The sequence below is a fragment of the Tissierella carlieri genome (assembly GCF_018917285.1).
In the GTDB taxonomy this organism is placed as follows: domain Bacteria; phylum Bacillota; class Clostridia; order Tissierellales; family Tissierellaceae; genus Tissierella; species Tissierella carlieri.
The window spans coordinates 115343-173013 of record NZ_JAHLOH010000040.1; the positions used below are offsets into that span (position 1 = coordinate 115343).

Annotated in this window: 48 protein-coding genes (1 of these 48 cut by a window edge); 13 read left to right on the forward strand and 35 right to left on the reverse strand. The window is 32.5% G+C overall.

Going from position 1 to position 57671, the window contains the following annotated elements; genetic code table 11:
* On the reverse strand, positions 1-1906 hold the 5' portion of the coding sequence (locus KQI38_RS12830; protein WP_216560006.1) for an HsdM family class I SAM-dependent methyltransferase. It extends 77 nt beyond the left edge of the window; 1906 of the gene's 1983 nt are visible here — the first part of the coding sequence; it begins with the start codon at positions 1904-1906; its stop codon lies beyond the left edge, outside the window.
* Positions 1907-1923: 17 nt separating this feature from the next.
* Positions 1924-2139, reverse strand: coding sequence for a helix-turn-helix domain-containing protein (locus tag KQI38_RS12835; RefSeq protein WP_089862886.1), 216 nt, complete (start codon positions 2137-2139; stop codon positions 1924-1926).
* A gap of 892 nt (positions 2140-3031) precedes the next feature.
* Here KQI38_RS12835 and KQI38_RS12840 point away from each other — a divergent pair.
* From KQI38_RS12840 to KQI38_RS12855, 4 genes are all read left to right on the forward strand, one after another.
* Entirely contained in the window at positions 3032-5326 is a 2295-nt protein-coding gene (locus KQI38_RS12840; RefSeq protein ID WP_216560008.1) for a phage/plasmid primase, P4 family, read from the forward strand.
* 272 nt (positions 5327-5598) lie between these two features.
* Positions 5599-6498 carry a phage major capsid protein gene (locus KQI38_RS12845; protein ID WP_216560009.1) on the forward strand — a complete coding sequence of 300 codons (900 nt, stop codon included), beginning with the start codon at positions 5599-5601 and terminating at the stop codon, positions 6496-6498.
* Between the two features lie 75 nt (positions 6499-6573).
* Positions 6574-6777: a transposon-encoded TnpW family protein gene (locus tag KQI38_RS12850; protein WP_181737107.1), complete on the forward strand. Its 204-nt coding sequence runs from the start codon at positions 6574-6576 to the stop codon at positions 6775-6777.
* A gap of 57 nt (positions 6778-6834) precedes the next feature.
* Positions 6835-8487 (forward strand): recombinase family protein, encoded by a 1653-nt coding sequence (locus KQI38_RS12855; RefSeq protein WP_181737105.1) that lies wholly within the window; start codon positions 6835-6837, stop codon positions 8485-8487.
* A 93-nt stretch (positions 8488-8580) separates the two neighbouring features.
* Here the strand turns inward: KQI38_RS12855 and KQI38_RS12860 are convergent, their stop codons facing one another.
* Positions 8581-10368, reverse strand: coding sequence for a LysM peptidoglycan-binding domain-containing protein (locus KQI38_RS12860; protein WP_216560011.1), 1788 nt, complete (start codon positions 10366-10368; stop codon positions 8581-8583).
* Positions 10369-10461: 93 nt separating this feature from the next.
* Positions 10462-11361: a tRNA modification radical SAM protein MnmL/YtqA gene (gene mnmL / locus KQI38_RS12865; RefSeq protein WP_216560013.1), complete on the reverse strand. Its 900-nt coding sequence runs from the start codon at positions 11359-11361 to the stop codon at positions 10462-10464.
* 208 nt (positions 11362-11569) lie between these two features.
* On the opposite strand from mnmL, the gene KQI38_RS12870 reads away from it, so the two are divergent.
* A complete protein-coding gene (locus tag KQI38_RS12870) occupies positions 11570-12103 on the forward strand; it encodes a DUF6512 family protein (protein WP_216560015.1) in 534 nt (177 codons plus the stop codon).
* A gap of 5 nt (positions 12104-12108) precedes the next feature.
* On the opposite strand, the gene KQI38_RS12875 is transcribed toward KQI38_RS12870, so the two are convergent.
* The 3 genes from KQI38_RS12875 to KQI38_RS12885 form a co-directional block, all read right to left on the reverse strand.
* Positions 12109-12816: a M48 family metallopeptidase gene (locus KQI38_RS12875; RefSeq protein WP_216560016.1), complete on the reverse strand. Its 708-nt coding sequence runs from the start codon at positions 12814-12816 to the stop codon at positions 12109-12111.
* Positions 12817-12937: 121 nt separating this feature from the next.
* Positions 12938-13717 carry a permease gene (locus KQI38_RS12880; protein ID WP_216560017.1) on the reverse strand — a complete coding sequence of 260 codons (780 nt, stop codon included), beginning with the start codon at positions 13715-13717 and terminating at the stop codon, positions 12938-12940.
* Positions 13714-14196: a permease gene (locus KQI38_RS12885; protein ID WP_216560018.1), complete on the reverse strand. Its 483-nt coding sequence runs from the start codon at positions 14194-14196 to the stop codon at positions 13714-13716. Before KQI38_RS12885 ends, KQI38_RS12880 begins: the two co-directional genes overlap by 4 nt.
* An 88-nt stretch (positions 14197-14284) precedes the next feature.
* Here KQI38_RS12885 and KQI38_RS12890 point away from each other — a divergent pair, with 88 nt between their 5' ends.
* Both KQI38_RS12890 and KQI38_RS12895 read left to right on the forward strand, forming a co-directional pair.
* Entirely contained in the window at positions 14285-14941 is a 657-nt protein-coding gene (locus KQI38_RS12890; protein ID WP_216560019.1) for a Crp/Fnr family transcriptional regulator, read from the forward strand.
* 4 nt (positions 14942-14945) lie between these two features.
* Positions 14946-15908: a GIY-YIG nuclease family protein gene (locus KQI38_RS12895; protein WP_216560020.1), complete on the forward strand. Its 963-nt coding sequence runs from the start codon at positions 14946-14948 to the stop codon at positions 15906-15908.
* A gap of 22 nt (positions 15909-15930) precedes the next feature.
* Here KQI38_RS12895 and KQI38_RS12900 read toward each other — a convergent pair whose 3' ends face one another.
* Together KQI38_RS12900 and KQI38_RS12905 are read right to left on the reverse strand one after the other, a co-directional pair.
* The gene (locus KQI38_RS12900) at positions 15931-17244 is read right to left on the reverse strand and encodes a DUF4179 domain-containing protein (RefSeq protein ID WP_216560021.1); all 1314 of its coding nucleotides are present in this window, start codon (positions 17242-17244) and stop codon (positions 15931-15933) included.
* Positions 17245-17760: an RNA polymerase sigma factor gene (locus KQI38_RS12905; protein WP_338114469.1), complete on the reverse strand. Its 516-nt coding sequence runs from the start codon at positions 17758-17760 to the stop codon at positions 17245-17247.
* Positions 17761-18271: 511 nt separating this feature from the next.
* On the opposite strand from KQI38_RS12905, the gene KQI38_RS22645 reads away from it, so the two are divergent.
* Complete coding sequence (locus tag KQI38_RS22645) at positions 18272-19123, forward strand: pentapeptide repeat-containing protein (protein ID WP_216560023.1); 852 nt, start codon at positions 18272-18274, stop codon at positions 19121-19123.
* 402 nt (positions 19124-19525) lie between these two features.
* Here KQI38_RS22645 and KQI38_RS12915 read toward each other — a convergent pair whose 3' ends face one another.
* From KQI38_RS12915 to KQI38_RS13010, 20 genes are all read right to left on the reverse strand, one after another.
* The gene (locus KQI38_RS12915; RefSeq protein ID WP_216560025.1) at positions 19526-20938 is read right to left on the reverse strand and encodes a dipeptidase; all 1413 of its coding nucleotides are present in this window, start codon (positions 20936-20938) and stop codon (positions 19526-19528) included.
* A 198-nt stretch (positions 20939-21136) separates the two neighbouring features.
* A complete protein-coding gene (locus KQI38_RS12920) occupies positions 21137-22066 on the reverse strand; it encodes a S66 peptidase family protein (RefSeq protein WP_216560027.1) in 930 nt (309 codons plus the stop codon).
* A 23-nt stretch (positions 22067-22089) separates the two neighbouring features.
* Positions 22090-22629 carry a spore maturation protein gene (locus tag KQI38_RS12925; protein WP_216560029.1) on the reverse strand — a complete coding sequence of 180 codons (540 nt, stop codon included), beginning with the start codon at positions 22627-22629 and terminating at the stop codon, positions 22090-22092.
* A 22-nt stretch (positions 22630-22651) separates the two neighbouring features.
* Positions 22652-23254, reverse strand: coding sequence for a nucleoside recognition domain-containing protein (locus KQI38_RS12930; RefSeq protein WP_216560030.1), 603 nt, complete (start codon positions 23252-23254; stop codon positions 22652-22654).
* A gap of 377 nt (positions 23255-23631) precedes the next feature.
* Entirely contained in the window at positions 23632-24444 is an 813-nt protein-coding gene (locus tag KQI38_RS12935) for an SH3 domain-containing C40 family peptidase (RefSeq protein ID WP_216560031.1), read from the reverse strand.
* 25 nt (positions 24445-24469) lie between these two features.
* The gene (locus KQI38_RS12940; RefSeq protein WP_216560033.1) at positions 24470-25246 is read right to left on the reverse strand and encodes a serine hydrolase; all 777 of its coding nucleotides are present in this window, start codon (positions 25244-25246) and stop codon (positions 24470-24472) included.
* Between the two features lie 89 nt (positions 25247-25335).
* Positions 25336-26427 carry a peptidase C39 family protein gene (locus KQI38_RS12945; protein ID WP_216560034.1) on the reverse strand — a complete coding sequence of 364 codons (1092 nt, stop codon included), beginning with the start codon at positions 26425-26427 and terminating at the stop codon, positions 25336-25338.
* A gap of 51 nt (positions 26428-26478) precedes the next feature.
* On the reverse strand, positions 26479-27423 hold the full coding sequence (locus KQI38_RS12950) for an ATP-binding cassette domain-containing protein (protein WP_216560036.1): 945 nt from the start codon (positions 27421-27423) through the stop codon (positions 26479-26481).
* Positions 27416-28465 carry an ABC transporter ATP-binding protein gene (locus KQI38_RS12955; RefSeq protein WP_216560038.1) on the reverse strand — a complete coding sequence of 350 codons (1050 nt, stop codon included), beginning with the start codon at positions 28463-28465 and terminating at the stop codon, positions 27416-27418. The genes KQI38_RS12950 and KQI38_RS12955 overlap by 8 nt, the downstream gene beginning before the upstream one ends.
* A gap of 10 nt (positions 28466-28475) precedes the next feature.
* Positions 28476-29444: an ABC transporter permease gene (locus tag KQI38_RS12960; protein ID WP_246565818.1), complete on the reverse strand. Its 969-nt coding sequence runs from the start codon at positions 29442-29444 to the stop codon at positions 28476-28478.
* A complete protein-coding gene (locus KQI38_RS12965; RefSeq protein ID WP_216560040.1) occupies positions 29444-30388 on the reverse strand; it encodes an ABC transporter permease in 945 nt (314 codons plus the stop codon). Before KQI38_RS12965 ends, KQI38_RS12960 begins: the two co-directional genes overlap by 1 nt.
* Positions 30389-30528: 140 nt before the next feature.
* The gene (locus KQI38_RS12970) at positions 30529-32394 is read right to left on the reverse strand and encodes a peptide ABC transporter substrate-binding protein (protein WP_216560042.1); all 1866 of its coding nucleotides are present in this window, start codon (positions 32392-32394) and stop codon (positions 30529-30531) included.
* A gap of 429 nt (positions 32395-32823) precedes the next feature.
* A complete protein-coding gene (locus KQI38_RS12975) occupies positions 32824-33909 on the reverse strand; it encodes a dipeptide epimerase (protein ID WP_216560044.1) in 1086 nt (361 codons plus the stop codon).
* A gap of 22 nt (positions 33910-33931) precedes the next feature.
* A complete protein-coding gene (locus tag KQI38_RS12980; protein WP_216560046.1) occupies positions 33932-34543 on the reverse strand; it encodes a M15 family metallopeptidase in 612 nt (203 codons plus the stop codon).
* A 24-nt stretch (positions 34544-34567) separates the two neighbouring features.
* Positions 34568-36427: a sigma-54 interaction domain-containing protein gene (locus tag KQI38_RS12985; RefSeq protein WP_216560048.1), complete on the reverse strand. Its 1860-nt coding sequence runs from the start codon at positions 36425-36427 to the stop codon at positions 34568-34570.
* 79 nt (positions 36428-36506) lie between these two features.
* A complete protein-coding gene (locus KQI38_RS12990) occupies positions 36507-37304 on the reverse strand; it encodes a M55 family metallopeptidase (RefSeq protein WP_216560050.1) in 798 nt (265 codons plus the stop codon).
* A gap of 353 nt (positions 37305-37657) precedes the next feature.
* Positions 37658-38836 (reverse strand): M20 metallopeptidase family protein, encoded by a 1179-nt coding sequence (locus KQI38_RS12995; protein ID WP_216560052.1) that lies wholly within the window; start codon positions 38834-38836, stop codon positions 37658-37660.
* Between the two features lie 13 nt (positions 38837-38849).
* On the reverse strand, positions 38850-39995 hold the full coding sequence (gene alr / locus KQI38_RS13000) for an alanine racemase (RefSeq protein ID WP_216560054.1): 1146 nt from the start codon (positions 39993-39995) through the stop codon (positions 38850-38852).
* A 38-nt stretch (positions 39996-40033) separates the two neighbouring features.
* Entirely contained in the window at positions 40034-41296 is a 1263-nt protein-coding gene (lysA, locus tag KQI38_RS13005; protein WP_216560056.1) for a diaminopimelate decarboxylase, read from the reverse strand.
* A 189-nt stretch (positions 41297-41485) separates the two neighbouring features.
* Positions 41486-42673 (reverse strand): anaerobic nitric oxide reductase flavorubredoxin, encoded by a 1188-nt coding sequence (locus KQI38_RS13010; RefSeq protein WP_216560058.1) that lies wholly within the window; start codon positions 42671-42673, stop codon positions 41486-41488.
* Positions 42674-42808: 135 nt separating this feature from the next.
* On the opposite strand from KQI38_RS13010, the gene KQI38_RS13015 reads away from it, so the two are divergent.
* A complete protein-coding gene (locus KQI38_RS13015; RefSeq protein ID WP_216560060.1) occupies positions 42809-43363 on the forward strand; it encodes a hemerythrin domain-containing protein in 555 nt (184 codons plus the stop codon).
* 168 nt (positions 43364-43531) lie between these two features.
* Positions 43532-46555 (forward strand): insulinase family protein, encoded by a 3024-nt coding sequence (locus KQI38_RS13020; RefSeq protein WP_216560062.1) that lies wholly within the window; start codon positions 43532-43534, stop codon positions 46553-46555.
* 42 nt (positions 46556-46597) lie between these two features.
* Here the strand turns inward: KQI38_RS13020 and KQI38_RS13025 are convergent, their stop codons facing one another.
* The 3 genes from KQI38_RS13025 to KQI38_RS13035 are packed head-to-tail and all read right to left on the reverse strand — an operon-like array spanning position 46598 to position 49406.
* Positions 46598-47278 carry a Crp/Fnr family transcriptional regulator gene (locus KQI38_RS13025; protein ID WP_216560064.1) on the reverse strand — a complete coding sequence of 227 codons (681 nt, stop codon included), beginning with the start codon at positions 47276-47278 and terminating at the stop codon, positions 46598-46600.
* 12 nt (positions 47279-47290) lie between these two features.
* Positions 47291-49162, reverse strand: a complete 1872-nt coding sequence (locus KQI38_RS13030) for a heavy metal translocating P-type ATPase (RefSeq protein WP_216560065.1) — start codon at positions 49160-49162, stop codon at positions 47291-47293.
* 28 nt (positions 49163-49190) lie between these two features.
* Complete coding sequence (locus KQI38_RS13035) at positions 49191-49406, reverse strand: heavy-metal-associated domain-containing protein (protein ID WP_216560066.1); 216 nt, start codon at positions 49404-49406, stop codon at positions 49191-49193.
* Between the two features lie 245 nt (positions 49407-49651).
* Between KQI38_RS13035 and KQI38_RS13040 the strand changes: the two genes are divergently transcribed.
* Positions 49652-50419, forward strand: coding sequence for a hypothetical protein (locus tag KQI38_RS13040; protein WP_216560068.1), 768 nt, complete (start codon positions 49652-49654; stop codon positions 50417-50419).
* Between the two features lie 9 nt (positions 50420-50428).
* Here the strand turns inward: KQI38_RS13040 and KQI38_RS13045 are convergent, their stop codons facing one another.
* Both KQI38_RS13045 and KQI38_RS13050 read right to left on the reverse strand, forming a co-directional pair.
* The gene (locus KQI38_RS13045; protein WP_216560070.1) at positions 50429-52684 is read right to left on the reverse strand and encodes an EAL domain-containing protein; all 2256 of its coding nucleotides are present in this window, start codon (positions 52682-52684) and stop codon (positions 50429-50431) included.
* A gap of 38 nt (positions 52685-52722) precedes the next feature.
* Positions 52723-53751 (reverse strand): threonine aldolase family protein, encoded by a 1029-nt coding sequence (locus KQI38_RS13050; protein ID WP_216560072.1) that lies wholly within the window; start codon positions 53749-53751, stop codon positions 52723-52725.
* Between the two features lie 175 nt (positions 53752-53926).
* On the opposite strand from KQI38_RS13050, the gene KQI38_RS13055 reads away from it, so the two are divergent.
* Entirely contained in the window at positions 53927-54559 is a 633-nt protein-coding gene (locus tag KQI38_RS13055; protein WP_216560073.1) for a glycerol-3-phosphate acyltransferase, read from the forward strand.
* Positions 54560-54623: 64 nt separating this feature from the next.
* Here the strand turns inward: KQI38_RS13055 and KQI38_RS13060 are convergent, their stop codons facing one another.
* Positions 54624-56705, reverse strand: coding sequence for an EAL domain-containing protein (locus tag KQI38_RS13060; protein WP_216560075.1), 2082 nt, complete (start codon positions 56703-56705; stop codon positions 54624-54626).
* Positions 56706-57025: 320 nt separating this feature from the next.
* Here KQI38_RS13060 and KQI38_RS13065 point away from each other — a divergent pair, with 320 nt between their 5' ends.
* Complete coding sequence (locus tag KQI38_RS13065) at positions 57026-57409, forward strand: helix-turn-helix domain-containing protein (RefSeq protein WP_216560076.1); 384 nt, start codon at positions 57026-57028, stop codon at positions 57407-57409.
* Positions 57410-57671: the final 262 nt, after the last annotated feature.

A 57671-nucleotide genomic window follows, 5' to 3' on the forward strand; every position in this document is an offset into this window, starting at 1 on the left:
TATCATCTTCTAGGCCAAATAGATATCCTCTACCATGCGTAATCATATTAACCTCAAAAGTGATGTAGTCAGCAATTGTATTTCTAAAATCTTCTTCAGAAGGAATTTCATCATTAAAATAATAAAAAGAGTGTAGCCATTCATCATCAGGCTCAATGGTTGTTTTTACGCAGAATTTCGTTTCTGGCTCAATTCTATCAAACCATACATCAAGCAGATGTTGCTTTTTATCCTTTGCACTTGCTGTTTCTACTAATCCTATATGTTTGGATACTTCATATCCATCATTCTCAAAATTGATAAACTTGCATATTTTATCTTTGTGATGAGGCCTACCCACAGTAAATACGACAATACAAGGATTCGTACCTACACCGTAGAAAGTATTTTTATTCAGGGTTATTACTCCTTCTAGAGTATGTTTCTTTAAAATATTTTGTTTAATGTTTTTTTCCTCTTTGGTTTTGCCCGTTACAGCACTTTGCGGTACGATAACTGCAACCCTACCGTCTTCGACAATAGAATCTAATAGATGCTCTGTGAATGCAATCTCGTAGAGATCAGGATTTTGTTTTGATCCTTGTGAATATGGTGGATTCATCATTCCTACAGTACAGCCTTTTTTCTGTAGTTTAGCAGGGTTTTGTTTCAAAAAATCTTCATTTTCTAGGTTGCTCTTTCCATCCCCACGGAGAATCATATTGGTTGTAGCTATAGTAAACATATAGCTTTGGTCTTCAATGCCATGAAGTTGATTTTTTCTAATATTCAACCTCTCAAAATCATCATCTGTTTGTTTTAACATATGACTCATGGCTGCTATTAAAAATCCTGCTGTTCCACAGCAAGGATCCAAGACATTATCTGTTGGCTTTAAATCTAGCAATTCACAAAACAATTCTGTTATGTGTTTTGGTGTGAGTACAATTCCTAGACTTTGTCCATCTCCACCTGAATAACTCATAAACTCTCCATAAAATCTTCCTAAGTAATCCTCTGAAGAACGATGGTATCTAATGCTTTGATAGATACTTTTATAGAGAAATTCAGTATAATGTTTCACTGGAGTTTTTCCAAGTGTAGGGTTAATCTGATTGATTTTTGCTGTATCTTTAATAACAGAAAACTGTCTCAATAATTTATCTTTTTTTACTTGTGGAGATACATTGGCACGAGCTAGGTTATCTTCTATAGCTTTATATATCTTCGCTCCATCGGTTACGATGTTATCACCATTTAAGTTGTTTATATCAAAGTTTTTGTATTCCATTTCTCGAAGGGCAAGTAAAATACCCGAGACAATCAACGGCTTATCCTTATCTTGAATACTGCCATAATTACGCAAATCTTCGTGAAGCGTAGCTGCGTCCTTTAGAATTTCAGTAGTTTCCTTTTCTTGGTCAGTGGCTTCTTTTAATATTTCCTTAATATAGTACTCATCAATATTTTCTTCTTTAAAAGATATAAATGTTTCTATTTCAGGTAGTTCTTTATAATTTAAGCGTTCGTCTATAAAAATAGGCGTGATACGATGCCGTTTTTCATTTCCTGAAACTCCAATGGCGATAACTTTTTTATATGTAGTATTTTTTATAAGGTGCTTGCCATAAAATAAAGCTCCATTAACTGCGTAATTAACATTACTTGAGGTATCCTCTTTAAGAATATTATGCTCGTCTCTTGCTTCGTGAAATGACAAATCTGCTTTATCCTCGATAACTATTAAAAAGTCTTTTACTACACCTGTATATTCTGGGAAACCAACATTTTTAGTTCCTGATTTTGATGCAGTTTTTAAGGCTCTATGTATTTCTTTAATATCGCTTCCTTGTGGAGTAAAGTAATCAAGATTTGCTTCTTTTAATAAATCATAAACCCATAAGTCTGTGCTTGCTTCTTTTCTCATAATTATAGTACTCCTTACTATATATTTTCATTTTCCTTAATGTGTTCTACTATATCTCCAAAATCACAATCGAGGACATCACATATTCGACTTAGAATACCAAGACTAACTGTTTCATCACGACCCAGCTTTGTCATTGTATTTGGTGCAATTTTTGCGGCTTTACGTAAATCTGATTTGCTCATCTTTTTATCAATTAATAACTTCCATAATTTATTGTACGAAATCGCCACAACTTCTCCCTCCATAACTATATACTGTTCGTATATTATAACAATAAAATCGCAACTTTTCAATAATTAGTCGCAATAATATGCGATAACTTTGTTTTGTATTGCTATGTGATTCTAAGTGTCAAATCATTTTAATTTATCTTGACTTTACATTTTTAGTTTAGGTATTATACTTCATTGATTTATTCGATCATTGCAATCCCATACTTTTAGACAAAAAAGTCGAAAAGTCTAATTGAAAAATCCAAAACTACAGCATTCAGCCTTCTTAAACTAAATATCACTTTCGCTCAAATTTGAGCAAAAGCATAAGCATTACAGCAGTCTTTACCTTAGAAAAAAGACAGGCTGTTTTTTTATTTTAAGGGTTCGAATCAATAGAATTCTTCGCTTATAGATGAGGAAGAAAAATATTTTAAGAAAATCCTCAACTAATGTGTTCTACCAAGGCTATAAGGTGAGAGGAAAATACTTTGCATGACCTTCCGAGTTAGCTATTTACTGTGATATTAGCTAGGGGGTTAATAATTTCGGCTATTAGTAGAGGAAAGCAATTCACAGAAATATTTGTTCCGGTACTCAAACTGTAGGTTTATGTCCTGTGGATGAGAGAGGAAATAGCATTCAAAACATACTCTGCTGATTTACCTTTCTTATGAACTACAAATGAAAGCATAGTTTTTCTCTCACAGCTCCTTGACAACTGAATACCCCGAAATGCAAGAGATACTTCAAGCAGAATATGCCATGACGATAATTCCGAGCGTATTCCTTGAAAGATAACGAGGTTGTGTCAAACAAGGCAAACCCTCTGGAACCGTAGCGTTTCGGGTCATTTATAACAGGCAAGGAGGTGAAATAACTGAATACACAATATTATAACTTGCCGCAGATGCTTAAAGATAAGCCACAGTTTTGCTGTTGGAAATATGAAGAACGAAGTGGCAGAAAAACCAAAGTTCCCTATAACCCAGTAACAGGAAAAAGGGCAAAACCAAATCAACGTGGTACATTTAAAGATTTTAGTTCGGCGGTTGCTGCTTTAAGTGATTATGACGGTATCGGATTTTTGGTAGGTAATGACATTTGCGTTATTGACTTAGATGATTGCTTCGACAGTGGAGATAAGCTTAAGCCTGTTGCCCAAAGTGTTGTAGAGGCCTTTAGTGGTTGCTATATGGAACACAGTCCATCTGGGAAAGGGCTTCATATTTTCTTTAAGGCCACTGGCTATGACTTTGACAAAACAAAATACTATATCAACAACAGAAAGCTGGGAGTTGAGGTCTATGTGGCTGGAGCAACAAACCGCTTTGTTACCGTAACAGGCAATGTGTTTGCAGATGGTGATATACCGGAGAAATCGAATGAACTACAGATGATACTAGATAAGTATATGCTGCGTCCTACCCCTGTGAAGCAACTTCAGGATACAGAAAGAGAATCCTATCTGTCTGACAAGTCTGTTGTCGAGAAGGCATTAAAATCGGCAAACGGAGAAAGATTCAAAGCATTATGGCAGGGAGATACATCTGGTTATGCTTCTGCCAGTGAAGCTGATTTGGCACTTTGCGGTATGCTGGCATTTTGGTGTGGCAGAGATATTGGACAGATGGACAGACTTTTCCGAAAAAGCGGCTTAATGAGGGATAAATGGAATAGACCGCAGTCTGGCAGCACTTATGGAATGATAACCATAGAAAAAGCAATCGCAAATGCTACTGAAATATACAAACCAGGTGGTAAGCGTTCATCAGCTACAGAAGATTTTGGAGAATGTTCCCTTGCTGACTTTAAGCCTGAGAGTAACGATCGCTACCCTTGGACGGATATTGGGGCAAGCAGGCTGTTTGCTGATTATTATAAATCTTTAGCCCGCTTTGTTCCCGAAAGGAAAATGTGGTTTTGCTATGAGAATGGCATTTGGATTCCTGATGTCGGCAATCTTAAAGTGATGGAAATGTGTAAATCATTGGCTAATCAACTGCTAACCTATGCTTTGACTATTCAGGATGAACATCAAAGAAAGGCATACATTGACTATTGCCGAAAGTGGCAGTCAAGAAGATACCGAGAAACGGTACTTAAGGATGCACAGAGCGTATATCCCATATCAATGGCTGAATTTGACCAAGACCCGCAGGTGCTCAACTGTTCCAATGGAACCTTGTTTTTAACATCCATGGATTTTCATCCCCACAACAGCGAGGACAGACTTACAAAGATATCTGGCGTTAAATATGACCCAGAAGCAAAAAGCGAGCGATGGAATAGATTTATTCATGAGATTATGAGCGGAGATGAGGAAAAGGCAAAATTCCTCCAAAAAGCCTTTGGCTACAGTATCAGCGGAGACACTCGGTATGAATGCCTGTTTGTTATCTATGGTGCTACAACTCGAAACGGAAAAGGTACGCTATGCGAGAGCATTCTTAAGGTATTAGGCAGTTATGGCTGTACCGCAAGGCCAGAGACTATCAGTCTGAAAAAGAACAATAACAGTTCAAGTCCAAGTGAAGATATTGCCCGGCTTGCAGGAGTACGCTATGTAAATATCTCCGAGCCTAGCAGAGGACTTGTCCTAAATGCTGCACAGGTAAAAAGCATGACGGGTGGTGACACCATCAATGCAAGGTTTCTACATGAGAATTCTTTTGACTTTTCGCCAAAGTTTAAGCTGTATATCAACACTAATTATCTGCCCGTTATTACGGATATGACGCTGTTTTCCAGTGGCAGAGTGGTGATTATCCCTTTTGAACGACACTTTGATGAAAGCGAGCAGGATAAAAACCTAAAACGCGAATTCGCCAAACCGAAGAATCAGAGTGCTATCCTCAACTGGCTAATTGAAGGCTATCAGTTGTTAAAGAAGGAAGGCTTGACTTTACCTGATTCTGTTAAGACAGCAACGGAGGCTTATAAGCGTGACAGCGATAAAATAGCATTATTTTTCGAGGATGCCTTGGAGGAAAGTCCCAACAGTGAGGTGCGGACATCCGAAGTGTATGCCCGGTATCAGCGTTGGTGCAGTGCCAATGGATGTTATTCGGAGAATGCAAGAAACTTCAAACAAGCCTTAACAACTATCGCCCGTGTAGAACGGAAACGACCACGTTCTGGTGGTGGAATGACCACAATGCTTATCGGATATAAGCTGACGGAAGAAGAATTTCTTCTTATTTAAACACAGTGTAGCAGCTTGTAGCAAGAAAAACAGGTTATATAAAAAATCACTCTCGTATAGAGAGTTTAGTTTTTACCTGCTACATCTTGCTACAAAGCTTAAAACCACTGAAAACACTGGATACAACTCCATGTGTTAATACCTACCCCTAGGGGAGGTTAAATCTCCACACCTTTTCATCCGGACAACGGGCGTGGGGCAACGCGTAAAAAAACGCAGTTTCAAACGGGGTATATACCCCCCATTTAATAAAATTTAGGAGGTAAACGATTATGGCAACATCAGCAACTTATAATAGAGCGTTTTGGAATGTTATGAAAGGAAAAGAAGAAAATAATCAAAATCTGAACGAGGGCTTTGATAATGCAGGAGCCTATGTCGCACCAGATGAGTTCAGAGAAGGCTTTAACACTGCTTTGGCAAAAGAGAATATATTCCGCAGATTTGCTACTGTTATCAATCTATCTTCTGCAGAAGGTAAAATTCAAGCGGTATCCTCAACGGGTACAGCAGATTGGGTTGAAGACGGAGATCCAATCCCCGAAAGTGCCGATACATTTACACAGTTTCTGGTGAAATCATACAAGCTGGCATCTCTTGTCAAGCTAAACCGCTCATTCGTCACCGATATGAACTTTAATCTTGAAAAATATCTGATGGGTGATTTTGCGAAGCGTTTTGGCAAGGCTGAGGAAAATGCATTGCTTAATGGAAATGGCACAACTCAGCCAACAGGTATACTTACGGCAGATGCAGATGTAACTACAGCAGATAGTGCTACCATCTCTTTTGATGAGATTATCTCTCTGTACTTTTCATTAAAAGATGAATACCGAAATAACGCTGTGTTTATCATGCACGATAATACAGCCATGCTTCTTAGAACCCTTAAGGATACAAGCGGCAGTTATCTGTGGAACTCTTCAGATAACACCATCTTCGGAAAGCCTGTAGTTACCTCTCCATATATGCCTACAGTATCTGCAGGAGCGAAAAGCATTGTATTTGGAGATTTATCATACTACTGGCTGATTGAGCGTCAGCCAATAACAATAAAAAAATTAAGTGAGTTATATGCATTGCAGGGGCAAATTGGATTTTCTGCTTACGAGAGATTGGATGGCAAGCTAATTCAACCAGATGCTCTGAAAATATTACAAATAAAAGCTTAAATGATGGATTAAGCACTGAGTCATCAATTCGGCTCAGTGCCAGTTCCTTCAAAACATCGGACAGGAGGTCACGATATGGAAAATCAAAGTAACAGCCGCACAACCAAATCCGATATCGGAGGTACGGTCTATGTTGTGGAATCACGAATAAGTGATTCAGCAAAGGAAAGTGCATATTCCAAGCTGAAACGACTGATTACAGCCAACGCAAAAAGCCTTTCAAAGTTATCTGATAGTTCATATAAACCCACGGAAATCAACTCGACTTCTTCAAGGTAGTACGGTAATATACATAGTGCTAAACCGCTTGAAGACTGTCGGAAATGGAGGATAAAAATGAATAGACAGTCAACATTTAGCACTATACGTAAATCAACATTAGCATTTGAAGAAGCGAAAATTACTGCTCTTTACTGCAGGCTTTCCCGTGATGATGAGCTTGCAGGGGACAGCAACAGTATAGTAAACCAGAAGGCAATTCTAAAGAAATATGCTGAGGACAACGGTTTTCGTAACATCGAATTTTATGTGGATGATGGGGTCAGCGGTACAACTTTTGATAGACCAGACTTTAACCGCATGATTGCAGATGTAGAGTCCGGTAGAATTGGAACGATTATCATCAAGGATATGTCCCGATTCGGCAGGGATTACCTTAAAGTAGGATATTATACCGAGATTATGTTTCCTGAAGCAGATGTACGATTCATTGCTATTAACAACGGTATTGATAGTGCAAACCAAACGGACAGTGACTTTACACCTTTTCTTAACATTATTAATGAATGGTACGCTAAGGATACTAGCAAGAAAATCCGGGCTGTGTTCAAATCCAAGGGACAATCTGGTAAGCCACTCTGCACCAATCCACCTTACGGTTATATTAAAGACCCTGAAGATAAGTTGCACTGGATTATAGATGAGAAAGCCGCCGAAGTGGTCAGAGATATTTTCCGACTGTGCATGGCTGGCTTTGGACCCACGCAGATAGCAAAGCAACTTGAAAAGCGATGCATTGATACACCTACGGTTCATCTTCGCAAAATGGGTATTAACACTCCAGCAAGACCACCTGAAAACCCATATGCTTGGTCGGCTCGTACCGTAGCAGATATTCTGGCTAAAATGGAATATCTAGGTCACACGGTAAATTTCAAGACTTCTAAAAAGTCATATAAGAGCAAAGTCAAGATATTGAATAATCCAGAAGATTGGCTGGTTTTCAAAAATACCCATGAAGCAATTATTGATGAGGGCACTTGGGAAACAGTGCAGAAAATCAGAGATGGCAAGCGAAGACCATCACGATTAGGTGAAATGGGAATGCTCTCTGGCATGATGTTTTGTGCCGACTGTGGAGCAAAGCTGTATCAGGTTAGAGGCAAGGGATGGACACACGATAAGGAATACTTCGTTTGTGCTACTTACCGCAAGAAAAAGGGTATGTGCAGTTCACATCAGATACGCAATGTTGTAGTGGAACAGCTTTTGCTAGAAGACTTAAGACGTGTAACCTCCTTAGCTAAAGACCATGAACAGGAATTCATCCGTATAGTTATGAATAATTCAGAAAAGGAACTTGCCAAAGAACTTCGCCAAAGTCAAAAGGAGTATGAACAAGCACAGACTCGTATTGCTGACATAGATAAAATCATTCGAAAGCTATATGAAGACAATGTGATGGGCAAAATTCCCGAAGAGCGTTTTTACAAGATGTCAGCTGAATATGAAGCCGAGCAGAAGGCACTGGAGGAAAGGATAACCAAATTAAAGCATACCATTGATACAGCAAATGAACAGTCCCTCAATACCGACCGCTTTTTAGCACTAGTTAAAAAGTACACAGAAATTACAGAATTGGATGCAGAGATTATCCGAGAGTTCATTGACAAAATTATTGTATTTAAGGCTGAAAAAGTAGATGGCCGCAGAACCCAGCGGATTCAAATTTTCTATAACTGCATTGGCGCTATCGACTTACCAAACTAAACGAAAAAACGGCATAGCCGAATATCAACGACTATGCCGAATTTTTCAGGAATTAATAATCCCTATCTGACCGCTCCTAATGGGGACCTTTTATTACATATTAGGAACACAAATTGCTTTACCCACTACAAAATCTGATGGAGTTAAGTTTGCATTCATCATCATTAGCGCCGAAACGGATATATTAAATTTTTGAGCTAACGCTACTACTGCTGCTCCGCTTGATGGAATATCTCCTTGAGTTATAGTATATTTTTTAGCACCCGTGGGGCAGGGGCATCCCATATCAACATGGGGCATTATACAAATTTCTTGACCTGGAGTAAGTCTATCCCAATTTACATTTGGATTAGCTGTCATTAAATCCATTACTGATACATTAAATCTTAATAAAATAGTTCCCAAGTTATCATTTTCTCTAACTGCATATACTGTTCCACCTGAACAATGGCAAGGAGTTGGTGGTTCTACCTTGGGAATACAAATCAATTGACCTACCTGAAGATTATTTGGATCAACACCTGGATTAGCTGCCATTAAAGTTGCTAAAGGTATATTAAACATTTCTGCAATACTAAATAAGGTATCTCCTGGTCTCACTGCATAATATACTCCATTACATGGTGGTGTCGGTGTACCCCTTGGTATACAAATCACTTGACCTACTTGTAGATTATTTGGATTAAGCCCTGGATTTACTGCTAGTATTGCTTCCACTGTTGTATTAAATGTCATTGCTAGCATAAATAATGTATCTCCAGCTTTTATTGTATAGGAGAATGTTCCCACTGGACATGTTGGTGGAGGTGGTGTAGTTTGTGGTATACAAATTACCTGACCTATTTGTAGATTATTTGGATCTATTCCCGGATTTATCGCTAATATTGCTTGAACTGTTGTATTAAATCTATTTGCCAACCCGAATAGAGTATCTCCCGCTCTTACTGTATAAGCAAAGCTTCCCGGTGGACATGTCGGTGGTGGTGTAGTTTGTGGTATACAAATTACCTGACCTATTTGTAGATTATTTGGATCTATTCCTGGATTTATTGCTAATATTGCTTGAACTGTTGTATTAAATCTATTTGCTAACATAAATAATGTATCTCCTGCTCTTACTGTATAAGCAAAGCTTCCCGGTGGACATGTCGGTGGTGGTGTAGTTTGTGGTATACAAATTACCTGACCTATTTGTAGATTATTTGGATCTATTCCTGGATTTACTGCCATTATTGCCTCTACTGTTGTATTGAATCTATTTGCTAACATAAATAATGTATCTCCTGACCTGATAGTGTAAGCAAATGTTCCTGATGGACATCTAGTTGGTGGCGGTGGTGTAGTCTGTGGTATACAGATTACCTGACCTATTTGTAGATTATTTGGATTAATTCCTGGATTTATGGCCATTATTGCTTCTACTGTTGTGTTATATGTGATTGCTAATTTATATAGCGTATCCCCCGACTTTATTGTGTAAGCAAAGCTTCCCGATGGACATCTAGTTGGTGGGGGAGTGGTTGTGCTTCCAGGTATACAAATTACCTGACCTATTTGTAGATTATTTGGATTAATTCCTGGATTTATGGCCATTATTGCTTCTACTGTTGTCTTATATGTGATTGCTAATTTATATAATGTGTCTCCTGCCTTTATTGTGTAAGCAAAGCTTCCCGATGGACATCTAGTTGGTGGAGGAGTTGTACTTCCAGGTATACAAATTCTTTGACCTATTTGTAAGTTATTTGGATTGATTCCTGGATTTATGGCCATTATTGCTTCTACAGTCGTATTATGTGTTATTGCCAACTTATAAAGCGTGTCGCCCGATTTGATTGTATAGGAAAAACTTCCTGTCGGACATGTTCTATTATTACTCATACTTACCACCCTTCTTTCTTTATTCTATGCATTAATATACTATGCAAAAATATGATTAAGGGTTACTGTGTCTAGTTCTAAAAATTTTATATTTTAAGTTTCTAAGAAATTTCGTATTTTAAGTTCCTTGTCTATCATAGATAATACCTTTAATTTATCTAGGCTCCATTTAGGTTCATGAAGCAATTCTCTTTTTCCATCTCCTGTTATCCTGTGGATTACCATATCTCTAGGGAGCATCTCAATTGCATCTACTACTAAAGATACATATTCTTCTCTGCTCATTATAGGAAAAGGGTTTTTCATATAATAATCATATAAATCCGTGTCCCTTTGTATATAAAGTGAGTGAAGCTTTATGCCCCAAGTCTTGGTACCAGCCACAAATTTCACTGTATTAAGCATATCATCTTTACTTTCACCGGGTATCCCTAGTATTATATGGGTAACAACTTTAATATTTTCTCTTTTTAACTTTTCTATAGCTTCTTCATATATTGAAAGAGGATATCCACGTCTTATTAGTTTAGCTGATTTCTCATGGATAGTTTGTAAGCCTAACTCTATCCATAAGTAAGTCTTTTTATTTATTTCAGATAGTAACTTCAAAGTTTCTTCCTCTAAACAGTCTGGTCTTGTAGCTACGGCTAGCCCAACAACTCCTTGAGTATTTATAGCTTCATAATATAATGTTCTAATCCTATCAATTGGTCCATAAGTGTTAGTAAAGTTTTGGAAATATGCTATATATTTATTAGAATCCCATTTTTTAGATAAGAGTTTTTTCTGTTCTTCTATCTGCTCCTCTATGGAAACCAATCTAGATCCTGCAAATTCCCCAGAACCTTTCTCCCCGCAAAATATGCAACCTTTACTTCCGATGGTTCCATCTCTATTAGGACAAGTAAATCCACCATCTAATGATAGTTTCATTACCTTACCACCGAATTCTCTTCTTAATTCTTCATTTAATGTATAGTATCTTTTTGACATTATAAATTACCTCTCGTAAATTAATCTATTAATTCAAGTTCCATAACTATTTTTGCTTTATGTCATCATTATACTATATTTTTTGTACAGCAAAGATTAATTGTATCTTTACTTTTCTCATGATATGAAATAAATTACCTTATCTTAATACTTTATATTGTTTTATGGCATAATATAGAAATAATATACTATTAGGAGGCGGATTTATATGTTTAATGATTATACCAAGGTTAAAAGGTGGGAACTTTGGGGAATTCTTTGGATAATTATAGTAGGTTCTCTTCTCCATTTTACTTACGAATGGTCTGGAAAGTCATCTATAGTGGGAGTCTTCAGTCCAGTTAATGAAAGTGTTTGGGAACATCTTAAATTAGGATATTTTTCTCTCTTAGTTTTCTCTATTATAGAGTATTGGTTCATTAAAAATAAAGCTAATAATTTTTTCATTGCAAAAGCTATAGGAATTATTTCAATGGAAGTATTTATTGTTATAGCATTTTATTTATATACTTGGATAACAAAGAATCCTATTCTTTTTATGGATATTGGCATTTTTGTACTTGGTGCTATAATCTGCCAACTTATTAGCCTAAAGATAATGAAGCTAAGAGCAAGTAAAACAGTAAATAACCTTGGATTAATTGTGTTTATATTAATAGGTTGTCTTTTTATTCTATTTACTTTTTACACTCCAGAGCTACCTATATTCATGGATCCTAAAACTAAAAAATACGGTATATGAACTTATCATATACCATCAATCACTAATCCATTTAACTCTTTTCTTACATTTCTCCAGTCGGGATAGTATTTATCCATAATGGCCTTAAATTTATCTCCATGTCCCTTTTCTATAAGATGGGCCATCTCATGTACTATTATATATTCAAGACAGTGGGGTGGTTTTTTGGCTAGTTCAAGATTTAACCAAATCCTCTTAGCCTTGGGGTTGCAAGTACCCCACCTAGTCTTCATTTGTTTAACTCCCCATTCCTTCACCCTTAAATCCATTATCTTTTCCCATTTATTTATCATAGATGGAATAATGGATTTTAGTTCTTTTCTATACCATTCTTTCATTATATTTTCTCTTTTTTCTTTACTGCTTTCTTCATTCACATATAAATCTATATATTTATTATTTATTATTTCTACTCTCGGTTTATTACTACTTTGATGTACTACATTTAGTAAATATTTTTCACCAAAATAATAATGACTTTCACCAGATACATACTCATACTCTGGAATTTTCTCCTGGTTTTTGAATTTTTCTCGTTGCTTTTTTATCCAAGACATTTTGGACATAGCAAATAGTCTAATAGCATCCTCAGTCATTCTCTTAGGTGCAGAAATCTTTACTTCACCATTTGGAGGATGAACTGATAGGTGGATATTTTTTATATTCTTTTTTGTTATTTCTATTTCTATATCATTTATTATTAATGTAATCACTTTAATACCCCCCTCACTACTATCTCCTGACTCTTCTTTATTATACTATAAGTATTCACATCTCTAAAGCATATAAAAAAATTAGCAGAATTAAAAGTATTTCAATTCTGCTATTTCTTTATTAATTTTTAGCTTCATTTGGTTGATTAAGTTTCACATTTCCCTTAATCACTTGTTTGTCAATTTCTTCTCCAATTTCAATAGCATTTACAGGGCATTTTTCCATGGCTACCTTAGCCTTATCTCCATCCTTACCTTTTATATTATCAATTATTAAAATTGCCTTTTTGTTTTTAATCTTGAAACATTCTGGTGCTTCTTTAGCACAGATTCCACAACCTATGCAAATTTGATTATTTATGGCAATTTCACCTTTCTCTAATGTTTCAGCCTCATAGGGTATATCTTCTTTTTTCACTATTTTACCTATTATATAACCCATAGCAATTATAGCTATAGTTGTAAAAATCCATCTAGTCATCATAAATTTGGGACTTAAAAATTTTGCTTCATTAGCAAGCATAGGAATCTTAATTACTGCCCAAGAACTTAATATAACTACTATATTAGAAACACTTGCACCTTTCTTTAAGAGAGTTTTACAAACTGGAAATGCTGCATATATAGGTCCAGCAGAAATACTACCTAATGCTAAGGAAATAAATGAACCTTTTAATCCCGAGTTTTCACCAAGAGCATTCATAATTACATTCTTAGGTATCCATGTTTCAATAAGGGCTGTAAGTAAAAATACTACAGGCATTATTATCAGCATCTCTTTCAAATAATATCCGGTATTATTAATAGATAACATAGCCTTTTCTGTATTTATTACGAACAATACTAGATAAATCCCTATGACTCCAAATATAAATGAATTCTTCTTAATTTTCTCCATCATAGCACTACCCCCATTAACATTGAAATAATAATAGCAAATCCAAAGCTTAGTAAATTTCTAGTTATAGTGAATTTAGTTCCAAATTCCTTTTTTTCTAGATTGAATGTAACTAATCCAACCATTGTAAGAGTAGTTAAGAATGCTACAGCTGGCATGATGCTTGCGCCCATATCTACAATAGAGCCCACTAATGGGAATGCAACAAAGGCTGGAATAAGAGTTATACTGCCAAGCAAAGCAGCTATTATTGTTGATAATAAGGTATTTGACCCTCCCAAATGATCTTTTATAACAGTTGGTGGGATAAAAGTGAGAATTAATCCTATTAAAAACAATATACCAAGTATTTGTCCTAGCATGCTACCCATCATTTTCTTTGATTTTTTCATAGAACTAATTGTTCTTTCTTTGTCTTTAATCATAGAGATAATAAACCAAACTAAAGTTATAACCCAAAGTCCCTTTGTAAAAATATCCATAAAATCTCTCCTTTCTATTTACTACTTTTAAATCATAACGGATTTTAGTATAATAAAAAGTAACTATAGTTACTTTTTGGAGGTTTTTATGGAATATTTTAATTATATTGATATCATATTGAGTATTTCTTTATTTAAAGATTTCAATATAAAGGAGTTATCTTCGATTTTAATAGATAAATACTTAATACAGAGCTATGGAAAAAATGAAATCATATATTTACAAAATGAAAAGGCTATTACCATGGATATAATCCTAGAGGGTGAAGTAATTGTACAAAGTATAGACAAAAATGGAAATATCTTATCTATTGTCTCTCTTTCGGCAGGTGATATGCTTGGAGGAAACTTAATTTTCTCTAGTAAGAATGAATACCCAATGACCATAATCGCTAAAACTAATACCAAATTGCTACAGATTAAAAAGGATTTAGTATTAGAATTATGTCAGGAAAATAAAATATTCCTAGCAGGCTTTCTTGAAATCCTTTCAGATAAGGCTTTAGTATTAACTACTAAGATTCATTCTTTAGCCATGAAAACAATTAGAGAAAAGATCATGGATTTTTTATTATTCGAATCCAATAGACAAAATTGCAATATAATAAAACTCTCTCTTTCTAAGAAAGATTTAGCTGAGAAGTTTGGCGTTGAAAGACCTTCATTGCAAAGAGAGTTAAGAAAAATGAAAAATGATGGGATAATCGATTATGACTCTAGAAGTATAGTATTGAAGAAAAGGTGATTCCATGAGTAAAATCCCTGAGCATTTAATAGAAAAAATAAATTCAATTCCAACTCAATCTGGAATTTATAAAATGCTTGATTCTAATGGCAGGATTATTTACGTTGGCAAGAGCATTTCTCTTAAAAATAGAGTACGTTCATATTTTGCAGATAATCCTAAATGGGCTAAAGTAGAAAAAATGGTATCTTTTATTGATGATATTGAATATATAGTCACAGATACTCATTTGGAAGCAGTATTATTAGAATGCTTCTTAATTAAAAAGATAAAACCTATGTTTAATTCACAACTTAAAAATGATGAAAAATATGTTTATCTAAAGATAGAAGATTTCAATATCTATAATCCTTTGTCTATAGTAAATAGTAGAGAAGATAATTGCTATGGTCCCTTTAGAAGAAAATTTTCATTAATTGAATTAATTAATTCCTTTAAAAATATTTATCCTATAACCAAAGCTGATAAAGGTTATGATTTCGAATATAATCTAATGCCTATTCCCATGGATAGAAGAATCTTTGAAGAAAATAAAGAATCGTTACAAGAAATTTTCTCAGATGATAAAAAAATGATATTATTAATCAATAGATTAGAAGGAAAAATGAAAGAAGCAGCTGCTCAGCTTCAATTTGCAACTGCTTCTGTTTATAGGGATATGATCTATGGTTTAAATTATTTAAAAACTGGAATCTATGGCTATAAAACCATGTTTTTAAAAGATATACTACTAAAGATGCCTATCACCAATGGATATAAATTATTTTTCGTATCTAAGGGGGAAATTTTATTGAAATCTGTTTTTTCTACTTTAACAGAAGATGATATACAAGATTTCATTAATATAGGTAAGGACTTAAAATCATCTATTTCTGGCAATCTAAATGAAAAATCAAGTATGGATTACAGAGATATTTTATATTCGGAAATTAAATCATTGCCTGATGAAATGGTTATATATTTATGAGTTAGGGAAAGCCCCTAACTCATTACTCTATACTATATTCATATATTGTTTCATTGTATGTTTTATTATATCTAATCCTTTGAATATCTAGTTTCAAATTTTCTCCTGTTCCCTTAAATTCAATAGTTCTGGTATGGTTTGTTTTTTCTGTATCTCCTTCAACTATATCTTCAAAATCTCCTTCAATAGTTTGCTCCGCTTCGACTTTCTCTCCATCTATATCTAAAAACACTGTATTTAATATTAAACCTTCATCTGTTGTGATATTTATATAGGTATTTCCTTCTGATTCATAGACTTCATTGATTCTTATATCTTGCTCTAGGATTTTCATATCCTTATTAATTTTTCCTTTTTGTAGTTCAATAACTTCCTTAACATCATGATTACCACTGAAGGACTTTAGTACTATTTGAATATCTTTTGTGTCATGAGGTAATGCATCATAAGACATATTAAAGCGACTACCTTTGGCACTTGTACTCATACGTGAACCTTGTTTCTGAATATCTTTACCATTGGCCATTATACTCAATTCTATATCTCCACTCATAGATTTTTCACCCTTGACTTTATCTATTCCCAGTTCAATTATATTTTGAATTTGTCCCTTTATAACAGTAGATGTGGGAGATGCTATTAAGGATTTAATTTTTATTTTTCTTTGGTCTACTTCAATTTCCTTATTAATTCCAATTTTCAAGCTATGTCCCATGGCTTGATTTCTATCTAATCTGAACTCAATTATTCCCGTTTCTTCCATATCAATTGAATGAAATTTTAATTTCATCTTTCTCTCATAAAACATTGGTTTATCACAAGTCATTACCCATTTCATCTCTGTTTTATCTTCATTTGCTTGACCAAAACCACTCCTATTGTAGGTAACTCCAAATAATCCCTGTACATACATAAATCCCAAATCTCGATCAATTTCTTGTACATTTCCTGAAGGGTCATTTATAATATAGAATACGATTAAATTATTATCATCTAACATTATACCGTCTAATGTAACCTTAATTCCATCTTTAAAGGTATAGGATTTATTGATAATCTGCCCCTTCCCTAACTCATTTAGTTCTTGTAAAGTTCCATCCATCACATTATCATATCCGATTAATTGCTTTGCATAATAAGCTAAAGTATCTACATTATATCCTATAAGGAGAATTGCAATAATTAATGCTACAACCTTCCATTTAATATGAAATTTTCTTTTTTTATTAGGTATATTGTCTAAGGCATCTCTCAATCTATCTTCCATATTCTCTGGCATTTTTAACTTATTTAATTCATTTTTTCCTTCATTCAATAGTTTTTCAATATTATCCACTTATACCATCCTTTCCATGGATTCTCTTAAATTTCTCATAGCTACACTTATTCTGGACTTTACTGTGCCAAGAGGAATTTTAAGTATTTGTCCTATAGTTTCATAGTCAAGGTCTAGAAAATATCTTAATTTAATGACTTCCTGATGATTAGGACTTAGATTAGATAAGTATTTTTCTAATACTATCTTATCCTCTGGATTTTCATAGGCTTCATAAACACCTTCTTCTTTTATATTTTCTAAGGAAATGATCTTCTTTTTCTTTCTCAACATATTCTTACAAGAGTTAACCAATATGGTCTTACTCCAACTATAAAATGCGTCATCTTTCTTGAGTTTATGTATATTTTCATATAGTATGACTATCATGTCTTGCATTGCATCTAAAGCATCGTCTTCACTCTTCATATAAACATAGGCTAATTTATAGTAATCTGTTTTTTGAGCCATAACTAGTTGCAGTAAGGATTCTTTATCCCCATTTTTTGCTTGCTTGATTAGTAGTTTTTCCTCCACTTCCTCACCCCTATCTCTATATAAGAGTATTGTACCATTAAAAAAGTTCATTTATATTAAATATTATTTAATATAAATGAACTAATGAAGAAGATAATTAATAACTATAGCACTTCAACTGTTTAGATAAAATATCATCTGTTGGATTTACTTAAGTTGAAAGAAGTATTTTTATATAATCTTTTATTGATTTTGCGGCTCATAAGTCCTCATAACTTCTCATAGAAGTTTATAGAAAACAGGAAACTCTCAGCAACATGAACTCCGCTCTGCCTGACATGGACGAGGAAATGCAGAGTTTTCCAGACAAGATATTGAGAAGCTGAAGAATTTGGAAGAGAACGAATTTATTTTAGCAACTTATTGGATTTTTACTTTTTTCTATGTTTTTCTCCCAGTCACATTTTTATGACTTATGTAGCATTTATTGTAGGCAGATTGACGATTTTATCATTTATTATTATACTATTAACACAAAGGTGTCACAAGTAGCACACCTGTGAGGAAGGAAGTGAATAAAATAAATACGCTATTTGAACCTGATATTGATTTATCTATCTTCAAGCCATATACAATAGACTGTAGTAAATGCTGCGGTTTATGCTGTGTTGCTCTTTACTTTTCAAAGATAGATGGCTTCCCAGATAACAAAAACGCTGGCATACCATGTAATCATTTACAGCACGATTATAAATGCAAAATACATTCAACTCTTTCTAAGCGGGGGTTAAAGGGGTGTATGGCCTATGATTGTTTTGGCGCAGGTCAACAGATCACCAGCCATTTAGCAGAACCGCCAAACTGGAAAGTTCTTTCATCAAAGGAAACTAAAACTATTTTTGATTCATTCTCAAACATTATGCAGGTACATCAAGTGCTTTGGTACTTAACAGTTGCTTCAACATTGGGTTTGGAAAAATCAGAGAAAGAACAAATCAGCCTACTACTTAACCAAGGGAAAGAACTAACCAGTCAATCCCTAGAGATACTTCAAAATATGGATATAAAATCATTTCGCGAAAAGTCAAGTTTAGTTTTGAGAAAAATTTGTTTAAACATTGCAAATAAGTTTTCTGCTCATGGAAAATCAGATTCTAACCCAAATTACATGGCTAAAAATTTCAAGCAGAAAAATCTTATTGGTAAAGATTTTAGTATGTCCTTATTGATTGCTGCGAACTTAGAAGGTGCTAATTTACTGGGTGCAAATTTCCTAGGGGCAGATATGAGAGATACCAATATCAAAAATACTGATTTAAGCCACAGTTTATTTTTGACCCAAATTCAAATAAACGCAGCAAGAGGAAATGAAAATACCGTTTTGCCCCCCTATTTATATGCCCCTATATCATGGCAACATTAGTCTGGAGGTGGTGATGCTGGAAAGTAATCATCATAAAGACCGACGACCTAGACAATACATTGTACCGAAAGATTGTTTCTATACTGTGCAAAGTTGAAATGCCGGGACCATCAAAAAATATAGTGTTTATGCGATTTTTCGGCATTTTGATTGTTCTGATTTTAAGATTTTTCTTTTTGATATCAACGAATAAAATATTGTTTTTTAATAAAATTTTACAAATTCAGCAGCTGGCTTTCTATAACCTCTAACTTTACTACTACTTTTGTCCATTTTACCCATAGTATTATGATAACTGGAACTTCATTTTCTGGAATATTTAACAATTGGCTAATTTTATCTTTATCTTAAGAAAAATATGCAGAAATAATTGAAACAGCAAGGGTTTCCTTGCTGTTTCAATTATTTTATACAAAGGATTCTAGTTTCTCTTTGAATATCTCCTTTATTATTCCAGACTTCAAAAGTAACCACATGAAATTTCTCTTTTAATGGTTTTTTTATTTTTAGAGACAAATTAGATGTCTTTTCATTATAAATAGGTTTATATGAAATACCATCGACTATTATTCTAGACTTAGTTTCATCAATTTTCGCCCCATTTAAGCTTTCTATCTTTGCAGCCAATAAAGGTGTGGAATTTATTACTATTTCTCCCATTTTGAATTCTGGTGTAATATATAAATTCCTTTTAGAATCCTTAGAATTGGTTTTAGCTATCCTTTCAACCTCATTCAAAACCCTCAAAGTATTCTTTCCCAAGAGTTTCTCTATATCTTCCTTTGAATATCCTCTTCTTACTAATTCTTCAGTGACTTTATACAATTCTGAAGAGTCTTTGATATCATTAGGTAATCTTCCTCCATCAAAATCAGAGCCTATCCCTACATGATCGATCCCTGCTAGATTTACTGCATAATCAATATGGTCTACATAATCCTTTATATATGCTGTCTTTGAATCTGTCAAAAAATCTGGATAAAATACTATGCCTATTACTCCTCCATTTTTAGCCAATGCCTTTAATTGTTCATCTGTTAAATTCCTAGGATGCTTTCTCAAGGAGTAAACTCCTGAATGTGATGCTATTATTGGTGCTTTTGAAATAGCTATAATATCCCAAAAAGTACTTTCAGCCATATGAGATACATCTATTACCATACCAAGTCTATTCATTTCAATAGCCAACTTCTCTCCTAATTTTGTAAGTCCACCAGAGGATGGAGTCTTTTTAGGATCACCATATATCCTGTTACATCCTTCTCCTAAATAATTTGAATAATTCCAGTTAAATCCCACTACTCTAACTCCTAAATCATAATATTGATTAATGAGTTCTATGGCATTACTCTCATTAAATGAATATCCACCTTCAATAGTAGGAACTGCCGCAATTTTCCTATCCTTAACTGTTTTTTCAATTTCTTCTACAGTTCCTACAATTTTAAATGTATCTCTGTTGTTTCCTTCAGTCCAATATAAAGCATTAATCAATGCTAATGTTCTGCTTATACTTCTTGAGTCATTACCATAATATCCAGCAGTATATGCTGCAAAAAATGGAACTTTCAATCCGCCTGCTTTTAATTTTGGTATATCTATATGATTTTTTGTATCTTTACCGATATTTACTTTAGGTAACCAGGTTTCATTATCAATAACCTTCATCATAGTATCATTGTGACTATCCACGATTATTGAATCAAAATGTATTTTCAAATCCTCTTTTCTCCCATAGGCTAATGCTAAAGATGGATTTAAAAAAGGCAATACTACTAATATCACGAGTAAATAACAAATGAGCCTTTTATTCATTATTTTATCCTCCTAAGTAAAGGTTTTAGCTAATTTTATTATAATATTCCTTCTTAGCTTCTATTAACACTATTATATAAGCTTATATTAAGATTCTCAATATTTATTAGAATTATTGCCCAGCCATTTGCAATATTCCCTTGTAAAACTTTAAAAAGCAATATTGCTAAGCGGATAGTCCACTTAGCAATATTATTTTTATTCTGTACAATTTTCTAATATTATAAGTTCTTTTTTATCTGCATCAAGCCTAGCCTTTACACCAAATGGAAGTGTAACCATTGGCTCACAGTGTCCAGCCTGAAGATTATATATAGTAGGCTTACATATTGGCTTTATATGATCATCGATTACTTGCTCTAAAGTTAAATTTTCATCATGCTTTTCAGATACACAATTGTTAAAATCTCCAAGTATAATACCGCTAGCATCATGTAGTTTTCCTGCCAATCTTAATTGATTTAACATCCTATCTATATTGTAAGGTTCTTCTCCTATTTCTTCTATAAATAAGATCTTATCCTTTACATCTATTTCATAAGGTGTACCAATTGTATCTACTATCAAAGATAAATTCCCACCTATTATATTACCTTCAGCTATGCCTCCATTTATAGTAACTATTTCTTCTTTTGGAGGATTAGATATTTTCCCCATAGGTTCAGTTTGCATAATTGCCTTAAAAAGGTTGTCCCTAGAAAACTCAGAAAAATTTCCTATCATATCTGAGGCTACCATAGGTCCATGATAAGTAACTAAGTCAGCTATCTGGGTAAAAGCTATATGTAGTGCAGTAATATCACTATATCCTACAAATACCTTCGGATTATTTTTTATAGCTTCATAATCTAATAAATCAAGAATACGAGGCGTTCCATATCCCCCTCTAATACATATAATTCCATTTACTTCTTTATCTTTAAACATTTCATTTATATCTTCTGCCCTGACAGCATCCGTCCCTGATAAATATCCATATTTTTCATAAGGACTTTTACCCATTTTTACCTTAAATCCCATTTCAATCAGCTTATCATGAGCTCTTTTAACTCTTTCTTCTGTAGTAGGGCTAGCTGGTGCGATAATTCCTATTGTATCTCCTAATTTTAATGCTTTTGGTTTAATCATAATGACTCCCCCTATAGGTTATATTACATTCCAAAGAATAATCTTGTTACAAGGACAGCTGTAACTAATCCTGCAAAGTCAGCCAATAATCCAACTGGAAGTGCGTGTCTCTGTTTTTTAACAGCTACGGAACCAAAATATACTGCTAGTACATAAAATGTAGTTTCTGTTGACCCCATCATAACTGCCGCCATACGTCCTATTAATGACTCTGTTCCATGAGTTGTTACTAAATCTGTCATTATGCCTTGGGCTCCACCACCAGATAAAGGTCTCATAAATGCCATAGGTAATACTTCTCCTGGCATACCAATTAAATTAGTTATAGGACTTAAAGCTTTGGTTAATAAATCCATAGCTCCAGATGCTCTAAAAGCCCCTATGGCAACTAACATTGCTACAAGGAAAGGAATTATTCTTACAGCAGTAGTGAAACCTTCCTTAGCTCCTTCTGTAAAGGATTCATATACTTTAACTTTTTTAGCCATTCCAAAGACTATAAAACCAACAATTATTACAGGAATTGCATAGACTGATATTGCTTGCATTACTTTTACGAACATTGATCTTCCCCCTTATACTATATTAGTTATTAGCCTTTTTCATCTGATACTTAGGTAGTTTTTGAAATAATCTAGCTGCAATAATTGCAACAACTGTTGATACGGTAGTAGCTACTAATGTTGGTCCTATTATCTCCGTAGGATTTGTGGCTCCTGCCGCTGCTAATATTGCAATAGTAGATGCGGGAACTAATGTTACTGAAGAAGTATTGATGGCTAAGAATGTAACCATTGCATCAGTTGCTGTTTCTTTATCATCACTTAATTTTTGCAGCTCCTGCATTGCTTTTAATCCTAATGGAGTAGCAGCATTACCTAATCCCAACATATTTGCAGCAATATTCATTATCATTGCACCCATTGCAGGATGTTCTGCTGGAACATCAGGGAATAATCTAATCATTAATGGTCTTAGTAATTTTGCAAGTTTCTCAACTAGTCCTGAATCCTCAGCAATCTTCATAAGTCCTAGCCATAGAGTCATTATTCCAATAAGTCCCAAAGCTAAATCTACACCTGTCTTTGCATTATCAATTGCTGCATTTGTAACTGCCTCAAGATTGCCTGTAGCAGCTCCAACTACAAATCCAATGATAAGCAAACCTGCCCAAATAAAATTAATCATTAAGATGCCTCCTTTAATTGTTTATATTTAATTGCCATGTATATACAATGCAATTAATATGCCATAACTATAACCTTGATTTTTAGATATCTTTGAACCTGCATTTCCTATTTCTAGGAAACAAGTTTGTATTTTTACAATAATTCGAAATTTTTCTCATATTATAAGTGTTTTTAATTTATATTTAAATAAAATTTTACCAGTACGATAAACAGAACTATAATCCGAAAATATGGAATTTTAAAATTTTAGATGACCCTTTCTATTATAGCAAAATCCTTTAAATTTGTAACAAATAAAAAAGCTTCTTAGATCTAAGAAACTTTTTTGAAAAATATTAGGAAAATTCTAACTAAAAGGCTAAGATTTCTATGGTTTTAAAAAATTGTGCCTATATCTGTTATGGTTTTTGCCAAATCCTCTTTATAATCTATATCACTAGGATTTAAGCTATTAATATTAACGCCATTCAAACTTGAGCTTGAATGTATATATCTGTTATTTCCTATATACATTGCTACGTGACCCGGAAAAAATAAAAGATCTCCAGGTTTTATTTCATCTAAAGTTATTTTTCTCATATATTCATCTTTTCTTTCAGCATCCCTATATATTATGATTCCATTTAACATATAAGATATAGAGCATAATCCTGAGCAATCTAACCCCAAAGGACTTTTGCCACCCCATCTATATTGTGTACCTAAGTATAGCATAGCTGTTTTAACTAATCTATCTCTTAACTGATTTTCATCATCTTTATTATAAGAAATTATTCTATCTCCTGCGAAACTTGTCCTAACCCATCCAGTTCTACGATCGGCTAATTTAATCTCTGTCCAGCCATCTTTTTCATTTCCAGTAACTATAACTATGGCACCTCTAGTTAAAATTTTTTTTACATAACCCTTATAACTTGCCCCAGGCATTACATCAACTACTGAATGAGTGATTATACTTTTTGCCTCATTCATCCATTCTTTTGACTGAATATCATCTATAATTATATTTGATTGATGAACATAGCCACAATAATTATAGTGAGTTTCAATATAATACCAACCATCTCCCATATCTTCTAAAATTTTTATAACCATTCCATATAAACCTTCATCAGCCATTTCACTATCAAATTTCGGATGTAGATTAATAGGGACTACGGTTTTGTTTAAAATCCCTAGCTTTTGCAAATTTATCACCTCATAATATATTTTTTTACTTAACCTTTGATAAGTTATCATATACCAATTTAGAAATTCTTCCTATAGTCCTTTTTCCGACTAAATCGTCTTTTCCATCTGTTGTGAAAATCCCTATTAGATAATGTATATTTTCTAAATAAAATATTCCTATATCGTGATTTAATCCACTTAATTCCCCAGTCTTATGAGCTATAACTACCTCATCTAAAATATATCTTGGCAGCATATTTCTATGTTTTTGTCTGCTTAAAATATGTATCATAAGTTCACACATTTCAGCACTAATAATAGATTTATTATATATCTTTTCCATGAGTATTGCTATGTCCATAGGACTAGTCATGTTTTCTCTACCCTCTTTTGCTGCTTCAAAGTCCATCATCTTTCTTCTTAGAATTGTATCATTACAGCCTATTTTTTTTGCCATTTCATTGATTCTTTCATATCCTAATAATTCTATTAAAATATTAGTAGCTGTATTGTCACTAAGGATTATCATCAAAGTAATTAGATCTATTAATGGATATTCTTCTAATTTTAATTCAGATACTAGGCTATATTCAACTCTATCACATTCTCTAACCTTTATTTTTTGATCTAGGTTGAATTCTCCTTTCTCAACACGCTCTAGTGCTTCTGTCATTATAAGAATTTTTATTATACTAGCAGATGGAAAAGTTCTATTTTCATCATATTTTAATATCCATTGATCATTACTTAAGTCTTTTATTATAATTGAAACCTTTTCTTCTGCTAACTTTAGCTCTTCCATAACAATTTCTTTTATCATTTTCGTCACCTCTTATTTATAATAGCGGGGGAAAAGCCTCTAAGTCTATTACTTAAAAGTAATTCAACTTTTGAGGCTTTAATGATTTTTTAATTCAATTCTGGACTTAAAATATATACTATTTTATTCCATGCTTTCTCAAATCCTGATACTTTGTATTCTCTACGTACGGTATCTACCTCTGGGGCTGCTGGATCATTTACGATAACGTATTCTTCTCCATCTTTTACTGTAAATCCCCTCACTACTAGTAAGTGTCCACTTGGATAAGTTTGAGGAGCCTCAATTAATGTATTTTCTGATTTTGTTTTTATAGAAGCTATAACTGGAATACCTTTTGATATTTTTTCTTTTATATCATTAATTGATGTAAAACGAGCTACATAGGAGTATTTACACTTTGTTCCTCCATAGGCAGCATTAAAGGACCAATTTCCATAGATATTTTCTTTTTTATCTAAAACATTTTCTGCTACTTCTTCAGTATCTATATCGTATCCATAGTATTCCAATACCATAGATACAGATGTAGGGCTGCATATTACATTGCCTATTTCTGGAACTACCATTTGAGATCTTTCTGGTACATTTAGTTCTATTAAGTAATCATTATCTAAGGCAGAGACTTTTTCTACTTCATCCCTAGGCTTTAAAGCTAAGAATATATTTCTTACTTTTGGACTAGACATACTGGAATCCTTGCGTGTTAATTCTACACTATATCTAATAGCATCTGCATCTTTGCCCCAAAGTATCTCTAATGTATCGATTGACATCTTTGCCGTTTTATCAATTTGATCTTCAATACTTCCCCTAGTTCCGTCTTGAGACCATTTCCCATAGGAAAACCATATGGTCCACTGATCTTCTATCTTTACTTTAACAAATAGTTCTATTTCAGTTTCTTCTGGTGTATCTACATTCCAAGAAGCTACTAATTCATTAAATTTTTCTGTGGTCATTATAGGTGAAATATATTTTCCTTGAAGAGATGAATCTTCTAAAATGATTTCACCTTCGTCATTTATTTTAGTATTTTCGTTTTCTCCTTCTCTAAAATCTTCTACTCTATTGACAATCAAGTTTCCATCATAAGATATTTCTTTTGTTTTAGTTGAATCGCTGCATCCACACATTAGTAATATAACCCCCATCAATACAAAATTTTTTTTCCTAAACATATGGATTCCCCCTGTAATAAAATCATCCGCTTTAATTAAAGCTTTAAGATTCTATTTATTTAATGCTTTCATGTATTCTTCTATCTCTCTTTCATTTCCCAGAACAAAATGTTCAGGTTCTATCTCAACCCACTTTGGAGGCATATTTTCATAATCATGACAACTAGGGTCATAAATTTCTAATACTTTTGATCTTTGTCGTCTTGGATCAGGCAATGGAATTGCTGAAAATAAAGATCTAGTATAAGGGTGAAGAGGATTTTTATAAAGTTTTTCAGTTTCAGCCATTTCTACTATTTGCCCTTTATAAATTACTGCCACTCTATCCGTTATAAATCTTACTACAGACAAATCATGGGCAATGAATAGATATGTTAATCCTTTACTCCTTTGTAATTCTGACATTAAATTTAATACTTGAGCACGAATAGAAACATCTAAGGCGGATATAGGCTCATCTGCAATTATTAGCTCCGGCTCCATTACTACAGACCTTGCAACTCCTATTCTTTGCCTTTGTCCTCCTGAAAACTCGTGAGGGAATCGGCTTAAAAACTCAGGTAATAATCCAACATCAATAAGTGCCTTTTCTACTTTTTCTTTTCTTTCTTCTTCATTTTTATAATTTTTTAAATTATACAGACCTTCTGATACTATATAATCTACTTTGGCTCTCTCATTTAGTGATGCCATTGGATCTTGAAATATCATTTGAATTTTTTTAGTTATTTCTCTATCTAATTCTTTATCTATTTTTCCATTGATCTTTTTTCCCTTAAATATAATTTCTCCACCTGCTGTTTCATTCAAACGAATAATAGCTCTGCCTATTGTAGTTTTTCCTGAACCAGACTCTCCAACTAATCCAAAGGTCTCTCCCCTATAGATATTGAAATTTACATCCTTTACAGCTACAAATTTATTCTTTTTTCCCCTTCCAAATTCTACCCTCAAGTTTTTTACTTCTAGTAAGACTTCCTTTTGGTTATTAGGCATTGTTCATGACCCCCCATTGTTGTCTTAGTATTTTTATGGACTCAGGCGGATTAACTTCTGGCGCACGAGGATCTAGCAGCCATGTCTTTGCCTTATGTGTAGGACTTACATCAAAATACGGTGGCTTTTCAACAAAATCTATCTTCAGCGCTCTAGGATTCCTAGGTGCGAAAGCATCACCTTTTATCTCATAGAATAAGTTTGGCGGAGTTCCTTTTATGGAGAATAAATCCTCTCCTTTTACTCCAAGTTGTGGAAGTGAAGATAATAGCGCCCATGTATATGGATGCTGTCCATTGTAGAACACCTCTTCACATTGACCTATCTCAACTATATCACCAGCATACATAACTGCTACTCTATCTGCGACATCAGCTACAACCCCCAAGTCATGGGTAATATATATTGTAGTTAATTGATATTTTTCTTTAAGGTTTTTTAACAGATTTAAAATTTGAGCTTGTATTGTTACATCTAGGGCTGTAGTTGGTTCATCGCATATTAAAATCCTTGGATTACAAGCTATAGCTATGGCTATAACTACTCTCTGTCTCATACCTCCTGAAAACTCATGGGGGTATTGTTTATATCTTTTTTCAGGTTCAGTAATACCGACATCAGATAATAATTCAATTACTTTCTTTTTTGCTTCTTCTTTTTTTAGACCTTGATGTAATTCAACAGCCTCCTGCACTTGTTTACCAACAGTTTTTAAAGGGTTTAATGAAGTCATAGGATCTTGAAAGACCATAGCAATTTTTTTCCCTCTAATTTTAATCCAATCATTTTCTGTTTTATAATTTGATATTTCCTCTCCTTCAAAGGTTATGCTTCCAGAATCTATCCAACCATTCCCATCTAATAATCCCATAAAACTCTTAGTAAAAACTGATTTTCCCGATCCCGATTCCCCTACTATGGCTAAACTTTCTCCTTCATACAAGTCTAAAGAAGCTTCTCTTATAGCTGTTAATACATCTCCCCTTAGTCTAAATTTAATTACTAAATCCTTTACAGATAATATGACTTTTTTACTTTCCATAGTACACCTCCTATACGTGGTTTTTAGGGTCTGCCGCATCAGAAAAAACATTTCCCATCATGTAAAATGAAATGGTTATTATAGAAATAACTATTGAAGGAAATATTAATTGATACCTTTGTGATGCATTCATTATAAGAAGTCTTCCCTCATTAATAAGATTACCTAGTGACGGAATACTAACAGGTAATCCTAGCCCTATATAAGTCAAAAATACTTCATAGCCTATAGTCTGTGGAATAGACAATGCGACCGTCAGCATAATTACTGAAACTAAGTAAGGAAGTAAATTTCTAGCTATTATTCTTCTTGTAGGAGTCCCTAAACATTTTGATGCCAGATTATACTCCCTGTCTCTAATAATAACTGTCAGATTTCTTACAAACCTTGCCATATCTATCCATGATGTCAATCCCATGGCAATAATCATAGTATATAGACTAGGTTTCATTATATAAGTCATTAGAACCAGTATTATGGTTTTAGGAATATTGTTGATCACATTATATATCTCAGTCATTGGTCTATCTAGCCATCTTATATAACCCCACATGGCCCCTATGGTAATTCCTATAACGGCCTCCCAAAGTCCAACTATTATACCTATAAGTAATGAGGTTCTCGAACCACTCCATATACGTGACCAAAGATCCTGGCCAATTGAATTAGTTCCAAACCAAAATTCTGAATCAGGAGGATTGTTTTTAAGGGGAAGCTTTGTTTCAGGATTTATATGAATTTCAGTAGGTGATTTCTGATTAGGCAAATAAGGCTGAATTAATGTAAATACTAATAATACAGACATCAAGATTAATAGAAAGACCGCTGTTTTATTTTTTATGAAAACCTGCCAAGTAGAGCGCCAATATGAATAGTTTGAATATCCTCCACGTTTAGCCTCTTCTTCATTATATTCCACAAATTGAAATAAATCTTCATTTATGGCATTTGTTAATTTATCTACTGTACCTTTACTCATTATCTAGCGCCCCCTTTTCTCTGTAAATTTATACGAGGATCAAATAAGGCCATGAGTAAATCTCCTAAAAATAGCCCTACTATACCTATTGATGAATATATGATTACAAGAGCTTGAACTAAGGTGTTATCTTGCCTTTTAATAACCTCTACCAAAAGTCCTCCCATTCCTGGAATTGAATATAAAGATTCTATATAGATTGAACCTGCTATTGTAAATAGAATGGAAGCTGGTAAATATTGTGCCATGGGAACAAAGGCGTTGCGAAATATGTGTTTTACCATTATGGGCTTGCTTTTTAATCCTTTAGCTCTAGCTAATTTGACATAATCTTTGTTAATCTCATCTACCATATATCTCCTCATCCACATTGCATAACTGGCTATTCCTCCTAGGGACATAGATATAGCAGGTAATATCCATGTTTTAGGTTTATCTACATCAAATAACATTGGGATCTTAAAAACTCCCGTTACATATAATTGTAAGAAAAGAAAATATACAGCAGCAGGCACTGCTCTTATAAATACCACATAGCCTGTTCCTAACTTATCCCAAAATTTATTTTTGTTTCTGGCCATAGCTATTCCCAGCGTGACTCCAACAAGCAAAGATATTCCTATAGCTGCCAATCCAAAGTATAAGGAATACGGCACCTTATCCTTTATTATGTCTGCAACGGGCACCTTAGGTCTAAAGGTAATAGATTGCCCTAGATTACCAGTTAATATATTCTTATAAAAATTAATTAATTGCTTATGTATAGGGTCCCTAAGTCCCATACTGGTCAATATAGCTTCTCTTTGTTGTTCATCTAGCTTTTCATAGGAAGCTCCGAAATACCCTTCCTCAGGCAATAACCGCATAAGAAGAAATACTATGGTAACTATGATAAATAGGGTAAGCAAAGATTGTAATAGCCTCTTAATAGAATACTTTAGCATTTTTTTCCCTCTCTTCTCTGTAAGTCAACTATATTAAATCTCAATAAAAGTCAATTAACCTCTTACTTTTCATTAAGCTATAGTATATTAATTTTCAGACCTAAGGATTATCAATTAATAACCCTTAGGTCTTTGAATTCTTATTTACTGTTCTTTAATGCCTCGGCACGTTCTTTCTCCCAAGTTTCAAGTGCCGCCTTGTATTCTTCTGTATTCATAGGTTTTTCCATGATATGCTGTCCCTTATATCTGTTTGATGATACTCCAAATGGTGAATACTGAGATTCAAACGGATTTAATCTACCAGCTGCATATCCTCCTCCACCTAGTGCATAAGGAATAACGAAGGCTTCTTTGATTAAAAATGCTTCTGCCTCAGCAAATAATTCATAGCGCTTTTTGATGTCCATAACCTCTGCTTTAGCTTTATTTGTTAGGTTAGTATAGGTCTTTTCTCCATTGTCATCATTATAATCTTCAACAAATTCTGGGAAGTTATAATTTGCACCAGGAGTAAATGGATCTGTGTATGTTTCAGGATCTGCATAGTCAGGTCCCCAGTTACACTCTAAAAATCCATATTTTCCTGAACGTCTTACTTCTGATAAGAAGTTTGTAGGTGGTTTTGGATCTATTTGGATATCAATATAATCCTTTCCTAGTAGATTCTCCATTTGCTGCTCTATAACCTGTACTCTATTTGCCAATTCAGTTCCACCTGAGTTATATGGCATATATACTATTATTGGGAATTTTGCTTTTCCTTTTAATTCTTCCATAGCTTTATCTCTATATTGTTTTGCCAATTCTTCATTGAATGAATCAGTATTTGCAAACTCTTTTAGACCTTCTAGCTCAGTATAATCTATTCCATCTAAGTCAACAAAGCTCTTTGGTGTAATAGTATTTGATAACCTTTGCTCTGGATTATAAGGTTCTGATGTTATCATGGCAGATTTCCTATCTAATCCATGGAATAATGATTTGCGGAAGTTTACATTATTTACAGCAATTTTCCAGTTATCTGGTTCGTACTCTGCATCGAATTTAGGATCAAAATTTAACGCATAAAAATAAGTATAGAATCCTGTTCTATTTGGTCTAACTGAATCTTTTTTAGCTGGATCTTTCATCCATTCTTCTACTAAAGAAGCAGGTATATCAGCATAATCAACTTCTCCACGTAAAAATAGCTCTGGTGCTAATGTTGCAGATTCTTGGTTATAGGTCTCCTTTATTTTATCTATGAATATATTGTCCTTATCCCAGTATTGCTGATTTTTCACAAGAATTCTTCTAGTCTGCGGCTCAAAGGTTTCCATTACATAAGCCCCATTATATAGAATATTAGTATTGTCTGTTCCAAATCTATCTCCTACCTCTGCTAGGAAATCTCCATTAACAGGCAAGAAACAAATATAGTTAAGCATCGATAAGAAATATGGTGTATTTTGTTTAAGAGTATATTCTAATGTATAATCATCTACTGCTTTTACTCCTACTTGTTCAAAATCATCTATTTCACCATTGTAATACTCTTCTGCATTTTTAATTACACTATAAAATATATTTGCTGTTAGAGATTCATTATTTGGGTCTAGTAAGTACTTTGCAGCATCTACAAAGTCCTTAGCTTTAACTTCTGCATACTCCTTCCCCTCATGAGTAACCCATTTCACTCCTTGGCGAATGTTTAGGGTCCAAATTATTCCATCTTCTGAACTCTCCCATTCAGTTGCTAGACCAGGTATTGGAACCCCATATCTGTCATAGTCAATTAAGTTATCTACAAAATTCGCTGCTAGAGCGAATTCATTCTGATTCGCGGTCACTAAGTAGTTTAATGTAGTGATTTCTCCTGAATAAACCGTTGAGTATTCTTGAGGCTTTGCTGCTTTATCAGGTGTTTTGGACGGATCATCTGACGAAGTATCCTTTGTATTTGGTTTTGAACATCCTGCCAAAATCATCATTATTGCCAACATTAAAGCTATTAACCTTTTCATCTTACTCCCCCTCTAATTTTTAAAAATTTATGTAGCCTTTAGTAGAACTTTCCTCCTTCCTATTAAGCTATGAAATTATCGATTAAGTAATAGTTTTTACATTGAGATAAATCAATTTCTTACTAACTACATATTAAGATAATGCAAATATTATACCACTTAAATTAGCAGATATCTGAAAGCAAGCAAACTAAGATATTAGTATATTTGCAAGATTTAGATAAGATTTTCTTATGTGAATTATCAGATTATTTTAACTACAATTCATTTGCTTTTCCGCATTTACGTAATATCAGTGAAAAGGGCAGAATTATACGTAATAGTAAATTAGTCTCACTAAGGTCAATTAGTTGCAATTACGACTTCGACTGCCACCTTTTCCCGAAATATGAATTTTTTCCGTTTTTAAGGACTTCTTAAAACCAAAATCTAAAAGCTTAAGTTTCCAATATTTTTAAAACCTAATCCCCACTCATCATTTAATGTAATTTTATAATCTTGGAATTTAGGTCCTCCCTCAACTGGATCTTCTTTACATAATCCTGGTCCATCTAAATCGATTTTAGTAATTATACTTTTAGATGCCGCTAAATGGACTGCTGCACTAACACTTAGCTTACTTTCCAACATACATCCTATCATACATTCAACACCATATATTTCTGCAACAGAGCATATCTTTAACGCATTATGAATACCACCAGTTTTCATCAATTTAATATTTATTAAATCTGCTGCCCTATTTTGAATTATCTTTACTGCATCAGATGGAGAAAATACAGATTCATCTGCTAATATAGGTGTATTTACATTTTGAGTAACATATTTTAATCCTTCTAAATCATTAGCAGAAACAGGTTGTTCAACAAGTTCTATATCAAATCCCTTTTCTTCCATTTTTCTAAGAAGCATAACTGCTTCTTTTGGTTTCCATCCTTGATTTGCATCTAATCTCAAATCTACATTGTATCCAACAGCATCTCTTATGGCTTGTATCCTTTTTATATCCATTTGTGAATCAAGTCCGACCTTTATCTTTAATGTCTTATATCCTCTTTTTACAGCTTCAATACTATCTTGTGCCATTTCCTCCGGATCATTTACACTTATTGTCAAATCTGAAATTATTTCTTTCTTATATCCTCCTAAAAGCTTATATAAAGGCGATTTGTGAAGTTGACCAAAAAGATCATATATAGCTATATCAACAGCAGCTTTGGCAGATGTATTCTTAATTAAAGACCTATCTATCCTGTTCATTATCTCTTCTATATTCTCAATTTCTAATCCTATTATTTGTGGTGCTATAAAATCTTCTATAGCACATTTTATAGATCCTTTTGTATCACCTGTAATTACTGCTGTAGGTGCAGCCTCTCCGTATCCAATATGACCTGTATCAGTAATTATCTTAACTACAACATCTTCAATTCTATCAACTGTTCTAAGGGCTGTTTTAAAAGGCTTTTTAAGTGGTACCGATATTTGACCTACTTGTATCTCTTTTATTTTCATTTAAAAACCTCCTTTATAGCTTTTATAATGTAAATATCTCTAGAGGGATATCTAAATAAGGAGTGGGTTCTTCTACTCCATCTACGAAATGCCACCACTCATTCTCATATGTTCTAAATCCAACACTTGACATAACTTCATGGAGATAATTTACATTTTTTCGTGCTTCTTCTGTCATATTGTTTGAACTAACCTTGGCCTTTTCTGTGAAATCATCGAATCCACTAGGCATTTCAAGCTCTTTTCCATTCTCATCTACTAAGGTTATATCTACTGCCATTCCATTATTGTGTCGTGGCCTAAATCCAGATGCAATTGGATTTTCAGGCGGTTTCGCCACATAAGGAGAATCTGGACAGGCTTCATAAAATTCTCTTTGCACATGCATTGGTCTATAAGCGTCCCATACCTTAATGGTATATCCCCTTTCTTTGAATATTTTATTGGCCTTTACAAGCTTTTCCCCAGTTTCTCTTCTTATGGCACATACTGGAACTGGATACATCACTTTCTTTAGAAAGTTATCTTTTGTAGCATATTTTAATTCAATAATAAAACTATTGTCTAAATCTTTTAATAAAACTAACCCTTCAATTTGTTTTATATTATTTTCTGCTATATCTTTCTTTGTCATATTAACTCCTTCCATATGGCAAATTTATTCTATATTATATTTCTTTATTTTTTCATAGAAAGTAGTTTTACTTATTTTTAAGGCTTCCATTGCCCTTTTTTTATCTCCTCTATAAAATGATAATGTTCTCTCAATAATTGATTTCTCATATCCTTCTAGGTACTCTTTCAATGGAACTATATCAACGCTTTTATTCTCTTTTTTATTTAATTTTAAGGCTATATGTTTTGAAAGTATGTTATTTCCTTCAGCTAAATTGACAGCTCTTTCTAAAATATTTTCTAACTCCCTTACATTTCCAGGCCAATCATAGTTTAATATTAGATTAATAGCTTCAGAAGAAATTCTTTTAGATTTACAGCCTATCTCATTGCAGATTTTCGGAAGCACTAGTTCAATCAATGCATTCATGTCTTGCTTTCTTTCTCTTAATGGCGGTATCCAAATAGGGAATACATTTATTCTATAATATAAATCCTCCCTAAAACTTCCCTTTATCATTTCATCTTCTAGATTTTTATTAGTAGCAGCAATGATACGTATATTTACTGTAATTTTTTCTGTACCACCAACTCTGTAGAAAGATTTTTCTTGAATAACTTGCAGTAATTTTACTTGTAAATTTGTAGATATGTCTCCGATTTCGTCTAAAAATATGGTTCCTCCATTCGCTATTTCAAAAAAGCCTTTTTTTCCTTCAGATCGTGCGCCTGTGAATGCTCCTTTTTCATATCCAAAAAGCTCAGATTCCAACAATGTTTCAGGTATTGCACCACAATTCACATGGATAAAAGGCTTGTCTTTAAGCTTGCTGTTCTGATGAATAGCCTGTGCAAGAATTGTTTTTCCCGTTCCGCTTTCTCCTAATATCAATACATTAGAATTAGTCTTAGAAGCCTTTAGTGCCATTCTCTTTACATATTCAATTTGCTCACTATCTCCCACAAAATTAGGAAATGCTTTGTTTAGGGTTTTCTCCTCTTTTAGTTGAGATTCAGCCTTTTCTAGCTGATTAATTGCATTATCTCTTTCCATTATAATCTTTTTTATTTCTGAAATATCTTCTACCTTTAATGCTGCTCCTATCCTCTGCTTTTGGTCCTCCACAGGTAAAAGTGTACACATAGTAGGATATCCGTTGATTTCTTCAAATTTATCTATATAACTAATATCTTCTCCTTTAGCTACATTAAAAAATTGTTGGATTATATTATCTGATTTGTGTATTTCAAAAATATTTTTTCCAATTACATCTAATGTTTCAGTATTCTTTCCTTTGGCCCTGTATTCTTTTCCTTTTAATATGTCATTGATACTTTCTCCCCTAGCAGTATATCCATGGGATTGGTAGAATTTCATTTGTTTCGTGACTCCATCTAAAACCACCATATGTCCTATTGCATTGATGTAGTTCAAGGTGAATTCTTCATCTCTAACCTTAATAGATATTATCTTATTTACAAAATCTATTTCAACTTCTATATCTACTTCTAAATAACTTGTTTTTAATTTTAAAACATCTTCCTTATGACCATTTTTTAAGGTCTTAAATACTGGATTAGCCATTCCATCTTTGCCAAATACTCCAATGGCAATAATCGAATCTCCCATATCTATGTTATTATCCTTTACCCCCAAGGACTTTAATGAATCTGAATCCATTTTTCCATCATCCTGTCCTATGGAGTTATCTCCAATAATAACTATATCTCCAATATTAATTTTCCCTTTATCATGGTTAATTTGTCCATCATAACTTATTCCAAATATTTCCTTAGCCTTATTATTATAGATTTGTATTTTGCCCTCATTATCTATTACTATAAAACCTTCAGACATCATATCCGTAAACATTTTAACATAAGATTCTGAATTTAAAGACATTTGATCACCCTTTAGATATATATTGTTACTTAATTATATCATCATAGGCTGATTTCTTGTAGCATTGTTATATTTAAAATTATAATATAAACATTCTAACTGTCATCAGTTCTTGAATATCCTTTGCTATATACTCCACTGTATGATCGTCTATAAGTCTAACTCCCGGATAATATCTTGCTTTATTAGCATCTTGATGCTCTGTAAATCTTATTTCCAATTTCAGTTCTTCTGGAGATTCTATTTTACATTCTTTAACTTTTTTAATTCCTTCCTTTACTCCACTTTTTATAGATTCACATGCACAATTTGGATGCATGTTAAAGGTAGCACCACCTTCTCCACTTTTCACAGCCACAGTCTTTATATTTGGGACTAGTTTTTTTGAGTTTTCACATAACATTTTATCTCCTGATAAAAATACTACTGGAACTCCATAATACGCAGATATCAATGAATTCATTGTAAACTCTGATGCTAATTCTCCATTGATTTTTACATATGTAGCCTTCTTAGAATTCATTGTATGAGCCAATGGGTTTCCGTTTTCTCCAGCAGCTGAATGATATCCAATAAAAATTGTAGCATCAAAACTTTCATTTATACCTGCCATCATTGATTCAGGTGAAGAAGTCCATCCTCTTATTACTCTTGCTTCTTTCGGAAGTTTAGATATATCTATATTTCTTCCAGAATCGTGAGCATCCTTTACCACTATTTCTTTTGCACCCATTTCTATTGCCGCTTCACATGCTGCTATGGTTTCTTTAGTCATTTGATCAACTGCCCATGCATATTCTCCATGACCTAATTCAGTTTCATTCCAATTGGTCACTCCAGTTATACCTTCAATATCTACGCTGATATAAATCTTCATCCTCCCACTCCTTTATTGTATATTTTCAATGCTAATTATATTTATAGCCTTTAGAAAGTAATTTTTCCTTTATCTCTCAAAATGCTTCTGCTTTCTGGTGATACATCTACTGTATCTTAAATACTAAATAAAATAATCCTAAAATTTAATAGAAATAGTATACATAAGTCATTTAATTATATATGAATATATGCAAACTATATGCCATTAGATAAATATGTTAATTTTCAACATTTTATAAACATCGGATTTATTTCAGGGCGAATTTTGGCCCCATTGCAAAACCCATTACCCCATAAGTTTAAGTTTATTATCCCTAGTAATATATGGTCTTTTTATTTAATATTACTTATTTAAAACATATCTAACAGCTCAAGCAAGGTCTTCGTTTGTAAAAGGACACCTATTTTAATACACTCTTCATCTGCCATAAAATATTCACTATGGATCGGTGCTGTCCAGCCTTTATCCTTATTTCCACATCCCAAATTATAATATGCCCCTTTAGTGTCTTGTAAAAAGAAGGAAAAATCATCTGCGCCCATACTTGGAAACTCTTTAAATTTCACTTTATCCTTGCTCAATATACCTTCTGCCGTTTTCTTCAAAGCATCAACTACTTCATCATTATTTATAAGAGCTGGATAGCCCTCTTCAAATTCTACTATTGCTGTTGCTCCATATGCTTTTGCTGTATTCTCTGTTATTTCTCTAATTCTATTTTTCGCAAATACTCTTGTATCTGGATCAATTGTCCTAAGGGTACCTGACATAATGACTTCTCCAGGTATTATATTATTTTTTATACCACCATTAATTTGGCCCAATGTTAAAACAACAGAATTTAAAGGCGATATGTTCCTGCTTACTAAGGATTGTAAGGCTGTAATTATATATCCAGCTGTTACTATAGGATCTACGGATTGATCAGGATAAGCTGCATGGCTTGATTTACCAGTTATTTTTATAGAAAATTCGTTAGTAGCTGCATTCACTTTCCCATATTTTAATTCAACTTCTCCTGCATCTAAATAAGGCATTACATGTAATGATAACATGTACTCAACATCTGGATTCTTTAAATACCCTTCCTCAATCATCTTTTTTGCTCCGCCTATGGTCTCTTCTGCTGGTTGAAAAAAGATTTTTATATTTCCACAGATTTCATCCTCTATTTCTTTCAATGTCTTTGCCACTCCGAGATGTATCGCTGTATGAATATCATGTCCACAGGCATGCATTACTCCAGCATTCACTGATTTAAATGGAATGTCAGTTAGTTCTGTTATTGGTAATGCATCAATATCTGCTCTAGCACCTACAGTCTTACCATCTTTCTTTCCTCTTATTATTGCTACAACACCTGTTTCAGCAACTCCCTTTACATACTCAATCCCCCACTCATTTAGATACTCGCAAATTCTATCACAGGTTCTATACTCCTGCTCACTTAACTCAGGGTGCATATGAAAGTCTCTTCTTATGTCTATTAATTGAGAAAAAATCTCATCAACCCTTTTTTCTATATCCATAATACTCTCCTTACTATATATAATTAATTATATTTACTATTTTTTCATCCTTAATATAGACCCGTGGTACTCGCATACCAATTCTACTCATTATCTCATTTTTATTTGTACTTCCCAGTAAAGAAGCATTGTGGATATCAAGAGTATTATTTGTTCCGTCACCATAGATAATAGCCTCATCGCCTTCACATACTTCTTCTATATCAGTTAAATCAACCATACATTGATCCATACAGATTATTCCAATTATTGGTGCTTTTTGATTATGAATTGTAACAAAGCCCTTGCCTGTTAAATTCCGAGGATATCCATCAGCATATCCAAAGGGAACAGTCCCAATAATACTATCCCTTTCAGCTCTCCATACATAACTGTAGCTTACACCTTCACCTTTAGAAACTTTTCTGACATTATATACTTTTGTTTTTAATGTTAGTGCTTGTTTTAAATCTAAAGTTCCATAGTGAAATCCCTTTATACCATATATAATTGCCCCAGGCCTTATCATATTCATCCTAAACTCTGGATAGTCAACTGCTGATATACTATCTTCAATATGCTTATATTTAAGTTTTATACCTCTTTCTTCAAGGCTCTCTATGACATTTACGAGCTTTCTATATTGTTTCTCATCTTCTTCTTTGTTTGTTAGAGCCAAATGAGAAAATATTCCTTCTACATTTAGGTTTGGTAATTTAGAAATTTTTTCGATTTCATCTATGCTTTCTTTCGAATCTCTAAATCCCAATCTATTAAATCCTGTATCATATTTTATATGAACAACAGGTATTTTATTATATTTATTGCCATAATCATTTAAAATTTCAGCTTGTCTATATGAAAATATGGTTTGAGTTATATCATTTTTAACTACATGTTCCAAATATTTATCTGGAGTAAATCCCATAATAAATATCTTGTAATCTGCAAAATGTCGTCTAAGGTCTAATGCCTCCGTAAGAGTTGCTACAGCTAAATAATCCGCTCCATTTTCCATCAATTCTTGAGCCACTCCAACTGCACCATGACCATAGCCATTAGCTTTAACTACTGCTGCTATAGCTACTTCTTCTCCAACCATTTCCTTTATATTTTTCATATTATATATTATATTATCTAGATTAACCTCAAGAAAGGTATCACGTAGTAGAAGTTCCATAGTTTATTCCTCCAAATATATTCAATATATAATAACAATTATATATCATTTCTCAATATGTCGTCATAATTCTCTCTTTTAACTATTAATCTATCTTTTCCTTCACTTAACATGACTACAGCAGGTCTTGGGATTCTATTATAATTACTCGACATAGAATAATTATATGCTCCTGTTGATAGAACCGCTAGCATATCTCCTGTTTCTACTTTAGGTACTTTCAAATCCCAAATCAAAATGTCCCCAGATTCACAACACTTTCCTGCTACAGTCACTACATCTGTTAATTCCTCTTCCGCTTTATTTATGACGATAGCCTCGTATTTAGCTTCATATAAGCTGGGTCTTGGATTATCGGGCATACCACCATCAATTGAAACATAAGTCCGTATTCCCGGAATTTCCTTAATAGCTCCTATCGTATAGATTGTAATCCCCGCTTCTCCTACTACCCATCTACCAGGTTCTATTATTACTAAAGGTCTTTCTAGCTCATATTCTTTACATCTATCTTCAATTTCCTCTATTATAGAATCTGTAAAATAGGCTAAAGGTTTTCTTTCCTCACTTTCAGAATAATGGATACCATATCCTCCTCCAGTATTCAACTCCTTAACTATAAATCCATATTCATCTTTTACTTTTTTCATTAACTGCGTCATTATCTGAATAGCCTTAATATGGTTCCCATTATCTGAAATCTGTGACCCAATATGGAAATGGAATCCAAGCAATTCAGTAAATTCCAATTTCAAAACCTTCTCCATTGCCGTCTTTATAGTTTTCTCATCTAGAGGTATTCCAAATTTAGAATCCACTTGACCAGTTTGAATATACTTATGTGTATGGCTGTCGATACCTGGACTTATTCTAAATAGTATATGAACCTTTTTATTATGTTTCTTTGCTATTTCTTCAATAATATCCATTTCTTCTAAGTGATCTACAACTATTCTTCCTACATTATTTTCTATTGCCAATTCTAGTTCATCTATAGTTTTATTATTCCCATGGAATATTATTTTTTCCATAGGAAACTCAACTTGAATTGCAGTATAAAGCTCACCACCAGACACTACATCCATTCCTATGCCCGATTCTTTAATAATCCTCGCCATTTCCTTAGTTAGAAATGCTTTACTAGCATATACCGCCATTGTCTTAGGGTTCTTATCCAGAAAATCTTCTCTAATCTCCCTCAGTCTATCTTTAATATAATCCTCAGACATCACATAAAGAGGTGTTTTATATTTTTCAGCTAATTTAACTGTATCACATCCGGCAAATATATAATTATTCATTTAATAACAACTCCTCCACAAAATAGTTTCCAATATTAATTACAAGCAAAAAATATGCCAAGTCAATAAATAGCCTATTGCTAATATTTAACCTGGCATATTTAAAATTTTAGTAATATTTCTTCCTATTTCTCGTTTTTTTTCCGCCTTTTCGGAACTGTTCTTTGGAGAACTTCTTATTATTCTTTTCTATAGTTTTTCTGCAAAACTCTTTCCAAATTCTATACACCTTGATATAGCTTCTGCATCTGGATTCCAAAGCTCTTTTATTCCTTCTTGCAATATCTCAAGTTTTGCATCCTTTAGCTTCTGCTCTATTACGGCTACGGACTCACCAGACCAACCATAGGAACCAAAAGCTGCTGACTTTTTATTCTTAAATCCTATTCCTTTTATCATCTCAAGAATCCCTGCTGTTGCATGCATTATACTCTTGTTAACTGTAGAAGAACCAAATAATATTGCTTTAGACTTAAATAATTCAGTTATTACATCATTTTTATCTGAATTTGCTGCATTATATAATTTTACAGTTACATCTTTATTCACTGATTTTATACCCTCTGAAATTGCCTCTGCCATTCTTTTTGTGCCGTTCCACATAGTATCATATACTATTGTAATTTGATTTTCTTGATATGCATCTGCCCACTCTAAATATTTTTCAACTATTTGTGCTGGATTATCTCTCCAGATAATTCCATGAGATGTAGCTATCATATTAAGTGGCAGGTTAAACCCTAAGACCTCTTTAATTTTATTAGTGACTAATACGCTAAATGGAGTTAATATATTTGCGTAATATTTAACAGCTTCTTGATATAATTCCCCTTGATCCACTAAATCATTATACATTAAATCTGATGCATAATGTTGTCCAAAGGCATCATTACTAAACAATATATTTTCTCCACTCATATAAGTCATCATACTATCTGGCCAATGAAGCATTCTTGCTTCTACGAATGTTAGAGTTGATTTTCCTATATCTAATGTATCTCCTGTCTTTACTTCTACAAAGTTCCAATCTTCATGAAAATGTCCTTTTAATATTTTTGCTCCGTTTGATGTACAATAGATTGGAGTATTTGGTATCTCCTTCATTAACAATGGCAAAGCTCCACTATGGTCTATCTCTGAATGTTGTGCTATTATATAGTCTATTTCATTTAGGTCTATTTCCTTCTTTAATTTCTCAACATACTCTTCAGCAAATGGTTCCCAAACTGTATCAATAAGTACTGTCTTTTTGTCTCTAATTAAGTATGAATTATAGGAAGACCCCCTATGTGTCGAGTATTCATCTCCATGGAAGGTTCTTAGTTCCCAATCTATCTTCCCTACCCATGTTACCTTATCGGTCATCTTAAAACTCATTGCATTACCTCCTTATAATTAATTATTTAATCCCATAATATATGTACCCATTTTATTGTAAAATATTATTATTTTGTTATTTATTATGAAATTAAGGGTAAAATCATAGAGAAAATACTTTGTGAGGTGAATATCTTGGAATCCATAAGAATAATGGTTGAAGAACATACCAATATTAGGAGAATGCTTAAAGTGATTAGGAAAATTTCCTATAGAGTTATGACTAACTCTGAATACGATATAGATGATTTCCCAAGGATAATTGATTTTGTAAGAACTTATGCAGATAAACATCATCATGGAAAAGAAGAAGATATACTATTCCAGACAATGAATAAGGAAATTGAAAAATTAGCAAAATCAGGTGCTATTACTGGAATGTATATAGAGCATGATATGGGAAGGCTTTACATGGCCAATCTTGAAAAGTCATTGGAAGAATTTAAAAATGGCAATGATGAAGCAAGACTTGACATTATAGCAAATGCCATTTCCTATACAAATTTATTGGATAGGCATATAGAGAAAGAAAATACCGCTATGTATAAATTTGCTGAAAATATGTTAAATGATAGCAGCAAAGCTTTTATTGAGGATGAATGTAAAAAAGTAGAGAACTCGGCAACTGAAGCAGGAATTCAAGAAAAATATATTACTTTAATAGAAGAATTGGAAAGTAAATATAAATAGAATAAACATAAAAAAAGTGACCTAGATAATATAATACAATTACCTAGGTCACTTTTTTAAATTAAACTGTCTTTTACTTAACAAATTAGTTGACAAATGGTAAATTATGGTGTACTATTCAATTAATACACTAGTACAAATAAATTATAATACAAAAGGGGGATATCTGTGAAAGGATTTAGTGTAAAACAAAAACCAATTGCTTTAATTTTGCTAGTAGTTTTATTATCAACATTTTTATTCTCTAACATATCTTATGCTGAAACAAAAAATTTAAGAGTTGGAGAGACTTATTTTGGTTTCAAACTAATTGAACAAAAACATCTAAAAGAGTTAGATTCTGTTGGTAGGATTTTTCAACATGAAAAAAGTGGTGCTAGGTTACTTCAAATAGAAAATGATGATGAAAATAAAGCATTTTCTATTTCTTTCAGAACACCAGTTGAAAACAATAAGGGGATTCCCCATATTTTAGAGCATGTGCTTTTAAATGGAGGCTCAGAAAAATTTCCTGTAAGAAATCTCTTTTTTGAAATTGTAAAGGGAACTTTAACCAAGAATCTAAATGGGCTTACCTATCCAGACAGAACTACTTATCCATTTTCTAGTATGAACGATAAAGAATTCAATGACTTACTGGATGTTTATCTCAGTGTAGTTTTTAAACCTGCATTTTATAAGGATGAGAACTTCTTTAAAGTTGACGGATGGCATTATAGCATTGAGGATAAAAATGCACCTCTTCAATATAATGGAGTTGTATATAATGAAATGAAAGGAGCTTTGTCATCTCCTGATTCACAGCTACATTATTCAATAATGCAAAGCTTATATCCAGACACTAATTATGCTTACTTATCTGGAGGAAATCCTCCTGATATACCAAGTCTAACTTTCCAAGAAGTGAAAGATTTCTATGATAAATATTATCATCCTTCAAATAGTTATATTTATCTCTATGGAAAAATCGATATATTGGAGAAACTTAAATTCATCAATGATAATTATTTAAAGGATTTCGATAAAGAGGAAATAGATTCTAAACCCATTGTTCAAAAACCCTTTGACAAGAGGAAAGATATAATAGTTGAGTATCCTATTTCAACGGAGGACTCTGCAGAAGGAAAATCATCTATTGCTCTAAGCTTTTCTATTAAAGATGACTCTAGAATCGATACGATGACTTCCTTCAATGTACTAACTTATATACTATTTAAAAACCAAGCTTCTCCAGTGGTGCAAGAACTAAATAAAGCTGGTTTTTACAATATTAGCGCCCAAATGTCTCCTAACTTCTTGCAACCTTATGTAACAATAACTGCACAAAATATCAATCCTAATATGAAGGATGACTTTGTAAATATTGTATTTTCTTCTTTAAAGGATGTAGTAGAAAAAGGTATAAATAAAGATCTTATTAAATCAACACTAAACGTAGTAGAGCTAGATTTAAGACAGCAGTACTCAAGAAATATTAATACAGGGCTTATGTATGGTGATTTAGCAATGTTTAGCTGGCTATATGACGAAGACCCATTTGAAGGTCTAAATATGGCAGATAGCTTCAGAAAATTAAAGATTGCATTAGATAAGCCTTATTTTGAAGAACTAATCCAAAAACATATTCTAAATAATAAACATAGTTCTTTAATACTTCTTCAGCCAAAGAAAGGCTTAATGGAAGAAAAAGACGCTGCTGCAACAGAAAAACTCAGAGAATATAAGGCATCTCTTTCAGATAAGGAAATAGAAGATATTGTAAGAGAATATAAAGAACTTCAAGAATGGAATAATACTCCTAATTCTGAGGAAGCCTTAGATACTATGCCTGCGCTGTCTTTAAAAGACTTAAAGCCTACTATAGAGGAAATCCCTACTATAGAAAGCAAAGATGAAGATATGATTATTTTGCATCATCCATTATTCACCAATGGTATTGGAAGCATAAATTTATATTTTGATGCTTCTTATGTGAAACAGGAACAAATTCCTTATATAAATCTATTATCAGAGATATTAGGGAAAATGAGTACCGAAAATTATAATTATACTGAACTTCCAGTGCAAGAAGCTATGTATACAGGAGGTATCAACTATTATCCTAGTGTACTAACTAAAAAAGGAAATAACACAGATTATGATCCTAAATTAGTCGTTTCATCTATTGCCACTGATGAAAACATAGGTCAAATGTTTAAGTTGATTTCAGAAGAAATAGAAAAGACTAAATTCGACGATAAAGAAAGGCTAAAACAGCTTATTTCGATGTCAAAGTTTACTATTGAAAATCAATTGAATAGCATGCCTTTGAATACGGCCGCAATAAGAAATCTCTCTTATTTCTCACCTGTTTTCAAGTATAACGATATTTTAAATGGCTTTAGTTATTATGATTTTATATCAGAACTTGATTTGAATTATGATTCTAGGTATGAAGAAATAGTCAAGAATCTTGAAGAAGTTAAAGATACTATTTTTAATAGAAATAATTTAGTAATAAGTATTACTGGGGAAAATGCAGAATACAAGGCTTTTAAGGAAAATCTTCCTACATTGCTTGAAATCTTGGAAAATAAAGACTATCCTTCGCAGAAATACGAATTTAAGATTGAAGATACTAACGAAGCCTTTACATCTCCAATAGATATTTTATATAACTTTGCAGCTTTTGACTTTACAAAGAGTGGATATAAATATAGTGGTAGTATGAAGGTTTTAAACAATGTTATATCTGACTATTTATTTAATGAAATTCGCGTCAAAGGCGGAGCATATGGTGCTATGTTTAATATAGTCAACGAATCTAATATTATCTTTATGAGTTATAGAGATCCAAAATTAAAAGAAACTTATAATGCTTATAACAGCACTGTAGGTTTTCTCAGAAACTTTGATTTAGATGAGAAAGCATTTGAGAAATTTATTATTTCTTCTTTGGCAGAATACTATGTTCCAGTATCTAGCATACAAAAAGGAAATGAGGCCGATTATTATTATCTTATGGGAATTAAGACTGAGGATTTAAATAGAGAGCTTAAAGAAATATTAAACACGAAGCCTCAGGATATGAAAAAATTTGCTGAAATGATTGAAAAGGGATTAAAAGATAATAATATTGTAACAGTTGGAAATGAGAAAGTAATAAAAGACAATAAAGGTTTCTTTAATAGTATAAAAAATTTAATAAAATAAATATCTAAATAGAATAACCTCTAATTTAAATAAAATTAGAGGTTATTCTATCTTTTCTAAAGCTTCTATATCCAGTAAAATTATTCTTCTATGACCAATTAATTTTATAATTCCCATATCCTGAAAAACTGTTAATTTTCTACTTAAAGTCTCTTGACTCATTCCTAAATGAGATGCAAAGTCTCTTTTACTCATCTTTAAAGATACTTCCCCTTTTTCATTTGCCATATTAATTAGAGTAAGAGCCAGCCTTCTTTCTACTCCATGAAGGCTTATATTTTCTATCAAATGCTCAGCTTTTTCTAATCTTTGACTTAGTTCCTCCATTACTTTAAATGCTATGGTAGGATATTTTTTCATTAACTCTTTTAATTTTTTCCCATCTATCATACATGCAACTGTCTGTGACAGCGCTTCTCCATTATCAGTTAATGGCAAGGGACTAAAGATAGATAGTTCTCCCATAAAATCTCCAGGTCCCAATACTCTAATTACCTGTTCTTTTCCCGAATCTGTAAATCTAGTTATCTTTACTTTTCCAGAATGTATTACATAGAGTTTATCTCCCTTATCCCCAGCCATATATATCATTTCACCTTTTTCAAAGGTTTTTTCTTTTGTTATCCTAGCTACTTCCATCATTTCTTCATAAGTTAGATTGCTAAAGATTGGAACTATCTCTATACAATTTTTCCCTTCTCTTTTAAAGCAGTTACAATCCATTTAAACATCTCCTTAAATCTCTAACATTTTCTTCGATTTGCCTCTATCTCCATATCCTAAAAGTCTAACTGCATTAATTACAACTAGCAAGACAGACAATTCATGGACTAACATTCCAAAGGATAAATTGACTGTTTTAATCAATACTCCTGCTAATAATAATGCTGCTACAGCTATGGCAAAGTAAATATTTTGTCTCATATTATTTACTGTAGCACGGCTCAACCCTATGGCATGGGATAGTTTTTTTATTTCGTCAGACATCAACACTACATCTGCTGTTTCCATGGCTACATCTGTTCCTGCACCACCTATGGCAATTCCTAAATCGGCTGAAGCCAATGCTGGCGCATCATTTACTCCATCTCCTACCATGGCTGCTACACCATATTTTTCTTGTAATTCTTTTAATACCCTAACCTTATCTTCTGGTAAAAGTTCTGCATAGAAATCGTCTAATCCTATTTCTTCAGCGATTGCTTTAGCAGCTCTTCTATTATCTCCAGTAAGCATTACTATTTTTTCTACACCCAATCTCTTTAGATTAGATACTAATTTCTCAGCATCTTCCCTTACAACATCAGCAATGGATATAACCCCCAATACTTGCCTTGTATCTCCAACTATTACAGCGGTCTGTCCTTTTTCTTCTTCAGATTGTAGATATTTTTCTACATCCTCTCCAATGCTTATCTTGTTTTCTAAGAACAATTTTCTATTTCCAATTAAAATTGTTCCACCTTCTATCTTAGTTTTAAGACCTTGACCAGTTATTATCTCTGACTCCTCTGGCATTTCATCAATTTTTCCTAGATCCTTTTCTGCCCGAGCCAGTATTGCACGAGCTAAGGGATGCTCTGAATATCCTTCTCCTATTGCAGTTATTCTTAGCAACTCTTTTTCGTCTATATTATAGGATTTTATATGGGTTACCATTGGTTTCCCAACAGTCAATGTTCCCGTCTTATCAAAGGCTAAAACCTTTATTTTCCCTAAGTTTTCCATTATCTCTCCACCTTTGACTAATACACCATGCTTTGCCCCATTTCCTATACCTGCTACAATAGACACAGGGGTTGATATAACCAAAGCTCCTGGACAGGCTATAACCAATAATGTAAGAGCTAATACTAAATCCTGAGTCACTAGATATAACCCTATTGCTAATACTATTATAGCAGGAGTATAATATCTTGAAAACTTCTCAAGAAATTTTTGAGTTTTTGCTTTCTTATCTTGAGCTTCTTCCACCATTTGAAGTATCCTTGCAAACGTAGTATCTTCCCCTACTCTTGTTGCCTCAATTACTAGATATCCAGACTCAATTATTGTTCCTGAAAAAACGCTATCATCTATATTTCTATTAACAGGGATTGACTCTCCTGTAATAGCTGATTGATTTACATATGCTGAGCCTTCTATAACATTGCCATCTACAGAAATCTTTTCTCCTGGTTTTACTACTACCTGATCTCCTTTAACTACTTCATCGGGAGAAATTATTATTTCAACTCCATCTCTCATTACTCTAGCTGTATCTGGAGCTAAATCCAGCAAAGCTTTAATTGAAGATCTAGTTTTTTCTATAGTTCTAGATTCTAGGTAATCACCTAGCATAAATAGAAATGTTACAGCTGCCGCTTCCCAGTATTCCCCTATAAACATTGCACCTATGACTGCTATGGATACTAAAGCATCTATTCCTATTATCCAGTATCTTGCAGCAGATATTGCATTTCTCAGTATTGGAGTACCTGCAATTATGGCTGCAAGAATCATGACTACAGATGTTATTATTTGCTCTCCTATTGTATTTTTTAATATAAAAGCTACTGCTACTAATATCCCTGATATCCAAACTCTTTGAGCCTTGGTTAATTTCATTATACTCTCCCCTCTTAAACTTTACTTATTATTTTTCACTTAAAACATCAAATCCTAATTTTTCAATTTTTGATACTATATCTTCTGAGCTTAATATTGATTCATCGAAAGTTGCTTTAACTCTGGATGTATTAAATAAAACTTCTCCTGTAGAGATACCTTTTGTCTTCTTTAACATTCCTTCAATTTTAGCCACGCAGTTTGGGCAAGTTAGTGTTTCTAATTGATAAGTTTTTGTTATCATAATATTACCTCCTGTTTTTATTGTTTGTAGCTTTATTATAAGCTAGAATAGAATAATTTACTTTGACCTAGGTCAAAATTTCGTAATTATTTTGGAGAGTTTCTTTAATTATTACCCTATTTTTATATTATTAATTAAATCAGATAGATTTATTATGTTTTATCATTGTAATCAATTCGTAATTCTATGTTCCTTGTAAAGAATATAAAATTATGTTACCCTATACTATAAAGGATGGTGATGATATGAAAAATTTAATTAGAAAAATCTCTTTAATGTTAGTAGTATTAATGGTACTAGTCATTTCCTTTGGTTGTACTCCTAAGAGCAATCCTGCAGCAGAAGAAAAGATATCTACAAATCTAGGTTTCTTAAGTGAAATAAATACAGAGAATGGAAAAAGTTACATTACTATTTCCACAAATGAAACAACTCTAAAATTAGAGGTAACAGACAAAAGCCTTATAGATAATCTGGCTGTAAATGAATATTATATGGTAGCCTTTAATCAAAATAATATAGTGAAATCAATAGAACCAAATTCATTTATAAAAGATTTAGTTGAAAAATATGGAAAACCAAATGGAGAATCTGAAGACCTAATTATTAAGGCTACAGACAAAGTTGATTATAATGACTTAACTTTGCTTGATTCCGCGAATATAGACTTTAATAAAGATGGAACAGAGGAAACTATAGAGTTGTATACAGTTGCTCAAAGATACAATGGTGAGATTGCTTGGGATGATGGTCAAAATTGGGTACTAGTTGTAAGAGATGCTGATAATGATTATATTCTCTTTAATGATTATGTTCAATTAGGCGGCATAAGTTTTTATGCATATTTTGAAGGTGAAGATTTTGTAGTAACTACAGTTCAATCAGGTACATCAAATTTAAAACTTACAGAATATAGATTTGATAAAGAATCCAATAGTTTTATTAGTAAAGTAAGCTTTACTACTCATGGTGATGTAAATATGTTCCACCAAGCACCTTTAGGATACAAATAATAAAAGCCCTTATATAGGGCTTTTTTCATTTATCATCTCATCTATCTTTTCCTTTGATACTGGCTTACTAAAATGGTAACCCTGAGCTATATCACATTTCATTTCCTTCAGTATCTCTAACTGTTCTATATTTTCTACCCCTTCAGCAGTTACCTTTAATCCCAATTGTTTTGCTAAAACAATTATCGTATTTGAAATCATCTTATTTTTATCATTTTTCTCAATATCCCAAATAAAAGATCTATCTATTTTAAGTTCGGACACACTCATTTCATTTAAATAATTTAAACTGGAATATCCTGTCCCAAAATCATCTATAGCTACTGCTATCCCAAGGTTTTCTAACATATTTAAAATGTTTAATGTATAATCTATATCTGATATAGCCGTGGTCTCTGTAATCTCCAAGGTAAGATTCCTTGGATTAAGTTTTGACTCATTTAGGGCATTTATTACTTCATTTATAAATCTTCTATCTTGAAACTGCCTAGCCGAAATATTCACAGACATAATAATATCATGCCCTAAATCAATCCATTTTTTTGCTTGAACTGCAGCCTCCTTTAATATCCATTCTCCCATTTGAATTATCAATCCTGTTTCTTCAGCTAAAAAAATAAATTTATCTGGGTATAGGAGTCCTTGTTCTGGATGATTCCATCTTACCAAAGCCTCTACCCCTCTGATCTTTCCTGTTAATATATCTATTTGAGGTTGGTAATGTAATACCAACTGATTATTTTCTACAGCTTGTCTCAACTGATTTAAAAGCATCATCTTCTCAAGGCCTTTAGACTGTATCTCTTTTCCATAAAGATAGTAAGCATTTCCTCCAAAGTCCTTTGCTTTATATAATGCAAGATCAGCATTTTTAATTATGGACTGAGAATCCAGTCCTCCTTCTGGATATAATGCTATACCAATACTAGTAGTTAAATATAATTCATAATCCTTAACATAATATGGTTTTTTAAAATCTTCTATAATAATCCTCGCTAATTCTATTGCATCATCACTATGCTGAATACCTTTAAGTAGTATATAGTACTCATCTCCACCAATTCTCGCTACGATATCTTCTTCTTTTACTAACTTCTTAAGTCTCATACCTAAAATCTTTAATACATGATCTCCTACATAGTGACCTAATGTATCATTTATATGTTTAAATCTATCTAAATCCAAAAGTAACACCGCAAATAAATCATCGTTTTTTTCTAAATTTTCAAATATACTATTTAATTCTTCTATAAAATAAACTCTATTAGGAAGTGACGTGACAAGATCATAATATGCTAAATTATATATTTCTTTTTGATGTTTTATTAAACCTTCATTGGCTACTTCGAGTTCATTAGTTCTTTTTAATACTTCTTTTTGAAGTCTTTTATTATAGAAGTACAAAAATAAGAAAATTAAAGATATTATCGTCACTACAGATATAATTTGTTTTTTATAGGCATTATATGTCATCTTAATGTAGGACATATCTTCCCCGAACCATTTTTTATAAATATTATCATAAACCTTATTTCTCTTAATAGTTTCTAAGCCCCTCTCCAATATTTGGAAAAGCTCTTCGTTATCCTTTCTAACAGCTGGCCCATACTTTGCAGTAGAGATAGGTTCTCCTACAACTTTAACTAATTCTGTCATTCTATTTCTCTGTAGATGATATAGGCCAACTATTTTATTTACTAAAGCTGCATCTACTTCTTTATTTCCTACTGCAATCAAGGCTTCTTCTTGACCATTTTTAGGATAACCAATTACGCGAGGTATTTCTAAAATTAGAGATTCGTTATAATCATTTTTTTGATAAGCTACCTTTAGTCCTTCTAGGTCTTCTAATTCGTTTATATGTACAGTGTCCTTTGCTGCAAAAATCACTTGTTCATTGACAACTGTAGGTAGAGTGAATTTATATTTTTCTAGCCTTTCCTCATTTTGGGACATACCTATAATACCATCAATTTCATTTCTGTCCAAGGCTAGTATTGCGTCATTCCATTCCATTGGTATAATCTCGATTTGTAAATCCATCTCATTGGCAATTGCATTTATTATATCAACATTATATCCTTTATAGTTACCGTTCTCATCAATATATTCATAAGGTGGATGGTTATGATCTCCTGCAAATCTAATAATTTTTGAACTATTGTTAGAATAAACATTTTCACTATCTATAAATAGGCTTTGGATGGAAATCAAAGTTAGTACTATTAATAATACTATTGTATTTTTCTTCGTCTTGGATCTCATAATCATCCCCCTTTAATCATATTTCCCCGTTAATCTCCCTATATAATCCCCTTTATCTCTTTAGCAAATTTAATAAATTTATCTATATCTTCCTTATTAGTATCGAAGGATGTAACTAATCTAACCAAATTTGTTTCTTCATCTATTACATAAAAATCAAATTTTTCTTGCAGAGATTTGATTAAATCCTTTTCCATATATGCAAATATCATATTAGTCTCTGGTTCAGATTTTAAGGTGATTCCAGAAATTCCAGATAAGCTGCTTGCAAAGTATTTACCCATATTATTTGCATTTAATGCATTTTCTCTCCATAAGTCGCCACTTAAATATGCGACAAATTGTGCAGATACAAACCTCATTTTAGACAATAATTGCATTCCTTGCTTTCTATAAAATTTAAAAGCTTTACTTAGATCTTTATTTAATGAAACTATAGCCTCTCCTATCATCATTCCATTTTTTGTTCCACCAAAGGATAGAAGATCCACTCCTGTATCTGTTATCATCTCTTTAAAAGTAGTGTCAAGTGCCACTACTGCATTAGCTATCCTTGCCCCATCTATATGTAATAACATATTATTCTCATGAGCAAATTCAGCTAACTCTTTAATTTCTTCTATTGAATATAGTGTTCCAGTCTCAGTAGTTTGAGATATGGAAATTATCCTAGGCTGGGACTGATGTTCGTCTCCTAAAGAATGAAGAAAACTCTTCACCCCTTCCCCACATATTTTTCCATTTTCAGTTGGTATCTGTAATATTTTTGCTCCACTAAATTTTTCTAATGCTCCACATTCATCTACATTTATATGAGCTGTATTTGCACATACTACTGCCTCATATGGCATCAATAATCCACTAAGCCCAATAACATTTGCAGCTGTACCTGTAGTTACAAAATATACGTCTACATCAGCTCCTAATTGTTCTTTTATCTTGTTTATGGCTTCTTTAGTTGTATTATCGTTACCATAAGAATAATCATGACCGCTGTTAGCATTTAACATAGCTTCCATTACTTTGGGGTGAACTCCAGAGTTATTGTCACTCATAAACATTTTCATATCTTATCCTCCTTAAATCAAACTTATCTATCTGTCAATGCTACGAAATTACCAATTATAGACATTATTATACTATATGCGACAGTTAAACTAAATAGGTACATTGGCATATTATAGGAGATATTATTGTAATACATTTTATGATATAATATACTGTATTGACGGAGGTGATACGTTGAAATCTTATTTACTCGTTATTATTATAGGGTATTTATTCGGCTGTCTACAATGGTCCTATATATTTAGTAAAACTTTTTTAAATGTGGATATTAGAACACTTGGGGCTGGAAATGCTGGTGCATCAAATACTGTAATATCACTAGGATGGAAATGGGGTGTCCTAGTTGCCATCTTAGATATATTAAAAGCAATTATTTCTATTTTAGTTATTAGATATTTATTTAAAATTTCTCATCTAAGTGAAAGTGTTTTTCTTCTGTATTTAAATGGTCTTTTTGTAATCCTTGGTCATGATTTCCCATTCTTTATGGGTTTTAGAGGTGGAAAGGGTGCTGCATCTCTTCTAGGTATGTTAATAGGTGTAGATTATAGATTTGGCTTATTGGGCTTCCTCATAATTTTGCTTATAACTGTTTTTACTGACTATATAGCCTTAGGTACTATAGCCATGAACTTATTTCTATTATTAGCAACTATTTATTTTAATCTTGGACTTGGTCCAATAATCATATCTGCCCTTCTTGTGATTATAGCTATTTATCTTCATATACCAAATATTAAACGTATAAGAGATAAAGAAGAAAAAGGGCTGAGGGGAACCTTAAAGAAAAAAATCAAAAATATATAGGGAACGGTTATTCAACCGTTCCGCCCCTAAAAAAAATTTATTCATGCCTTTTAAATCGCCCCTTTTAGCATAAACAAATTTTATTCTTTCCATTCCTTTTTAATAACTCTTCAATTTTATATGCTTCAACTGGTTTACTAAACAAGTAGCCCTGTACAAATGTGCATCTATTTGCATTTAAAAACTTTAATTCTTCTTCTCTTTCTACCCCTTCAGCAGTTAAAGTAATATTCAAGCTTTCAGCTAAAGATATTATTCCCTTTACAATTTTAGATTTATTAATATTTCCATCTACTCCATCGATAAACATTCTATCAATTTTAATATTATTAATATTCAATTCACATAGTTGTCCTAGGGAAGAATATCCAGTACCAAAGTCATCTATGGCTATTTTTATTCCTAATTTCCCTAACTCCTTTATTGTATCCTGAATCAATTCATAGTTTTGAGTAAAAAAAGTCTCAGTTATCTCCAGCTGAAGATATTGAGGTTTCAACATAGATTTCTCCAATATCTTTTTTATCCTTTTAGTAAAATCAGGTTTTTCTAATTGCAAAACAGATACATTTACAGATATGTATATGGGATCATATCCTAATTCTTGCCATTCTTTATTTTGACTACATGCTTTTAGCAATACCCACTCTCCTATAGGATGTATCATACCTATCTTTTCTGCTATTGGTATAAATCTAGCAGGTGGAATTATACCTTTTTCTCCATGATTCCATCTGATTAAAGCTTCTGCTCCAACTAATCTATTCGTATCAATACTGTATATTGGTTGATAATCTAAATACAATTCTTCTTTTAGTCCTAATTTTAATAAATCATTTTTTATCCAAAAATATTCTTGAATTTCTTTATCCAAAGATTTTTCAAATCTAGTGGCATTATTATTGTTTTGTATCTTGCATTTACTCATAGCAATATCTGCTTTCCTAATTAAAGTAGTAGAATCCATTCCGTCATCAGGATATACTGCTATTCCAATACAAGTTGTTATTTGAAATTCACCATTGCCTACAGAAAAATAATCTTCAAGATTTTTTATAATATTATTAGATAATCTCTCGACTTCATACAAGGTATCTATTCTAGGCATCAAAATAGCAAATTCATCTTCACTAAATCTTGCAACAGTATCTTCTATTCCTACGCTAGCTCTTAATCGTAGTGCAAATTCTTTCAATACCTGTTCCCCAGCAAAATGCCCTAAAGCATTCTTAATCTCTTTAAACTCATTAACCTTTAATATAAGTATTACTAACTTTTCCTTAGTATTTTCATTAGAATTATTCTTAAATACTTCATAATCTAAATTATCTAAGAAAAACTTCATATTAAATAGTCCAGTTAAACTGTCATTATAAGTGAGCATCTTTATCTTATTTTCTTTTTCCTTAGTCTCAGATATATCAGAATAGATGAAATAAGCTCCAATAAAATTTCTATCCACTACTATAGGACATATAAACAACAGTAAATCTAGGGTACTATCATCTCTCCTTTTTATTCTAACTTCTCTCCGTATACATTTACCTTCTATTATTGATTCTCTGAAATCACAAAAAGGATCATATATTGTTTGTTCACATAATATTTTTGTAATATCTTTATTTACTATTTCTAATAAATCATATTGAAAAGCCTTCTTAAATTTATCATTAATATTCAATATTCTAAATTCAGCATTAACTATTGCAATAGCTTCAGGAGAATTATTAAAGAGATTATCAAAATAGATTTGATTGATCATATAGTCTTTTTCTAACTTAGTCTTTTCTTTAATATCATGAATAACTGAGAATAATAAATTCTTATCTCCAACTTCTATAAAACTACTAGATACTTCTACATCTCTTATTTCACCGTCAAATAATTTATGTCTAAATCTAAAAAACTTTCTATTTTCTAGTTCTGCCTTCTCTATTTCTTTAGATATCTCTTTTTGAGTTGAGATATTTATATCTGAAATATTCATAGAAAGTAATTCTTTTTTTGAGTATAAATAATAATCACATGCTGCTAAATTAGCATCATCAATATTTCCTGTTTCAGCATCTATAATTATCATGGGTGTGAGACTATTATTAAAGGCTTCTTTATATTTACAATTATATTCTACAAATTGTTCCTTCAAAATTTCTCACCTCTGCTTTTTACTTACTGCAAATTCCTTAAATTATCTCTTTAAATTTACCATTGATCAATTCAATATTCTATATCTAAAACCAAGTGGTCAGCTAATATATCATTTAGATAGATACTAAATTTTCCTAATACCCTACTTCTAAGTTTTATTTGAAAATTAAATATTTAAACTTAGGATTAATAATTATATATTAGCATAAAATATTATTATTGACAACAAATGTTGACATTTTATTGCATTTAGACCCTTTTTGAAGACAGCCTATAGATTTGATTGTTTTTATGCTAGGATATTTATGAGGTGATGCCATGACTTTTGGAGAGCGTTTAAAACTGCTTAGAGAAGAGAATTCTTTAACTCAAAGTGAGTTAGCTAAAAAATTAAATATTAGTAGACAGTCTGTTAGTAATTACGAAAATGGTTCGCGTTTTCCTAATGATGTGCAACTCCTTGTGAAAATTTCTGCACTTTTTTGTGTCTCACTAGACTACCTTATAGGTTTATCTAATATTAGACTTTCTCTCCCAAACCAAGATATGGAAAAGAATCCTCAATTCATGGAAAATAATGAAAGCCCTTATTCTGCTAAAAGAAATGTACTAGAAGAACTTTTTTTAGAAATTGATAATATGCCTCTGGAAGATATTAAAAAGGTTATTAAATTTATAAAGGTAATTAATGGGAAATTATAACTAATAAATTTAAATAAATAATTATTTTCCCCATACTCCTCTAGGAAAGTTAGTATAAAAATATTTTTCTAGCTTTAATTCTATTTTGATTTGATTGGAAAAGAGTACTTATTTTTCCTAATTAAAGAATATTTTATTCTAATTCAAAAAAAGCTTAAAAAATCTAAAGACTCTGATTCTATGTCTCTTTAGTATAGACATTTTTTCAGTCCTATGATTCTTCTAAGCTTTTTCCATTCTAATAATATCTCATATATTTAAT

Coding starts and splice junctions, on each gene's coding strand:
- KQI38_RS12840 (WP_216560008.1), top strand. CDS start 3,032: ATGCTTAAAGATAAGCCACAGTTTTGCTGTTGGAAATATGAAGAACGA.
- KQI38_RS12845 (WP_216560009.1), top strand. CDS start 5,599: ATGGCAACATCAGCAACTTATAATAGAGCGTTTTGGAATGTTATGAAA.
- KQI38_RS12850 (WP_181737107.1), top strand. CDS start 6,574: ATGGAAAATCAAAGTAACAGCCGCACAACCAAATCCGATATCGGAGGT.
- KQI38_RS12855 (WP_181737105.1), top strand. CDS start 6,835: ATGAATAGACAGTCAACATTTAGCACTATACGTAAATCAACATTAGCA.
- KQI38_RS12860 (WP_216560011.1), bottom strand. CDS start 10,368: ATGAGTAATAATAGAACATGTCCGACAGGAAGTTTTTCCTATACAATC.
- mnmL (WP_216560013.1), bottom strand. CDS start 11,361: ATGTCAAAAAGATACTATACATTAAATGAAGAATTAAGAAGAGAATTC.
- KQI38_RS12870 (WP_216560015.1), top strand. CDS start 11,570: ATGTTTAATGATTATACCAAGGTTAAAAGGTGGGAACTTTGGGGAATT.
- KQI38_RS12880 (WP_216560017.1), bottom strand. CDS start 13,717: ATGATGGAGAAAATTAAGAAGAATTCATTTATATTTGGAGTCATAGGG.
- KQI38_RS12885 (WP_216560018.1), bottom strand. CDS start 14,196: ATGGATATTTTTACAAAGGGACTTTGGGTTATAACTTTAGTTTGGTTT.
- KQI38_RS12890 (WP_216560019.1), top strand. CDS start 14,285: ATGGAATATTTTAATTATATTGATATCATATTGAGTATTTCTTTATTT.
- KQI38_RS12895 (WP_216560020.1), top strand. CDS start 14,946: ATGAGTAAAATCCCTGAGCATTTAATAGAAAAAATAAATTCAATTCCA.
- KQI38_RS12915 (WP_216560025.1), bottom strand. CDS start 20,938: ATGAATAAAAGGCTCATTTGTTATTTACTCGTGATATTAGTAGTATTG.
- KQI38_RS12920 (WP_216560027.1), bottom strand. CDS start 22,066: ATGATTAAACCAAAAGCATTAAAATTAGGAGATACAATAGGAATTATC.
- KQI38_RS12925 (WP_216560029.1), bottom strand. CDS start 22,629: ATGTTCGTAAAAGTAATGCAAGCAATATCAGTCTATGCAATTCCTGTA.
- KQI38_RS12930 (WP_216560030.1), bottom strand. CDS start 23,254: ATGATTAATTTTATTTGGGCAGGTTTGCTTATCATTGGATTTGTAGTT.
- KQI38_RS12940 (WP_216560033.1), bottom strand. CDS start 25,246: ATGATAAAAGAAATTGTTATGGAAGAGCTAAAGTTAGCAGAAGAAAAG.
- KQI38_RS12945 (WP_216560034.1), bottom strand. CDS start 26,427: ATGTTTAGGAAAAAAAATTTTGTATTGATGGGGGTTATATTACTAATG.
- KQI38_RS12950 (WP_216560036.1), bottom strand. CDS start 27,423: ATGCCTAATAACCAAAAGGAAGTCTTACTAGAAGTAAAAAACTTGAGG.
- KQI38_RS12955 (WP_216560038.1), bottom strand. CDS start 28,465: ATGGAAAGTAAAAAAGTCATATTATCTGTAAAGGATTTAGTAATTAAA.
- KQI38_RS12960 (WP_246565818.1), bottom strand. CDS start 29,444: ATGAGTAAAGGTACAGTAGATAAATTAACAAATGCCATAAATGAAGAT.
- KQI38_RS12965 (WP_216560040.1), bottom strand. CDS start 30,388: ATGCTAAAGTATTCTATTAAGAGGCTATTACAATCTTTGCTTACCCTA.
- KQI38_RS12970 (WP_216560042.1), bottom strand. CDS start 32,394: ATGAAAAGGTTAATAGCTTTAATGTTGGCAATAATGATGATTTTGGCA.
- KQI38_RS12975 (WP_216560044.1), bottom strand. CDS start 33,909: ATGAAAATAAAAGAGATACAAGTAGGTCAAATATCGGTACCACTTAAA.
- KQI38_RS12980 (WP_216560046.1), bottom strand. CDS start 34,543: ATGACAAAGAAAGATATAGCAGAAAATAATATAAAACAAATTGAAGGG.
- KQI38_RS12985 (WP_216560048.1), bottom strand. CDS start 36,427: ATGTCTTTAAATTCAGAATCTTATGTTAAAATGTTTACGGATATGATG.
- KQI38_RS12990 (WP_216560050.1), bottom strand. CDS start 37,304: ATGAAGATTTATATCAGCGTAGATATTGAAGGTATAACTGGAGTGACC.
- KQI38_RS12995 (WP_216560052.1), bottom strand. CDS start 38,836: ATGGATATAGAAAAAAGGGTTGATGAGATTTTTTCTCAATTAATAGAC.
- alr (WP_216560054.1), bottom strand. CDS start 39,995: ATGGAACTTCTACTACGTGATACCTTTCTTGAGGTTAATCTAGATAAT.
- lysA (WP_216560056.1), bottom strand. CDS start 41,296: ATGAATAATTATATATTTGCCGGATGTGATACAGTTAAATTAGCTGAA.
- KQI38_RS13010 (WP_216560058.1), bottom strand. CDS start 42,673: ATGAGTTTTAAGATGACCGATAAGGTAACATGGGTAGGGAAGATAGAT.
- KQI38_RS13025 (WP_216560064.1), bottom strand. CDS start 47,278: ATGGATTGTAACTGCTTTAAAAGAGAAGGGAAAAATTGTATAGAGATA.
- KQI38_RS13030 (WP_216560065.1), bottom strand. CDS start 49,162: ATGAAATTAACCAAGGCTCAAAGAGTTTGGATATCAGGGATATTAGTA.
- KQI38_RS13035 (WP_216560066.1), bottom strand. CDS start 49,406: ATGATAACAAAAACTTATCAATTAGAAACACTAACTTGCCCAAACTGC.
- KQI38_RS13040 (WP_216560068.1), top strand. CDS start 49,652: ATGAAAAATTTAATTAGAAAAATCTCTTTAATGTTAGTAGTATTAATG.
- KQI38_RS13045 (WP_216560070.1), bottom strand. CDS start 52,684: ATGAGATCCAAGACGAAGAAAAATACAATAGTATTATTAATAGTACTA.
- KQI38_RS13050 (WP_216560072.1), bottom strand. CDS start 53,751: ATGAAAATGTTTATGAGTGACAATAACTCTGGAGTTCACCCCAAAGTA.
- KQI38_RS13065 (WP_216560076.1), top strand. CDS start 57,026: ATGACTTTTGGAGAGCGTTTAAAACTGCTTAGAGAAGAGAATTCTTTA.